The organism is Pseudomonas versuta (assembly GCF_001294575.1).
Taxonomy (GTDB): Bacteria; Pseudomonadota; Gammaproteobacteria; order Pseudomonadales; family Pseudomonadaceae; genus Aquipseudomonas; species Aquipseudomonas versuta.
The window spans coordinates 3,393,549-3,451,219 of record NZ_CP012676.1; the positions used below are offsets into that span (position 1 = coordinate 3,393,549).

Annotated in this window: 51 protein-coding genes and 2 pseudogenes (2 of these 53 cut by a window edge); 14 read left to right on the forward strand and 39 right to left on the reverse strand. The window is 58.7% G+C overall.

Translation table 11 applies throughout. The features are described from left to right. On the reverse strand, positions 1 to 317 hold the 5' portion of the coding sequence (tcdA, locus tag AOC04_RS15210) for a tRNA cyclic N6-threonylcarbamoyladenosine(37) synthase TcdA (RefSeq protein WP_060696964.1). The gene continues 493 nt to the left of window position 1, outside the view; 317 of the gene's 810 nt are visible here — the first part of the coding sequence; its start codon is at positions 315 to 317; its stop codon lies off the left edge, out of view. A 275-nt stretch (positions 318 to 592) separates the two neighbouring features. On the opposite strand from tcdA, the gene AOC04_RS15215 reads away from it, so the two are divergent. From AOC04_RS15215 to AOC04_RS15230, 4 genes are all read left to right on the forward strand, one after another. Next, positions 593 to 3,184, forward strand: coding sequence for a glycosyltransferase (locus AOC04_RS15215; protein ID WP_060694761.1), 2,592 nt, complete (start codon positions 593 to 595; stop codon positions 3,182 to 3,184). A gap of 109 nt (positions 3,185 to 3,293) precedes the next feature. Continuing rightward, positions 3,294 to 4,445, forward strand: a complete 1,152-nt coding sequence (gene dapE / locus AOC04_RS15220; protein ID WP_060694763.1) for a succinyl-diaminopimelate desuccinylase — start codon at positions 3,294 to 3,296, stop codon at positions 4,443 to 4,445. After that, complete coding sequence (locus AOC04_RS15225) at positions 4,445 to 5,254, forward strand: putative RNA methyltransferase (RefSeq protein WP_060694765.1); 810 nt, start codon at positions 4,445 to 4,447, stop codon at positions 5,252 to 5,254. The genes dapE and AOC04_RS15225 overlap by 1 nt, the downstream gene beginning before the upstream one ends. A gap of 80 nt (positions 5,255 to 5,334) precedes the next feature. After that, a complete protein-coding gene (locus AOC04_RS15230) occupies positions 5,335 to 5,715 on the forward strand; it encodes a hypothetical protein (protein ID WP_060694767.1) in 381 nt (126 codons plus the stop codon). 91 nt (positions 5,716 to 5,806) lie between these two features. Here the strand turns inward: AOC04_RS15230 and AOC04_RS15235 are convergent, their stop codons facing one another. Beyond that, positions 5,807 to 6,016, reverse strand: a complete 210-nt coding sequence (locus AOC04_RS15235) for a cold shock domain-containing protein (RefSeq protein ID WP_060694769.1) — start codon at positions 6,014 to 6,016, stop codon at positions 5,807 to 5,809. A gap of 239 nt (positions 6,017 to 6,255) precedes the next feature. On the opposite strand from AOC04_RS15235, the gene plsB reads away from it, so the two are divergent. Next, entirely contained in the window at positions 6,256 to 8,763 is a 2,508-nt protein-coding gene (plsB, locus tag AOC04_RS15240) for a glycerol-3-phosphate 1-O-acyltransferase PlsB (RefSeq protein ID WP_060694771.1), read from the forward strand. Positions 8,764 to 8,861: 98 nt separating this feature from the next. Next, entirely contained in the window at positions 8,862 to 9,263 is a 402-nt protein-coding gene (locus tag AOC04_RS15245) for a YbaY family lipoprotein (protein ID WP_060694772.1), read from the forward strand. A 138-nt stretch (positions 9,264 to 9,401) separates the two neighbouring features. On the opposite strand, the gene AOC04_RS15250 is transcribed toward AOC04_RS15245, so the two are convergent. Together AOC04_RS15250 and AOC04_RS15255 are read right to left on the reverse strand one after the other, a co-directional pair. Then, positions 9,402 to 12,467 (reverse strand): efflux RND transporter permease subunit, encoded by a 3,066-nt coding sequence (locus AOC04_RS15250; protein ID WP_060694775.1) that lies wholly within the window; start codon positions 12,465 to 12,467, stop codon positions 9,402 to 9,404. A 5-nt stretch (positions 12,468 to 12,472) separates the two neighbouring features. Further along, positions 12,473 to 13,573 (reverse strand): efflux RND transporter periplasmic adaptor subunit, encoded by a 1,101-nt coding sequence (locus tag AOC04_RS15255; RefSeq protein ID WP_060694776.1) that lies wholly within the window; start codon positions 13,571 to 13,573, stop codon positions 12,473 to 12,475. 90 nt (positions 13,574 to 13,663) lie between these two features. Here AOC04_RS15255 and AOC04_RS15260 point away from each other — a divergent pair, with 90 nt between their 5' ends. Continuing rightward, positions 13,664 to 14,302 (forward strand): TetR/AcrR family transcriptional regulator, encoded by a 639-nt coding sequence (locus AOC04_RS15260; RefSeq protein ID WP_060694779.1) that lies wholly within the window; start codon positions 13,664 to 13,666, stop codon positions 14,300 to 14,302. A gap of 79 nt (positions 14,303 to 14,381) precedes the next feature. On the opposite strand, the gene AOC04_RS15265 is transcribed toward AOC04_RS15260, so the two are convergent. Then, a complete protein-coding gene (locus tag AOC04_RS15265; RefSeq protein ID WP_060694781.1) occupies positions 14,382 to 15,164 on the reverse strand; it encodes a class I SAM-dependent methyltransferase in 783 nt (260 codons plus the stop codon). Between the two features lie 93 nt (positions 15,165 to 15,257). Between AOC04_RS15265 and AOC04_RS15270 the strand changes: the two genes are divergently transcribed. Then, positions 15,258 to 15,878, forward strand: coding sequence for a hypothetical protein (locus AOC04_RS15270; RefSeq protein ID WP_060694783.1), 621 nt, complete (start codon positions 15,258 to 15,260; stop codon positions 15,876 to 15,878). On the opposite strand, the gene AOC04_RS15275 is transcribed toward AOC04_RS15270, so the two are convergent. The 5 genes from AOC04_RS15275 to ppc all read right to left on the reverse strand — a co-directional run bounded on the left by AOC04_RS15275 (position 15,875) and on the right by ppc (position 21,578). Beyond that, a complete protein-coding gene (locus tag AOC04_RS15275) occupies positions 15,875 to 16,738 on the reverse strand; it encodes a DUF72 domain-containing protein (protein ID WP_060694786.1) in 864 nt (287 codons plus the stop codon). The two genes, AOC04_RS15270 and AOC04_RS15275, sit on opposite strands and share 4 nt — an antisense overlap. Positions 16,739 to 16,742: 4 nt before the next feature. Further along, positions 16,743 to 17,039, reverse strand: coding sequence for a hypothetical protein (locus AOC04_RS15280; RefSeq protein WP_060694788.1), 297 nt, complete (start codon positions 17,037 to 17,039; stop codon positions 16,743 to 16,745). 201 nt (positions 17,040 to 17,240) lie between these two features. Then, a complete protein-coding gene (tsaB, locus tag AOC04_RS15285; protein ID WP_060694790.1) occupies positions 17,241 to 17,918 on the reverse strand; it encodes a tRNA (adenosine(37)-N6)-threonylcarbamoyltransferase complex dimerization subunit type 1 TsaB in 678 nt (225 codons plus the stop codon). A gap of 95 nt (positions 17,919 to 18,013) precedes the next feature. Further along, a complete protein-coding gene (gene adk / locus AOC04_RS15290; protein WP_060694792.1) occupies positions 18,014 to 18,661 on the reverse strand; it encodes an adenylate kinase in 648 nt (215 codons plus the stop codon). Between the two features lie 286 nt (positions 18,662 to 18,947). After that, a complete protein-coding gene (gene ppc / locus AOC04_RS15295) occupies positions 18,948 to 21,578 on the reverse strand; it encodes a phosphoenolpyruvate carboxylase (protein ID WP_060694795.1) in 2,631 nt (876 codons plus the stop codon). Positions 21,579 to 21,848: 270 nt separating this feature from the next. Here ppc and AOC04_RS15300 point away from each other — a divergent pair, with 270 nt between their 5' ends. Together AOC04_RS15300 and AOC04_RS15305 are read left to right on the forward strand one after the other, a co-directional pair. Then, positions 21,849 to 22,262 carry a DUF4398 domain-containing protein gene (locus tag AOC04_RS15300; protein WP_060694797.1) on the forward strand — a complete coding sequence of 138 codons (414 nt, stop codon included), beginning with the start codon at positions 21,849 to 21,851 and terminating at the stop codon, positions 22,260 to 22,262. A gap of 66 nt (positions 22,263 to 22,328) precedes the next feature. Further along, positions 22,329 to 23,108, forward strand: a complete 780-nt coding sequence (locus tag AOC04_RS15305; protein WP_060694799.1) for a lipotoxin F family OmpA-related lipoprotein LptF — start codon at positions 22,329 to 22,331, stop codon at positions 23,106 to 23,108. Positions 23,109 to 23,229: 121 nt separating this feature from the next. Here the strand turns inward: AOC04_RS15305 and AOC04_RS15310 are convergent, their stop codons facing one another. The 18 genes and pseudogenes from AOC04_RS15310 to AOC04_RS15395 form a co-directional block, all read right to left on the reverse strand. Next, entirely contained in the window at positions 23,230 to 23,550 is a 321-nt protein-coding gene (locus AOC04_RS15310) for a hypothetical protein (RefSeq protein ID WP_060694801.1), read from the reverse strand. After that, positions 23,547 to 24,458, reverse strand: a complete 912-nt coding sequence (locus tag AOC04_RS15315; protein WP_060694804.1) for an alpha/beta hydrolase — start codon at positions 24,456 to 24,458, stop codon at positions 23,547 to 23,549. Before AOC04_RS15315 ends, AOC04_RS15310 begins: the two co-directional genes overlap by 4 nt. Positions 24,459 to 24,584: 126 nt before the next feature. Continuing rightward, entirely contained in the window at positions 24,585 to 25,862 is a 1,278-nt protein-coding gene (locus AOC04_RS15320) for a flavohemoglobin expression-modulating QEGLA motif protein (RefSeq protein ID WP_060694806.1), read from the reverse strand. A gap of 31 nt (positions 25,863 to 25,893) precedes the next feature. Continuing rightward, the gene (locus tag AOC04_RS15325; protein WP_060694808.1) at positions 25,894 to 26,442 is read right to left on the reverse strand and encodes a hypothetical protein; all 549 of its coding nucleotides are present in this window, start codon (positions 26,440 to 26,442) and stop codon (positions 25,894 to 25,896) included. A 12-nt stretch (positions 26,443 to 26,454) separates the two neighbouring features. After that, a complete protein-coding gene (locus AOC04_RS15330; protein ID WP_060694810.1) occupies positions 26,455 to 27,171 on the reverse strand; it encodes a TetR/AcrR family transcriptional regulator in 717 nt (238 codons plus the stop codon). Between the two features lie 231 nt (positions 27,172 to 27,402). Continuing rightward, a complete protein-coding gene (gene lysS, locus AOC04_RS15335) occupies positions 27,403 to 28,905 on the reverse strand; it encodes a lysine--tRNA ligase (protein ID WP_060694812.1) in 1,503 nt (500 codons plus the stop codon). Between the two features lie 116 nt (positions 28,906 to 29,021). Further along, positions 29,022 to 30,117 (reverse strand): peptide chain release factor 2 gene (prfB, locus tag AOC04_RS15340; protein ID WP_125863035.1). Its coding sequence is split into 2 segments (ribosomal slippage): positions 29,022 to 30,044 and positions 30,046 to 30,117, totalling 1,095 coding nucleotides; the frame shifts between segments, so codons are not numbered across the junction. Between the two features lie 209 nt (positions 30,118 to 30,326). After that, positions 30,327 to 31,331 carry a response regulator gene (locus AOC04_RS15345; protein ID WP_060694817.1) on the reverse strand — a complete coding sequence of 335 codons (1,005 nt, stop codon included), beginning with the start codon at positions 31,329 to 31,331 and terminating at the stop codon, positions 30,327 to 30,329. 52 nt (positions 31,332 to 31,383) lie between these two features. Next, the gene (gene cheB, locus AOC04_RS15350) at positions 31,384 to 32,394 is read right to left on the reverse strand and encodes a chemotaxis response regulator protein-glutamate methylesterase (RefSeq protein ID WP_060694819.1); all 1,011 of its coding nucleotides are present in this window, start codon (positions 32,392 to 32,394) and stop codon (positions 31,384 to 31,386) included. Continuing rightward, positions 32,391 to 34,679: a hybrid sensor histidine kinase/response regulator gene (locus tag AOC04_RS15355; RefSeq protein WP_060694821.1), complete on the reverse strand. Its 2,289-nt coding sequence runs from the start codon at positions 34,677 to 34,679 to the stop codon at positions 32,391 to 32,393. The genes cheB and AOC04_RS15355 overlap by 4 nt, the downstream gene beginning before the upstream one ends. Then, positions 34,676 to 35,362 carry a chemotaxis protein CheW gene (locus tag AOC04_RS15360; protein ID WP_060694822.1) on the reverse strand — a complete coding sequence of 229 codons (687 nt, stop codon included), beginning with the start codon at positions 35,360 to 35,362 and terminating at the stop codon, positions 34,676 to 34,678. Before AOC04_RS15360 ends, AOC04_RS15355 begins: the two co-directional genes overlap by 4 nt. Beyond that, positions 35,359 to 36,633, reverse strand: a complete 1,275-nt coding sequence (locus AOC04_RS15365) for a CheR family methyltransferase (protein WP_060694824.1) — start codon at positions 36,631 to 36,633, stop codon at positions 35,359 to 35,361. Before AOC04_RS15365 ends, AOC04_RS15360 begins: the two co-directional genes overlap by 4 nt. Next, entirely contained in the window at positions 36,630 to 37,145 is a 516-nt protein-coding gene (locus tag AOC04_RS15370; RefSeq protein WP_060694826.1) for a chemotaxis protein CheW, read from the reverse strand. The genes AOC04_RS15365 and AOC04_RS15370 overlap by 4 nt, the downstream gene beginning before the upstream one ends. Next, entirely contained in the window at positions 37,145 to 38,767 is a 1,623-nt protein-coding gene (locus tag AOC04_RS15375; protein WP_060694827.1) for a methyl-accepting chemotaxis protein, read from the reverse strand. Before AOC04_RS15375 ends, AOC04_RS15370 begins: the two co-directional genes overlap by 1 nt. A gap of 201 nt (positions 38,768 to 38,968) precedes the next feature. Continuing rightward, positions 38,969 to 39,688 (reverse strand): annotated as a pseudogene (locus tag AOC04_RS15380) (tellurite resistance TerB family protein). Between the two features lie 34 nt (positions 39,689 to 39,722). Continuing rightward, positions 39,723 to 40,829, reverse strand: coding sequence for an NADH:flavin oxidoreductase/NADH oxidase (locus tag AOC04_RS15385; RefSeq protein WP_060694829.1), 1,107 nt, complete (start codon positions 40,827 to 40,829; stop codon positions 39,723 to 39,725). Between the two features lie 151 nt (positions 40,830 to 40,980). Next, positions 40,981 to 42,690 carry a single-stranded-DNA-specific exonuclease RecJ gene (recJ, locus tag AOC04_RS15390; protein ID WP_060694831.1) on the reverse strand — a complete coding sequence of 570 codons (1,710 nt, stop codon included), beginning with the start codon at positions 42,688 to 42,690 and terminating at the stop codon, positions 40,981 to 40,983. 178 nt (positions 42,691 to 42,868) lie between these two features. Further along, positions 42,869 to 43,411, reverse strand: a complete 543-nt coding sequence (locus AOC04_RS15395) for a YaeQ family protein (protein WP_016781928.1) — start codon at positions 43,409 to 43,411, stop codon at positions 42,869 to 42,871. 239 nt (positions 43,412 to 43,650) lie between these two features. Between AOC04_RS15395 and AOC04_RS15400 the strand changes: the two genes are divergently transcribed. Continuing rightward, positions 43,651 to 44,850 carry a CaiB/BaiF CoA transferase family protein gene (locus tag AOC04_RS15400; protein WP_060694833.1) on the forward strand — a complete coding sequence of 400 codons (1,200 nt, stop codon included), beginning with the start codon at positions 43,651 to 43,653 and terminating at the stop codon, positions 44,848 to 44,850. Positions 44,851 to 44,954: 104 nt separating this feature from the next. Beyond that, positions 44,955 to 45,827: a TIGR02285 family protein gene (locus AOC04_RS15405; RefSeq protein ID WP_237178961.1), complete on the forward strand. Its 873-nt coding sequence runs from the start codon at positions 44,955 to 44,957 to the stop codon at positions 45,825 to 45,827. 125 nt (positions 45,828 to 45,952) lie between these two features. Here the strand turns inward: AOC04_RS15405 and AOC04_RS15410 are convergent. The 5 genes and pseudogenes from AOC04_RS15410 to xerD form a co-directional block, all read right to left on the reverse strand. Beyond that, positions 45,953 to 46,333, reverse strand: a pseudogene (locus AOC04_RS15410) (response regulator); the annotation flags it as partial. Positions 46,334 to 46,490: 157 nt separating this feature from the next. Further along, positions 46,491 to 47,900, reverse strand: a complete 1,410-nt coding sequence (thrC, locus tag AOC04_RS15415) for a threonine synthase (protein ID WP_060694837.1) — start codon at positions 47,898 to 47,900, stop codon at positions 46,491 to 46,493. Positions 47,901 to 48,006: 106 nt separating this feature from the next. After that, the gene (locus tag AOC04_RS15420; RefSeq protein ID WP_060694839.1) at positions 48,007 to 49,311 is read right to left on the reverse strand and encodes a homoserine dehydrogenase; all 1,305 of its coding nucleotides are present in this window, start codon (positions 49,309 to 49,311) and stop codon (positions 48,007 to 48,009) included. Positions 49,312 to 49,447: 136 nt separating this feature from the next. Next, positions 49,448 to 50,179, reverse strand: coding sequence for a thioredoxin fold domain-containing protein (locus tag AOC04_RS15425; protein WP_060694841.1), 732 nt, complete (start codon positions 50,177 to 50,179; stop codon positions 49,448 to 49,450). A gap of 147 nt (positions 50,180 to 50,326) precedes the next feature. Next, positions 50,327 to 51,223, reverse strand: a complete 897-nt coding sequence (gene xerD / locus AOC04_RS15430) for a site-specific tyrosine recombinase XerD (protein WP_060694843.1) — start codon at positions 51,221 to 51,223, stop codon at positions 50,327 to 50,329. Positions 51,224 to 51,343: 120 nt separating this feature from the next. Here xerD and AOC04_RS15435 point away from each other — a divergent pair, with 120 nt between their 5' ends. Then, positions 51,344 to 53,143: a cation:proton antiporter gene (locus AOC04_RS15435; RefSeq protein WP_060694845.1), complete on the forward strand. Its 1,800-nt coding sequence runs from the start codon at positions 51,344 to 51,346 to the stop codon at positions 53,141 to 53,143. Positions 53,144 to 53,181: 38 nt separating this feature from the next. Here AOC04_RS15435 and AOC04_RS15440 read toward each other — a convergent pair whose 3' ends face one another. From AOC04_RS15440 to ffh, 6 genes are all read right to left on the reverse strand, one after another. After that, entirely contained in the window at positions 53,182 to 53,604 is a 423-nt protein-coding gene (locus AOC04_RS15440; protein WP_060694848.1) for an acyl-CoA thioesterase, read from the reverse strand. Positions 53,605 to 53,698: 94 nt separating this feature from the next. Further along, positions 53,699 to 54,049, reverse strand: coding sequence for a 50S ribosomal protein L19 (gene rplS, locus AOC04_RS15445; RefSeq protein WP_060694850.1), 351 nt, complete (start codon positions 54,047 to 54,049; stop codon positions 53,699 to 53,701). Between the two features lie 45 nt (positions 54,050 to 54,094). After that, positions 54,095 to 54,847, reverse strand: a complete 753-nt coding sequence (trmD, locus tag AOC04_RS15450) for a tRNA (guanosine(37)-N1)-methyltransferase TrmD (protein ID WP_003440270.1) — start codon at positions 54,845 to 54,847, stop codon at positions 54,095 to 54,097. 2 nt (positions 54,848 to 54,849) lie between these two features. Continuing rightward, the gene (gene rimM, locus AOC04_RS15455; RefSeq protein ID WP_060694852.1) at positions 54,850 to 55,389 is read right to left on the reverse strand and encodes a ribosome maturation factor RimM; all 540 of its coding nucleotides are present in this window, start codon (positions 55,387 to 55,389) and stop codon (positions 54,850 to 54,852) included. 5 nt (positions 55,390 to 55,394) lie between these two features. Then, entirely contained in the window at positions 55,395 to 55,646 is a 252-nt protein-coding gene (rpsP, locus tag AOC04_RS15460; protein ID WP_003440261.1) for a 30S ribosomal protein S16, read from the reverse strand. Between the two features lie 249 nt (positions 55,647 to 55,895). Further along, positions 55,896 to 57,272 carry a signal recognition particle protein gene (gene ffh / locus AOC04_RS15465; RefSeq protein WP_060694855.1) on the reverse strand — a complete coding sequence of 459 codons (1,377 nt, stop codon included), beginning with the start codon at positions 57,270 to 57,272 and terminating at the stop codon, positions 55,896 to 55,898. 208 nt (positions 57,273 to 57,480) lie between these two features. Between ffh and AOC04_RS15470 the strand changes: the two genes are divergently transcribed. Then, positions 57,481 to 57,671, forward strand: partial view of a cytochrome C assembly family protein gene (locus AOC04_RS15470; RefSeq protein WP_060694857.1) — the 5' end (the start) only. 622 nt of this gene lie beyond the right edge of the window; only the first 191 of its 813 coding nucleotides appear in the window; its start codon is at positions 57,481 to 57,483; the stop codon falls past the right edge of the window.

A 57,671-nucleotide genomic window follows, 5' to 3' on the forward strand; every position in this document is an offset into this window, starting at 1 on the left:
CGGGTCACGAAGTCCGCGACCTCATGCACCGTGCAGTCAGGATTGATCTGGCGCAGACGCTCGGCCATCACTTCGACCTTGTCCCGACCTATGGTTGAGCTCAAGGCATGTAACTGGCGATTGCTGTTACTGACGCAAACGTCATCCAGGTCAAACAGCGAAATCTCGCCCACACCGCAGCGGGCAATGGCTTCTGCCGCCCACGACCCGACGCCGCCCACGCCGACGATTGCCACATGCGCCGCACGCAGCCGCTCCAGGCCTTCTATGCCATATAACCGGGCAACGCCGGCAAACCGCGGATCTTCTGTACTCATGACCATCACCCTAAAACCGGCGCGCATTATAGGGGGATGACCTGTGGTTTTGTATCTTTCCTGGAGGCGATGCGACCAAGCCTGCTTTAATAACCTTTGGAACAACTAGATAAGAGCTACAAGTATTAAAGAAAGAACTTAAACAGGCAGTCGCTGCCAAACGCCGGACCTGATTCCGTGCGCTATACGGTAGGTCAGAGCGCAGTGTAGGATGCGCGCCGCTTGGTCTCTGCCGAACGATCTTCGTTCCACTCCCTTTGGAACCCGAAAAAGTTATGTCATCGCGTAAATTTGGACTCAACCTGGTGGTGGTGCTGGCCATCGCCGCTCTGTTCACCGGCTTTTGGGCGCTGATCAATCGCCCGGTCTCTGCGCCCAACTGGCCCGAGCAAATCTCCGGTTTTTCGTACTCGCCGTTCCAGCAAGGCCAGTACCCGCAGAAAGACCAGTACCCGACCGACGATGAAATGCGTCGCGATCTGGAGATCATGAGCAAGCTGACCGACAACATCCGGACTTACTCGGTTGACGGCACCCTGGGCGATATTCCCAAGCTGGCGGAAGAATTCGGTTTGCGGGTCACCATCGGGATCTGGATCAGCCCGGACCTTGAGCGCAATGAGCGCGAAATCCAGAAGGCCATCGAACTGGCCAATAATTCGCGCAGCGTAGTGCGGGTTGTGGTGGGTAACGAAGCCCTGTTCCGTGAAGAGATCACCCCGGAAGACTTGATCGTGTTGCTGGACCGGGTGCGGGCTGCCGTCAAGGTTCCGGTCACCACCTCCGAGCAGTGGCACATCTGGGAGAAATACCCGCAGCTGGCCAAGCACGTCGACCTGATCGCTGCGCACATTTTGCCGTACTGGGAATTCATCCCCGTGGACAAAGCCGGCCAATTCGTACTGGACCGTGCCCGCGACCTGAAAAAAATGTTCCCGAAAAAACCGCTGCTGCTTTCGGAGGTTGGCTGGCCGAGCAACGGCCGCATGCGCGGTGGCGCCGATGCCACCCCGGCAGACCAGGCCATTTACCTGCGCACATTGGTAAATACCCTGAACCGTCGCGGCTACAACTACTTTGTGATCGAAGCCTTCGACCAACCGTGGAAAGCCAGCGATGAAGGTTCGGTAGGGGCGTACTGGGGCGTGTACAACGCTGCGCGCCAGCAAAAATTCAACTTTGAAGGCCCGGTCGTCGCCATCCCGCAGTGGCGGGTACTGGCAATTGGTTCAGTGGTCATGGGCTTGCTGTCGCTGGCGTTGTTGCTGATCGACGGGTCCGCCCTGCGTCAGCGCGGCCGCACCTTCCTGACCTTTACCGCGTTTCTGTGCGGGTCGGTGCTGGTGTGGATCGGTTACGACTACAGCCAGCAATACAGCACCTGGTTCAGTCTGACCGTGGGCATCCTGCTCGGGTTAGGAGCATTCGGGGTGTTTATCGTCCTGCTGACCGAAGCCCATGAACTGGCCGAGGCCGTATGGATTCGCAAGCGGCGGCGCGAATTTCTGCCGGTTGAAAACGAAGACGCCTACCGGCCAAAAGTTTCGATCCACGTGCCGTGCTACAACGAGCCGCCGGAGATGGTCAAGCAGACCCTCGATGCGCTGGCGAACCTGGACTACCCGGACTTCGAAGTGTTGATTATCGACAACAACACCAAGGACCCGGCGGTCTGGGAGCCGGTACGCGACTACTGTGCAACGCTTGGCCCGCGCTTCAAGTTCTTCCACGTTGCCCCGCTGGCCGGCTTCAAGGGTGGCGCGCTGAACTACCTGATCCCGCACACCGCGCCGGATGCCGAAGTGATTGCCGTGATCGACTCCGATTACTGTGTTGATCGCAACTGGCTCAAACACATGGTGCCGCACTTTGCCGATCCGAAAATCGCCATCGTGCAATCGCCCCAGGACTACCGCGACCAGAACGAAAGCACCTTCAAAAAACTCTGCTACTCGGAGTACAAGGGCTTTTTCCATATCGGCATGGTCACCCGCAATGACCGCGACGCGATCATTCAGCATGGCACCATGACCATGACCCGGCGTTCCGTGCTCGAAGAGCTTGGCTGGGCAGACTGGTGTATCTGTGAAGATGCCGAATTGGGTCTGCGCGTGTTCGAAAAAGGGTATTCCGCTGCCTATTCCCACAATAGCTACGGCAAAGGGCTGATGCCCGACACCTTTATTGACTTCAAGAAACAGCGCTTCCGCTGGGCCTACGGTGCGATTCAGATTATCAAGCGTCACGCCTCCAGCCTGTTGCGCGGCAAAGATACGCAATTGACCCGTGGCCAGCGTTATCACTTCCTCGCGGGCTGGTTGCCGTGGGTAGCCGACGGCATGAACATCTTCTTCACCGTGGGCGCCCTGCTGTGGTCAGCGGCGATGATCATTGTGCCGACGCGGGTTGACCCGCCGCTGCTGATTTTCGCCATCCCGCCATTGGCCCTGTTTGTGTTCAAGGTAGGCAAGATCATCTTCCTGTACCGCCGCGCCGTGGGGGTCAACCTCAAGGACGCGTTTGCCGCGGCCCTGGCAGGTCTGGCCCTGTCCCATACCATCGCCAAAGCGGTGCTGTACGGATTTTTCACCACCAGCATTCCGTTTTTCCGCACCCCGAAAAACGCCGACAATCACGGATTCTGGGTCGCCATCTCGGAAGCCCGTGAAGAGGTGTTCATCATGCTGCTGCTCTGGGGCGCTGCACTGGGGATTTTCCTGGTCCAGGGCCTGCCGAGTAACGACATGCGCTTCTGGGTGGTCATGCTGCTGGTGCAATCGCTGCCGTATCTGGCGGCGCTGGTCATGGCCTTCTTGTCTTCTCTGCCAAAACCGGTTGAAGCGCCAGAAGAGCAACCAGCGGCATAAATTCACCGCAACCACTAAACGGCGGCCTCTGGTCGCCGTTTTGCTTTAAGATATCCGCCCTTTTGTGCCTTGCCCGCCTCTATACGCGCCCAGCCTCGGAGTTCACACCATGACGGCCCACGCCGACCTTTCGCCGACCCTGCAACTTGCCTGCGATTTGATCCGTCGCCCTTCCGTGACCCCGATCGACGCCGATTGCCAGAAGCTGATGATGCAGCGCCTGGGCGATGCCGGCTTCAAGCTCGAACCCATGCGCATCGAAGACGTAGACAATTTCTGGGCCACCCACGGTAACCACGAAGGCCCGGTGCTGTGCTTCGCCGGCCATACCGACGTGGTCCCCACCGGCCCGGTACACGCCTGGCAAAACGACCCGTTCGACGCGCTGATCGATGAACACGGGATGCTCTGCGGCCGTGGCGCCGCTGATATGAAAGGCAGCCTGGCAGCCATGCTGGTCGCCGCCGAACGCTTCGTCGTCGACTACCCGGACCACAAGGGTTCGGTCGCATTCCTGATCACCAGTGACGAAGAAGGCCCGGCCCATCACGGCACCAAAGCCGTGATTGAGCGCTTCAGGGAGCGTAATGAGCGTCTGGACTGGTGCATCGTCGGCGAACCGTCGAGCACCACCCTGGTCGGCGACGTGGTTAAAAACGGCCGTCGCGGTTCGCTGGGCGCCAAGCTCACCGTTCGCGGGGTGCAAGGTCATGTGGCCTACCCGCATCTGGCCAAAAACCCGATTCACCTGGCCGTTCCCGCACTGACCGAACTGGCCGCCGAACATTGGGATAACGGCAACGCCTTCTTCCCGCCGACCAGCTTCCAGATCTCCAACCTGAACTCCGGCACCGGCGCGACCAACGTTATCCCCGGCGACCTGGTTGCGGTGTTCAACTTCCGGTTCTCCACCGAGTCCACGGTTGAAGGCCTGCAACAGCGGGTTGCTGACATCCTCGACAAGCACGGCCTGGACTGGCACATCGATTGGGCCCTGTCCGGCCTGCCGTTCCTGACCGAGCCGGGCGCGCTGCTGGACGCAGTGTCGTCAAGCATCAAGCAGGTCACCGGCCGCGAGACCAAAGCCTCCACCAGCGGCGGCACCTCGGACGGGCGCTTTATCGCGACCCTGGGTACGCAAGTGGTTGAGCTGGGCCCGGTCAACGCGACCATTCACCAGGTCAACGAGCGGGTTCTGGCCAGCGATCTCGACGTGCTGACCGAAATCTACTACCAGACCCTGATCAAGTTGCTCGCCTGATGCTTGCCTGCCCTATCTGCTCGCAGCCGCTCAGCGCGGTCGACAATGGCGTGGCCTGCCCGGCGGGCCATCGTTTTGATCGCGCCCGCCAGGGTTACCTGAACCTGCTGCCCGTACAGCACAAAAACAGCCGCGACCCGGGTGACAACCAGGCCATGGTTGAAGCCCGTCGCGACTTTCTCAACGCAGGTCATTACGCTCCTGTGGCCAAACGTCTGGCCGAACTGGCCGCCGAGCGGGCACCACAGCGCTGGCTCGACATCGGTTGCGGCGAGGGTTACTACACCGCGCAAATCGCCGAGGCCCTGCCCAACGCCGACGGCTACGCGCTGGACATCTCCCGCGAAGCCGTCAAGCGTGCCTGCAAACGCAACCCGCAACTGATCTGGTTGATCGCCAGCATGGCCCGGGTGCCATTGGCGGACGCCAGCTGCCAGTTTCTGGCCAGCGTGTTCAGCCCGCTGGACTGGCTCGAAGCCAGGCGCCTGCTCAGCCCGGGCGGCGGCTTGATGCGCGTAGGACCAACCCGCGGGCACCTGATGGAATTGCGTGAGCGGCTGTACGACGAAGTACGCGACTATGCCGACGACAAACACCTGGCGCTGGTACCTGAAGGCATGCAGTTGCAACACAGTGAGACCCTGGAGTTCGTGCTCAGTTTGAGTGAACCCCGGGACCGCGCCAACTTGCTGGCCATGACCCCCCATGGCTGGCGTGCCAGTGCCGAGCGTCGGGCCCAGGTCATCGAGCACCCCGAGCCTTTAGTGGTCACGGTGTCGATGCGCTACGATTACTTCGTTCTTCAATAACCCACTTTACGGCCAGGGGCACACGCCCCTGGCCCGACTAATCCGCGAATGGATTTTTCAGATACGCAGTGAGGACATCCATGCGCCAGCCCGATATTGAGATTTACCTGAAAGAAGCTAAATCCGGTCATGAACACGTCGTTAAATGGCTTTCCGAGGCCCTGGGCCCCTGCACCCCCTGGGTGAAGAAAGGCCAGGTGTGGAAATGCACCGCCGGCGATATACCTGTGACCTGGATGCCAAATGCCGTCGGCAAATGGAACAGCCTGTTCCTGGACAGCGATAAAACCCCGTGGGACGACGACATTGCCTGCGCTCAGGCTGCTTTCAAAGCGCTGAACGTGGAAGTGCGTTGCGCACCGGGTACGTGGGAAGAAGAACAGGGTGAAGCTGACGCTGATCGCTGGATTCGTATCAGCGAAGACGGTCAGGAAGAAATCACCTGGAAAACCGGGGCCTGATAGAGCGAAAGCGCTGAATCCATGTGGGAGCCGGCTTGCATCACAGGCAAGCCGGCTCCCACAGGTTCTTCATCAGCCAGCGGGCCCGTTGTTAAAGCCCCACGACATCCTCAGCCTGCAAGCCCTTGTCACCCTTGATCTGGGTGTATTCGACCTGTTGTCCCTCTGCCAGAGAGCGATGACCTTCGCCGCGAATGGCACGGTAATGCACGAACACATCGGCGCCATCAGCGCACTGAATAAAACCGTAGCCTTTGGCGTCATTGAACCATTTCACATTGCCTGTTACGCGCGTACTCATGAATCCTTCCCCCTTTTATTATTGATCGGGCTCTACAATCAGCCCTTTGAGATCTTTCGCTCGAACTTAGCTTTTGCAGACTGGGTCTTACGCAGCATGGCGAAAGATCCCCGAGTATAAGTCAGCCAAAAAAACACTCAATCAATATTAGTTCGCTGCTTTTTTGCCGATTTTCCAGAGATACGGCACACTACCGGCACGAGTAAACACTCGTTTAAATCCACTAACGCAGAAGCCGTATGACCCGCTCTCCATTCCGTCGTCTTGTATTTGGCGCGCTGCGTCGCTTGCTGTACCTGTGGGTGCGGTCGGAGACGATCAATCAGTCCTCTTTATCACTGAATCTGGATCGCAGCCGGCCGGTGTTCTACGTCCTGCAATCGCCCTCACTGACCGAATTGGCAGTTATCGACGCCGAATGCACCAAGGCCGGCCTGCCACGGCCGGTGCTACCGGTAGCCGTGGGCGAAATGATTGAGCCCGAGGCATTCTTTTACCTGACCCCCGAGCCCGACTGGCTGGGACGTCAGGACAAGCGTGGGGCACCGCCTGCGCTGACCCGTCTGGTAGACGCCTTGACCCTGAACCCGGCCGAAGATGCGCAAATCATCCCGGTCAGCGTGTTCTGGGGCCAGTCACCCGACAGCGAGTCCAGCCCCTGGAAATTGCTGTTTGCCGACAGTTGGGCGGTCACCGGGCGCCTGCGCCGCATGCTGCGCATTCTTATTTTGGGCCGAAAAACCCGCGTGCAGTTTTCCGCACCGATTCACCTGCGCGAGCTGATTGACCTCAACAAAGGCCACGAGCGCACAGTGCGCATGGCTCAACGCATTTTGCGGGTGCACTTTCGCAACCTCAAAACCGCCACCATCGGCCCCGACCTGTCTCACCGGCGTAATCTGGTGAAAGGCCTGGTCAAGGAACCGTCTGTACGCCAGGCGATCCTGGATGAAGCCGAGCGCGAGAATATCTCCCCGGAAAAAGCCAAAGCCCAGGCACTGCGCTACGCCAACGAAATCGCTTCGGATTACACCTACACGGCGATCCGCTTTTTTGAAGTGATATTGAGCTGGTTCTGGAACAAGATTTACGACGGGGTCAAGATCCACGACCTCGAGGGCGTGCAGAACGTCGCTCAAGGTCATGAAATCGTCTACGTGCCCTGCCACCGTCATATCGACTACCTGCTGCTGTCCTACCTGCTGTTTCGCAACGGTCTGACCCCGCCGCATATCGCCGCCGGGATCAATCTGAATATGCCGTTGATGGGCCGCCTGCTGCGCCGTGGCGGGGCATTCTTCATGCGCCGCACGTTCAAGGGCAACCCGCTGTACACCTCGGTGTTCAACGAGTACATGCACACCCTGTTCACCAAAGGCTTCCCGGTCGAGTATTTCGTCGAAGGCGGTCGCTCGCGCACCGGGCGCATGCTGCAACCAAAAACCGGAATGCTGGCCATCACCGTACGCAGTTTCTTGCGTTCATCGCGTATGCCGATCGTCTTTGTACCGGTGTATATCGGTTACGAACGTGTGCTCGAAGGCCGGACCTACCTCGGCGAACTGCGCGGGGCGAGCAAGAAAAAAGAGTCCATTTTCGACATCTTCAAAGTGATCGGCGCCCTCAAGAAACAAAAATTCGGCCAGGTGGCGGTCAATTTCGGCGAACCGATCAAACTTGCCGAGTTTCTGGACGGTGAACAGCCGGGTTGGCGTCAGCAGGAACTGGCCCCGCTGTACCGGCCTGAGTGGTTGCACGCGACCACTAATCGCCTGGGAGAGAAAGTCGCCCGGCACCTGAACGAAGCCGCGGCCATCAACCCGGTCAACCTGGTGGCACTGGTGCTCCTGTCCACCAGCAAACTGGCGCTGGATGACCGGGCAATGGCCCGCGTGCTGGACCTGTACCTGGCCCTGCTGCGCCGGGTGCCCTACTCATCGCACACCACCTTGCCCGAGGGTGACGGTCGAGCGCTGATCGAACACGTAAAAAGCATGGACCTGCTCTCCGAGCAAAGCGATGCGCTGGGCAAGGTGCTGTATCTGGATGAGCAAAACGCCGTCCTGATGACCTACTATCGCAACAATGTGCTGCATATTTTTGCGTTGCCGGCATTACTGGCCAGCTTCTTCCAAAGCGCCTCGCGCATGACCCGCGAGCAAATCCTGCGCTACACCCACGCCCTGTATCCGTACCTGCAGTCGGAGCTGTTCATTCGCTGGTCCGAGGATGAGCTGGAGGGTGTGGTGGACCAATGGCTTGAAGCCTTTGTCGAACAGGGTTTGCTGCGCTTTGAAAACGATGTGTACCTGCGCCCTGCCCCGAGTTCACGGCATTTTGTATTGCTGACGCTGCTGTCCAGAAGCATTGCGCAAACCCTGCAGCGCTTCTACATGGCCATCTCGCTGCTGCTTAACAGCGGCCAGAACACCTTGAGCGCCGAAGAGCTGGAAGACCTGTGCACCATGATGGCCCAGCGCCTGTCGATCCTGCACGGGCTCAATGCCCCGGAGTTCTTCGACAAGAGCCTGTTCCGCCACTTTATCCAGACGCTGCTCGAAGAAGACGTCTTGCGCCGCGACGCCAACGGCAAGCTGAGCTATCACGAACTGCTCGGCGAACTGGCCGAAGGTGCTGCCAAACGTGTATTGCCCGCCGAAATCCGCCTGTCGATCCGTCAGGTGGCCTTGCATCGTGCCGAAGATGCAGCGGATGACACGCCGCTGTCTTTGGAAAAACCCTCTTAATAAGTAAACCTGCCTGTCAGATGCACAAGGCGTCTGGCAGGCAGGTGACTTGATTCACTCAACGCCTTGCGTTGAAGCCAGCCCAATGGAGTCTTCCGATGAAAAAAATCCTTGTTCTCAGCCTGACCGCCCTGCTCGGAGCCTGCAGTTCGATGACACCGGCCCCGCACGCCTCTCTGGATGGTGAAGTGTTTTACCTGCAACGTATCGCCCTGCCGCCTGGCGCTACCCTTGAAGTAAGCCTGCAAGATGTATCGCTGGCCGACGCCCCGGCAGTCACGCTGGCCAGGCAAAGCGGCCCGATCCAAGGCCAGGTTCCGCTGCCTTTTCACCTGAGCTATGACCCGGCCGACGTCAAACCGGGCCACACCTACGCCGTCAGCGCGCGGATCGAAGACAAGGGCCAATTGCTGTTCATCAACACTGAACGCAACAGCGTTGACCTGAATGCCAAGACCCAGCAACCCATCCGCCTGCGGGTCGATCAGGTTCAACAATAAACACCGCATGATCCTGTGGGGCTGGAGTTGCCTGCATCGCTGGCAAGCCAGCTCCCACATCAACAATGCCCACCCACTGTGGGAGCTGGCTTGCCAGCGATAGATTCACGCCAGCAGTGCCCCCACCTCAGGCCAGGCTCAGGCTTTCTTCACCTTGAACCACGCCGCATACAGTGCAGGCAGGAACAGCAGGGTCAGTGCCGTAGCAACAATCAATCCACCCATGATCGCTACCGCCATAGGCCCGAAGAACACGCTGCGTGACAGCGGAATCATCGCCAGCACCGCCGCAAGGGCGGTCAGTACGATCGGGCGGAAGCGGCGTACCGTGGCTTCGATAATCGCCTGCCATGGGTCCAGACCCGCGGCCTTGTCCTGCTCGATCTGGTCCACCAGGATCAGCGAGTTGCGCATGATCATCCCGGACAGCGCAATGGTGCCGAGCATCGCCACAAAGCCGAAGGGCTTGCCAAACACCAGCAAGAACAAGGTCACCCCGATCAACCCCAGAGGCGCGGTCAAAAACACCATCACCATGCGCGAGAAACTGCGCAGCTGCACCATCAGCAAGGTCAGCACCACCACGATAAACAGCGGAAATCCGGCCTTCACCGAGTCCTGCCCGCGGGCCGAGTCTTCGACCGTTCCACCCACCTCCAGCAGATAGCCGTCCGGAAGTTCTGCACGCACATCTTGCAGTGTCGGGAGAATCTGCTGCACCAGCGTCGCCGGTTGCTCCTTGCCATAAATATCGGCGCGTACCGTCACGGTCGGCAGGCGGTTACGGTGCCAGATAATGCCTTCTTCAAAGCCATATTCCAGGGTCGCTATTTGCGACAAGGCGACGCTCTGGCCATTGTCGGTGGGCACGGCCAGGCTCGGCAGCTGCGACAACTCGGTACGCTCATGGGGTGTGCCGCGCAACAGGATTTCGATCAACTCGTTGTCTTCGCGGTACTGGCTGACAGATGAGCCGAGCAAGGTGCTTTGCAGGAAGTGCGACAAGTTCGCCGTGCTCACGCCCAGGGCCCGCGCCCGGTCCTGATCGACATTGAGGTACACCACTTTGCTCGGCTCCTCCCAGTCCAGGTGAACGTTGGCCACATGAGGGTTTTCCCGAACCCTGGCCGCAACCTTGCGTGCCAGCGCCCGCACTTCCTCTATGTGCTCGCCCGTTACCCGCAGCTGCACCGGGTAACCCACAGGTGGACCCGTTTCAAGGCGGGTAACCCGTGAGCGAACCCCAGGAAACTGCTGATTCAGGGTCTCGATCAACCAGGTACGCAGGGTTTCACGATCCTCAATGGTCTTGGCCAATACCACGAACTGGGCAAAGCTGGCCGCTGGCAGTTGCTGATCAAGTGGCAAGTAAAAACGCGGAGAACCGGTGCCCGCGTAGGCCACATAGTTGGCTATCCCGGGGTGATCCTTGAGCAGGCTTTCGAGGTGTTTTACCTGCTCGGTGGTGTTGCTCAACGACGCGCCTTCGGCCAGTTTCATATCGACCATCAGCTCCAGACGGCTAGAAGCCGGGAAGAACTGCTGCGGCACAAACTTGAACAGCACCACCGAGCCCAGGAACAACAGCACAGTCAGGGTAATGACGGTCTTGCGCCGACGTACGCACCACTCCACCAGCCGACGAATGCGCTGATAAAAAGGGGTGGCGTAAGGGTCCGGAACTCCGGCGCCGGTGCCGTGCTTTTGGGCATGAATCTTCGCCAGGTCCGGTAACAGCAATGCCCCCAGATACGGCACAAATATCACCGCCGCAATCCACGATGCCAGCAGCGCAATGGTCACGACCTGGAAGATGGAACGGGTGTACTCCCCGGTGCTCGACTGCGCCATGGCAATCGGCAGAAAGCCTGCTGCAGTAATCAGTGTGCCGGTCAACATCGGGAACGCCGTGCTGGTCCAGGCAAAACTCGCCGCCTTGAGCCGGTCGTAACCCTGCTCCATCTTGATCGCCATCATTTCCACGGCAATGATCGCGTCGTCCACCAGCAAGCCCAACGCCAGCACCAGTGCCCCCAGCGAGATCTTGTGCAGGCCGATACCGAAGTAATGCATGGCGGCGAATGTCATCGCCAGCACCAGCGGGATCGTCAGTGCCACCACCATGCCGGTGCGCACGCCGAGCGAGAAGAAACTCACCAGCAACACGATCGCCAGGGCCTCCACCAGCACCTGGACGAATTCCCCGACGCTGGATTTCACCGCTGCCGGCTGATCCGAGACTTTGCTCAGTTGCATACCCGCCGGGAGGTTTCGCTGGATCCTTTCAAACTCGGCCTCCAGCGCCTTGCCCAGCACCAGGATGTCGCCACCGTCTTTCATCGCCACGGCCAGGCCAATGGCATCCTGCCCCATAAAACGCATGCGTGGTGCCGGCGGATCATTAAAGCCACGGTGCACATCGGCGACATCACTGATCCGCAATGTGCGCTCCCCCACCCGAATCGGGAACCGCTCGATCTCTTCCACGGTTTTGAAGTTACCGCTCACGCGCAATTGTACGCGTTCGGTAGGGGTCTCGAAGAAGCCTGCGGCAGAGACTGCGTTTTGCTCCTGCAGAGCCTGTTGCACAGCCGCCAACGGCAGGCCCAGGGTGGCGAGTTTGAGGTTGGAGAGTTCGATCCAGATCTTCTCGTCCTGCAGGCCAAGCAGCTCGACCTTGCCCACATCCTTTACCCGTTGCAGCTGGATCTGGATGCGATCGGCGTAATCCTTGAGCACCGCATAGTCGTAACCTTCGCCACTGAGGCTGTAGATATTGCCGAAAGTGGTGCCGAACTCATCGTTGAAAAACGGCCCCTGGATATTCGGTGGCAAGGTGTAGCGGATGTCGCTGATTTTTTTCCGGACCTGATACCACAGCTCCGGAATCTGCGCCGAGTGCAGCGAGTCACGAGCCATAAAGGTCACTTGCGACTCACCCGGCCGGGAGAACGACACAATGCGCTCGTACTTGCCGGTTTCCATCAGTTTCTTTTCGATGCGCTCGGTCACCTGGCGCGAGACTTCCTCGGCACTGGCGCCCGGCCATAATGTGCGGATCACCATGGCCTTGAAGGTGAATGGCGGATCTTCGCTTTGCCCTAACTTGGTGTAGGAAAGACCACCGACGATGGCGAGTAACAGCATCAGAAACAGAACGATTTGACGATTACGCAACGCCCAGGCGGAAAGGTTGAAACCCATCGGGATTACTCCTTGCCTGCAACGTTGATCGTTCGGTTTGAGCGGTCAACCGGACGCACTTGCTGCCCTGGATGCAACACGTGCACCCCGGCCGACACGATCCAGTCGTCAGCCGAGAGCCCCTCAAGCACCGGCACGCTTTTCTCGCCGTATGGCCCCACCTGCACGGGCACCTGCTCCAGCTTGTTGCCCTGGCCGACACGCCAGACATAGGTCGCACCATTTTCGGCGCTCAATGCCGACAGCGGCACCGACAACGGGCTCACACCTTCGCTTTGAATGAAGACCCGGGCACTTTGGCCCAGCTCGGCCGGCACCTTGCCTGCGGTGAAGGCGATACGGGCAGCAAAGGTCCGCGACTTGGGGTCGGCCGAAGGTGACAGTTCGCGAATACGGCCGCTGAAGCGCTGATCGGGCTGCGACCACAGCTCCACCGCCACCGGCATGCCAATCTTGAATCGAGCGAAGGCTTGCTCCGGCAAGCTGATCAGCACTTCACGCTCGCCGTCGGCTGCCAGGGTAAATACCGTCTGGCCGGCGGCCACCACTTGACCGACTTCAACCTGGCGCCGGGCGATCACCCCGTCCTGAGGCGCACGCAACACCGCGTAGCTGGCCTGATTGCTGGCCACATCCTGCTCGGCCTTGAGCTGTTGGAGCCGGGCTTCACCAGAGCGATAAAGGTTCTCGGCATTATCGAACTGCGACCGGCTGACCATCTGCCGGTCGAGCAGGGTTTTGTAGCGATCACGCTCCGCACGCACCAGATTCAGATTGGCCTGCCCTGCGGCTACCTGGGCGCGGGTCGCCTCCAGTTGTAGACGCACATCTTGCGGGTCCAGCTCAGCCAGCGGCTGGTTGGCCTTGACCCGCTCGCCTTCCTCGACCAGCCGCCTGGTGACTTTGCCGCCGATACGAAACGCCAGTTGCGGGTCGAACCGGGCCCGTACCTCACCCGGATAACTTTGGTTGGCCAGCGCAGAAGGCTGTGGCTGCACCACCATTGCCGGGCTGATGCTGATTTGAGCGGGCTCTTCATGCCCGCACGCGGATAACACAAACACCAGACACACAGGCACAGCGCGGGGCAATACATGGCGCAACATGGAGATGACCTTTCGCTAATAGGGCTTGGAATATTTATACTGGGCGGCATGTTATTAATACCAAACTCACCAGTCCAGTAATAAACGAGAATGTCCGACAATCCTTTACCCCCCAATGCACCCGGGCGCCCCAAGGACATGGCAAAACGCCAGTTGATCCTCGACGCGGCGAAAACCCTGTTTCTGAACCATGGCTATGCCAGCACCAGCATGGACGCGGTCGCAGGCCTGGCCGGGGTGTCAAAACTGACTGTGTACAGCCACTTCACCGACAAGGAGACACTCTTCTCCTCGGCGATCATGGCCAAGTGCACGGAACAGTTGCCGGAATTGTTTTTTGAATTGCCTGGTGGTGCGCCGATCGACGCGGTGCTGTTAAACATTGCCCGAGGCTTTCATGCGCTGATAAACAGCCAGGAGTCACTCAACCTGCATCGACTGATGATGACCCAGGGCAGCCAGGACCCCCAGTTGTCGCAGATTTTCTTTGAGGCGGGCCCAGAGCGACTGGTGCAGGAGATGGAGCGGCTGCTGGAAAAAATCCACCGCACCGGCGAGCTGCAGATTGATCAGCCGCACTATGCGGCCGAGCACTTCTTTTGCATGCTCAAGGGCTCACCCAACTTTCGCCTGCTGTACGGCTGCGGCGAGCCGCTGGACGATGCCGGCGCCGAGGCTCACGTACAGGAAGTGGTGAGTGTATTCATGCGGGCGTATCGTCCGCTCTGAACGCACTGTCCCTGTAGGAGCGAGCTTGCTCGCGATCTTTTGATCTTGAAAGCTCGCTCCTACAGGGGGAATACCGGGCTCAGGGCTTCAACGCTTTCTTCGGATAAATATCGTAACGGCTCGATTTGCCGTCCAGCGCATGGCTCGGTTTGGGCCCGGCAATGCACGGCGCCTTGCGCGGGCGCTTGACCACCACACGGTGACTGGCCAGCGCCAAAGCCGCTTCAAGCAAGGCCGGCGCATCATTGTCATCGCCCACTAATGGCCGAAACAGGCGCATTTCCTTCTTCACCAGGGCTGTTTTCTCACGATGCGGGAACATCGGATCGAGGTAGATGACTTGCGGCGGCTCGCCTTCCCAGTTGCGCATGACCTCAATCGAGTTGCCCTTAAGCAAGTGCATGCGCGACACGATCGGCGCCACTTCAAAGTCGTCCAGGCCACGGGCCAGACCATCTTCAAGTAACGCTCCGATCAGCGGCTGACGTTCGATCAGACTCATTTCGCAGCCCAGACTCGCCAGCACGAACGCGTCCTTGCCCAACCCCGCCGTGGCGTCCAGCACCCGGGGGCGCACGCCCTGCTGCACACCGACCGCCTTGGCAATCATCTGCCCCGTGCCACCGCCAAACAAACGCCGGTGGGCAGCGCCCCCCTCTACAAAGTCGACCCGCACCGGGCCCGGAGCATCCGGCCCCAGTTGCTGCAACTGCAACCCCTGCGCACCGACTTGCAAGGCGAACTCAGCCTGGGGCTCGGCCAGAGGCAGACCCAGACGTTCAGCCCATTGCCCGGCCAGGGCCTGATAGGCCTCGTCCAACGCTTCGACTTTGATACGACAGCCTGCTGCTTGCTCACTCATCTAAAAACACGCTCAAAAATTTAATGATCGGCAAAGGCTGCCGATAAATGAAATATCCGGCATTTTGCCAGAGCCGGGCGTCTACCGAGAGCTATGTCAGACATTCATTCCACATCCATCGGCTTTATCGCCCCGATTGGCGACTTTGGCCGGCACAACTCGCAGATCACAGGTAGCGTCAACCATCTGTGGAAGGACTTTTACGCCCGGGCATTAGCAGAACAGTGCGCAGCGCAAGCCTTTCCCGCGATTGATGCAGCCCCGGTGGCCGTGGATGAACAGGCAGAGCCCCAGGGTGGCAGCGACCTGCTGGGCACTATCGTGACCCAGCGACATTGCGAAGTGCAGGATACCGAGCTGCAGCCCCCTGAAGCGTTGTTTTTACCGATTGCCGAGTTCGACCCGGAGTTGCTGCCACCGCCCGCCACACCGTTTGCCGCAGAAGAAGTGAGTGTGCAGCAGCATCAACAGGACTTCGAAACCACATGGGTACGTCCGGTCGTTATGGCTTTCGGCCATCCGCTACCTGATCCGGGCCCGGCGCCTGAACCCAGGCCATTGCACTTGCCGATCGCCGAGTTCGAGCTGGACCTGCTCGACAAACCTGCCGAGCCTTTCGAGCCATTGACCCTGATCGAGCAACAACGGGCCATGGACTTCGACCTGAGCTGGGCCAGGCCAGTGGTCCTCAACAACTTGCGCCTGGCGGCCTAGAGCAGCCCCAACTGCTCTGTCGCCTGGGGTTGGTGCAACTCCGGCAATGCGGGCAGCCCCGGTAACCTTTCGCTCAACTGCTGATGAAATCGCCGCGCCAGTTCCGGTGCGCGGTGATTATCCGGCGTATGAAGAAATACATAAGGCGTGCGCCCTTCCTCGATCCACCCCGCGACCTTTTCAATCCAGGGCACTAGATACGGGTCGTTGGCTTCCAGCTCTGGCCGACCGATGAAACGCACTTGCGGGAATGGGGTGAACGCGGCCGGACGAGGCGGCACTCTGGGCTTTTTCGCCTGGGCGTGAAGCACCGCCGGATCGGTGGAAGTGCAGCTGAACAGCGCCCGCGGATCCAGGCAAATACGTTCAACCCCGCGATCCATCAGCAAGCGATTGAGCAAACGTTCGCTATCACCTTTGGCAAAGAACTCGGGGTGTCGCACTTCAACTGCTAACGGTCGCTCCAGGGCGTCCATGAAGCTCACCAGCTCTGCCAGACGCACAGGCCCGAAGCTGGCCGGGAGTTGTAGCCAAAGTGGCGCCACGCGCGCACCCAGAGGTCGCAACAGTTGCAGGAAATCTTCGGCGGCGTGGTTTTGTTCGCGCAGATCACCGCCGTGGCTGATATCCCGGGGAAACTTGGCGGTAAAGCGAAAGTGTTCAGGCAGGCTTTGTGCCCAGCGCTCAACGGTGGTTGGCGCGGGGCGGGCATAGAAGGTGGTATTGCCTTCGACAGCGTTGAAGACTTGAGCGTACAGGCTTAAAAAATCCGCTGGCCGGGCATTCTGCGGGTACAGCCCTTCGCGCCAGGCGCTTTCGCTCCAGGACGGGCAACCCAGGTAATAAGGAAGGTCAGTCATGGGGTCAAATGTACAGGTCCAGCACCTGCTCTTCTATTTCCCAGTCGATGAAGCCTGCGGTGGTCAGATAACTGGCCAGGGCGCTGGCTGCGTTTTTGCTCATCGAACGCTGGAAGATCATGTCCTGCGAGCGAACCAGTGACTGGCTGATGCGTTCACCGCGGGGTTGAGTGCGAGCAGCCTGGGGGACGTTTTCGAATGAGGCTTCGCTGTCGTCCACCGACTCATCCACCAGCGCCTGGCCTTTACGCGGCTTGCGCTTGATCGGGTAGGACTGAGAGGAAAAGCCGTCTATGCGCATGGCTGCGTGCTCGGTGGCGGTAGAGGCAATTTAGCGGCGTTGGGTCAAGTAAGCAAATCCCCGCCGGCCAGCCTGATAAACCGCGTTTGCCGGAGCCTGCCTCCATTCCCTGTAGGAGCCGGCTTGCCGGCGATGGCATTAACCCGCTGAACCGCTGGCAAGCCAGCGCCTACAGAGAATGAGCTGTGCTGCTTGTCTCGATCAACGCTCTGCTTTGGGTGTGGCTACCTTGTCGCGCAAGTACACCGGCTGCGCCAGATCAGCGGCGATCGCCTCACCACGCGCCCAGGCAAATCGGGCCAGGGTCAGCAAGTCTTCGGCATGGGGCAACATGCCCGCATCCATGGCATAGGGCTTGACGCTCAAACGCTCGGCGTAACCCCAGCCGGTGCCCGCGCCAAACCAGTCACCGCCGGCACCGGCCGGCAAGCCGGCGACGTCGGGCGGCAGTACGGCTTCAGCACCCTCGAGGCGCATTTCACCCGCCTGTTCGCGGTAGCAACCCCAATACACTTCGTCCATGCGTGCATCAATGGCCGACACCACCTGGGTCGCGCCATGCTCGCGATAGGCTCGCTGGGCCAATACGGCCAGGTTGGAGATCGGCAAGACCGGACGCTCCAGGGCAAAGGCCAGGCCTTGCACCACACCAATGGCGATCCGCACCCCGGTAAAGGCTCCCGGCCCGCGCCCGAAGGCAATGGCTTCGACGGCTGACAGTTCAACCCCGGCCTCGGCCAGCAGGTCTTTGATCATCGGCAACAACTTTTGCGCATGCAGGCGCGGGATCACCTCGTAGTGGCTCGTGACCTTGCCATCATGCAGCAAGGCAACAGAGCAAGCTTCAGTCGCGGTATCCAGGGCCAGCAAGGTGTTCATCGGTGTTCCCGTCAGAATTCAGAATTGAAAAAAAGTGCAGCAGTATAAACAACAACAGCCCGCAAGCGGGCTGTTGTATCAGAGCAATACGACGATCAGCTCAGTGCTTCAAGTACCTTGCCGGTAATGGCTTCAACCGAGCCAACGCCTTCAATGTGGCTGTACTTCGGCTTGCCCTGGGTGGCGGCCAGGTTCTGGTAGAAATCTACCAGCGGTTTGGTTTGCGAATGGTAAACCGACAGGCGATGACGAACTGTTTCTTCAGTGTCGTCCTTGCGCTGGATCAGTTCTTCGCCGGTTACGTCATCCTTGCCTTCAACCTTTGGCGGGTTGTAGATGGTGTGGTAAACGCGCCCCGAGGCTTCGTGAACACGACGACCGGCAATGCGCTGAACGATTTCTTCGTCGTCTACCGCGATTTCAATCACGTGATCCAGCTCGACACCATTTTTGACCAGTGCTTCGGCCTGTGGAATGGTGCGCGGGAAACCGTCGAACAGGAAACCGTTCTTGCAGTCTTGCTGGCTGATGCGCTCTTTAACCAGATTGATGATCAAGTCATCAGACACCAGGCCACCGCTGTCCATCACGCTTTTAGCGATCAGGCCCAGTTCGGTGCCAGCCTTTACAGCTGCACGCAACATGTCGCCGGTGGAGATTTGCGGGATGCCGAATTTTTCAGTGATGAACTTTGCCTGAGTACCTTTACCGGCCCCGGGAGCTCCCAGCAGAATTACGCGCATTGATATGCTCCTCAAATTTTTATTTAAATGACAACAGACTCGCCTCTTTGGGCCAGTCTCAAAATCGGGTTATGGCCGTCAAAACGGCCAAGGGCTGATCAAGATACACAGCAGGCCGGGCCCACACAAGCAGGCCAAAGTAGGAATAATCTCTAGCAAACGCGCACTTGCGGCCAGGTGTCGCAGGTCGCAACCCCACAATAAAGTGTCGCGCCCGGCCGGGGATCAGCATCAAGTCTGCAGCATCCCTGAACGTATGGGCACGACAACCCGTCCTGCTTTTCCCTTAGCCGGTGTTACGCAAGCCCGCAGCGATCCCGGCCACAGTTACCAGCAACGCTTGTTCCAGAGGGCTGTCCTGAGCCGCTTGCTGGCGCCTGGAACGGGCCAGAAGCTCTGCCTGCAATAGATGCAGCGGATCAAGGTAAGTGTTGCGCAAACGGATGAACTCCAGAGTATCCGGGCTGTGGGCCATCAGTTGCGACTGACCGGTCAAACCCAGTACCACTGCGCACGCCTGCGACAATAAGTCGCGCAGGTGCGCACCCAAAGGAAGCAGTTGCGGGGTGACCAGACGCTCGTCATAGAGCCGCGCGATGTCAGCATCGGCCTTGGCCAGAACCATTTCCAGCATGTCGATGCGGGTCCGAAAGAACGGCCACTGCTCGCGCATTTTTGCCAGCTGCTCGCCCTCCCCCCGCTCCAGCGCCCGGCTCAATGCAGTTTCCCAACCAAGCCACGCCGGCAACATCAGGCGGGTCTGGGTCCAGCCAAAAATCCACGGAATGGCGCGCAGGCTTTCAATCCCCCCTGCCCGGCGCTTGGCCGGACGACTGCCCAGCGGCAAACGCCCCAACTCCTGCTCGGGGGTGGACTGGCGGAAGTATTCGACAAACTGCGGGTTGTCCCGCACCACCTCGCGGTAAGCCTTGACCCCATCGGCAGCCAGCTCGTCCATCAGCACCCGCCAGCCCGACTCGGGCAACGGCGGCGGCAGTAAAGTAGCTTCCAGCACTGCCGCCAGGTAGAGGTTGAGATTCTGCTCGGCAATGTCCGGCAAACCGAACTTGAAGCGAATCATTTCGCCCTGTTCGGTGGTGCGGAATCGCCCGGCAACAGAACCCGGCGGCTGCGACAGAATCGCCGCATGCGCAGGGCCGCCACCACGGCCCACGGTGCCGCCGCGGCCATGGAACAACAACAGTTCGACATCTTGCTCGCGGCAGATATTGACCAGTTTCTCCTGGGCCCGATATTGCGCCCAGGCCGCTGCCGTAGTGCCGGCATCCTTGGCCGAATCTGAATAACCGATCATCACTTCCTGCGGGCCATGCAGGCGTGCGCGATATCCCGGCAACAGCAGCAGCCGCTCGATCACCGGCCCTGCATTGTCCAGGTCGGCCAGGGTTTCGAACAACGGCACCACGCGCATCGCACGCTCGAGCCCCGCTTCTTTAAGCAGCAGCTGCACCGCCAGCACGTCTGAAGCAGCCCCCGCCATCGAGATGACATAAGAGCCCAGGGATGCCGCGGGAGCGGCGGCCACTTCGCGACAGGTCGCCAGCACTTCGGCGGTATCGGCACCCGGTTTGAAGTAACCCGGCAGCAACGGTCGGCGGTTGGCCAGTTCGCGGATCAGAAAGGTAAGGCGCGCATCTTCGTCCCAGTCTTCGTAACGGCCCAGCCCCAGATAGTCGGTAATTTCAGTCATGGCCGAGGCGTGGCGAGCTGCATCCTGACGCACATCGAGACGCACCAGAAACAAGCCAAAAGTCACCGCACGACGCAGGCAATCAAGTAGCGGCCCGTCTGCAATTACCCCCATGCCGCAGGCATGCAGCGACTGGTAGCACAGCTGCAACGGCGCCAGCAGATCACGATTGTCCTGCAATACCCCGTCCGGTGCGGGCTGGGCACTGCTCAAGGCGTTATGCGCCCAGCTACGGGTCGCCCGCAGGCGCTCACGCAGTTGTTTAAGGACCGCGCGGTACGGCTCGGCACTTTCTCCCGCGACCGCCAACAACTCTGCAGTGGCTTGCTGCATCGACAGGTCGGCTGCCAGTTTGTCGATATCGCGCAGGTACAGATCGGCCGCCATCCAGCGCGCCAGCAACAGCACTTCGCGAGTCACACTGGCGGTGACATTGGGGTTGCCGTCACGGTCGCCGCCCATCCAGGAAGCAAAGCGGATCGGCGCGGCTTCCAAAGGTAAATGCAGGCCCGTCGCTGCGTGCAGGGCCTGATCGGCCTTGCGCAGCATGTGCGGTACGGCCTGCCACAAGGAATGCTCAATGACCGCAAATCCCCACTTGGCCTCATCCACCGGGGTGGGCCGGGTACGGCGGATTTCTTCGGTGTGCCAGGCCTCGGCGATCAACCGTTGCAGACGCTGTTCGATCTGGGCCTTTTCGGCCCGGGTCAGGTCGCGATGGTCCTGGGCGGCGAGTTGCTCGGCAATGGCATCGTACTTCTGGATCAAGGTACGGCGCGTGACTTCAGTCGGGTGAGCGGTGAGCACCAGTTCGATGTCGAGGCGGCCAATCTGCCGCGCCAGGGTTTCGGGGTCATGCCCTTCTTCCAGCAGACGGGTCAGCAAGGTGGGCAGTACCAGTGACTCAAAAGGTTGCGGCCGGCCTTCTTCGCGCCGGTGAATCAACTGGTATTGCTCGGCGATGTTAGCCAGGTTCAAAAACTGGTTGAACGCCCGCGCCACGGGCAGTACTTCATCGTCGCCCAAGGCATCCAGAATCGCTTTCAGCTCCTCGCCCGTGGTACCGCGCCGGTCATCCTTGGCCCCCTGGCGAATACGTTCGATCTTGGCGAGAAACGCTTCGCCGTACTGGTCACGAATCGTATTACCCAACAGCTCACCCAGCAGGTGAACATCATCGCGCAAGCGTGCATCAATATCGGTCATCAGCAATTTCTCCAGCAGAGTGCGGGGGGCCAGCTCATGCCCAAGAGTGCGTCGCGAGGGCTGCTTTTGACAAGTCATCCAGCGCCAAAGCCTGAAAATCTGCCTGACCGAACGGTCAAAAAAAAATAGGCAATTTGCCACCTTTTAATTTGAACTATTCAAAAAACGCTCGGGTCACAGCCATTAACCATCGCCGTTAATACCTGTGTTTAAGAACTCCGGGTGATACCACAGCAGTGATGGAACTTGATGTTTCCAAGGAGCTTCCCAATGGAGTTGAAGACCATGATGACCCGCACTGTCAAAACCACCTCACCTCGCCTGCGCGGGCTAAAACTGGCTGCGCTGGCAATCGGTACCAGCTTCGTTCTGGCCGGTTGCGCTGGCAATCCACCGTCGGAGCAGTACGCCGTTACTCAATCGGCAGTGAATAACGCCGTAAGCGCTGGTGGCACTGAATATGCGCCGGTTGAAATGAAGTCTGCACAAGACAAACTCAAGCAAGCCGAGATTGCCATGCACGACAAAAAATATGACGAGGCCCGTCGCCTGTCCGAACAAGCGGAATGGGACGCTCGCGTAGCAGAGCGCAAAGCCCAGGCAGCTAAAGCCGAGAAGGCCGTTCAGGATGCTCAGAAAGCGGTTCAGGAACTGCGTCAGGAAGGCATGCGTAGCGTTAAGTAAACGCTGCCCCTTAATTGCCTGCCCCTGTGATGCGGCACTCCTACTCGATAGAAAGGACTAACTATTATGCGTAACCAAGTATTGATCCCTGCCCTGTTGGCACTCAGCGTCGGCCTGGCAGCATGCTCGCACCAGCCAAACGTGAACCTGGAAAATGCCCAGACCAATTTCTCGGCCCTGCAATCCAACCCGGAAGCCACCAAGGTAGCCGCGCTGGAAACCAAGGACGCCAGTGAGTGGCTGGACAAGGCTCAAAAGGCCTATATGGACAAGGAAGACGAGTCCAAGGTTGACCAGCTTGCTTACCTGACCAACCAGCGCGTTGAAGTCGCCAAGCAAACCATTGCGCTGCGCACGGCTGAGAACCAGCTGAAAAACTCCGCAGCGGCCCGCGCCCAGGCACTGCTGGAGGCCCGTGACGCTCAGATCAAGCAACTGCAAAGCATGAATGCCAAGCAAACCGAACGCGGCACCCTGGTGACCTTCGGTGACGTGCTGTTCGATTTCGACAAGGCGACACTGAAGCCAAACAGCCGCGACAGCATCACCACACTGTCCAACTACCTGATCAAAAACCCTGACCGCAAGGTGATTGTTGAAGGCTATACCGACAGCAAAGGTTCGGCTTCTTACAACCAGAACCTGTCTGAACGTCGCGCAAACGCGGTCAAAATGGCGCTGGTACGTGCCGGCGTTGATCCTTCGCGCATCGTGACCCAAGGTTATGGCAAGGAATATCCGGTAGCTGACAACAACAGCAACTCGGGCCGTGCCCAGAACCGTCGCGTAGAAGTGACTATCTCCAACGACAACCAGCCGGTAGCGCCGCGTTCGTCGATGCAGTAAGTCTGTAAGCGCACAATAAAAAGCCCCGCCTGAGGAATCAGGCGGGGCTTTTTTGTGAGCGCTGCGTGGGGCAATTAACAGCTCGCGAGCAAGCTCGCTCCTACAGATCAAGCGCTTGTTCCTACTGTTGAGGGGTGTTCTGACCCACGCAGTGCACTGCTTGTTTCTTGTTGTTGACCAGCACCCCGGTCAGGCCTTTTTGCTCGGTGTCGAACAGCACGACGATGCCGTCTATGCATTGTGCCACCTGATTGGCCGGCGTCAGCGACAACTTATAGTCTTCCCCGGGAATGGTCTTGAGCATGGTGAAGTCGCTGAGCAGCAGCGCGTCCTCAGGCTTGGCGAAATGCAGGTAACCGTAGTACCACAGGGCCCCTACAGTGCCGATGATGGTGCAAATACCGGTAATGATCAGGGGGATGGCGTTGCGTTCTTCACTCATTGCGGGCTCTGTGCCTCTGTAATCGAATCGGGTGAGGCGGGGTAATTGGGAATTTCGCCCAAGCGACGCACGCCGTTGAAGTGTTGAGGGTCATCCAGGTAACGCAGCATCACTTGACGCCAGGTCGGGTCGGCAAACGTCTGCACATGACCACCGCGCGTCAGTTGCAGCACCTTGGGCGGGGGCGCAGCTTGATACAGCCGCAGGCCATTGGAAAGCGGCACTATCGGGTCATCCATGCTGTGGAAGATCAGCATCGGCACACCGCCCATTTCAGGCATGGCATACACGGCACTGTCAGCGTCAGGCACCAGCCACGACAACGGCACTTGCAAAGGCCAGGTCAGCCACGAGGTACTCAAGGCAAACTGCCCCACTTCGCGGTAACTGGCCGGTACGCCATCGAGCACCATCGCCTTGAGCCGGGCCCGTTGCGCCGGGTGCTGGCTCAGGTAATGAACCCCCATCGCGCCGCCCAGGCTTTGCCCCAGCACAATCAGCGGCTGGCCTTGAGTTTCGGGCTGTTGCTGCAACCACTCGAAAGCGGCGTCGATATCCTGATACACCGCTGGTAAACCGGGTTCGCCTTGCGACAGGCCATAGCCGCGATAATCGAGCATCAGTACTTGATACCCCTGCTCGGGCAACCAGGCGGTGGCGCCCAGGTGATAGGCCAGGTTGCCGCCATTGCCATGCAGGTGCAGCACCGTGCCCTTGAGGGGCACGCCGGATTTGGCGGGCAGCCACCAACCATGCAGGCGCGTGCCATCGGCAGCGGTGAGGGTCACATCACGGTATTTCAAACCAGCGGCAGTCGGCGTAACCGGCTGACCGGGTTCGGGGTAAAACAGCAAGGAGCTGCATCCGCTGAGCGTCAACAGCAGGCAGAGTGCAGCCAGAGTTTTCATCTAACGAGTCACCATTTGTAGTCGCTGCCGAAGGCTGCGATGAGGTCAGGCCGCAGGGTTTTCAGAATAACGGATTGCTTCGCACTCCTTTGCAGCCTGCGTCAGCGACTACAGGCTGTTCAGGGGTCACAGGATGTTGGAGTAATCCGCTTCAATCCGGTCCAGGCTCAGATGGTTGAGGAAGTTGGAGAAGCACATCCAGGCCGCCAGCGCGTTCATGTCGCGAAACTGATCGGGCAGGTACTTGGGCGCCACCACCAGGCCTTCATCCACCAACTGGCGCAGGGTTCGCATGTCTTCGAGTGTGGTTTTGCCACAGAACAACAGCGGAACTTGCTCCAGCTTGCCTTTACGCACGGCCAACTGAATATAGTTGTAAACCATGATGAAGCCCTTGAGGTAGGACAAGTCTTTGGTGAATGGCAGGCCATTTGGCACCGAGCCGCGAAAAACCCGGCTTGCGTTGCCATAGCTCTGCGACATTTCAAAGCCCTGCTCACGGAAGAACTCATACACCTGCATAAAGTCCGCGCCCTCTTCCACCATGTGGATGGCACGGGTGCGGTTGGTGAGTTTGCGCAGGCGGCTGGGGTAAGAGGCAAAGGTGATGATCTCCATCAAAATCGCCAGGCCTTCCTGGGTCACTGTCGACGAGGGCGGGCCCTTGGCGAGAAAGGTGCAAATCGGCTGGTTTTGCCCGTTCAGCGTGGTGCCCACATGCACCAGGCCTTCGTGGACTTCCAGCGCCCGTACATCGCGCTCGTTGAACATCGCGTCGGCGCGGATCTTGATGTAGTCCGCACCCGCGGCGGCGTCCGCGACGATGCCGTCGGACTCAAATACGCGGATGGTTTCTTCGGCTTCGCCAAACACCTTGTTCAAGCGACTTTGCAGCAGGCTCACCGCATCTTTGGCAGTCAGGGTCTTGGCTTCGTCCTTGAGGTCACCGCGCCCGTCAATGTTGTCCAGGTAATCGGACATCATCAGCCCCAGATCGGCCAGCGTCGGGTCCCCGGCATGGAATGCGTCGGACGCAGCGCCATACAGCTCCTGGGAAATCAGCCCGAAGTCTTCGGTGCCGCGCGCTTCGAGCATGCGCACCACCATGCGGTATTCCTTGCACATGCGGCGCATGATCTGCCCGACCGGATTGAACTGCCCCAGCTGACGGGTGATATCGCGCTCAATATTCTGGAACTCCAGCTTTACCGCACCGGAGTCAAAGGACAGCGGGCGGCCCAGGTAATAGTCGCGGTTGACCGCCGGCATTTCCTTGCCCTTGGCCTTGAAAAATCCCTGACGGATGCTGTCGTCCCACTTCACCGCATCCAGTACGCGGATCGGGGTTTGTGCCAGTACGATACGGTCTGACAACGTGCGAATCGTGCGCTGGTAGTCGTCCACCCGGTGCTCCTTTAATGGGCTGAATGTTGGGTTACTTGACCACGCGTTGATAGCGGGCGGCTTCCACGAATACGTCGGAGTTGGCAGGGTCGTCCAGGTAGGCAAACACCTTGGCCGAGGGGCTGTCGATCAATGCGCCGGGGCCTTCAGCGGTTTCAATCGAATCACCGCTCAACGCCGACTGGCCCATAGCCTGCTTGACCTGGTCCAGATCAAGATCGTAGACCACCAGTTCATTGTTATCGGTCAATTCAAAGCCGCTCAACGTGTAGTGCCCCCCCAGCCTGGGCGGCAGCGCGGCCGATGCGTACCAGCGGCTGCCATGGCGGGCGACGATGAACCTGTAGCGCTCTTGGGCCTTGGGCTCACCCTTGGGGTAGACCACTGCCTGATAATGATTTTTGTCGATGGCGCTGATTTGCAAGTTGCGAGCCTGCCCCCATGCATCCTTGCTGACCCATTTACCCAGCAGCGATTTAGGTGCTGCCTCGGCCACCAGCGGTGCCTCGGTAAAGGTCACCAGACAACCGTTCAACATTAAAAACGACAATGCCATGAGCATTACGCGCCAAGCTTTCATGCCTGCATCCTTCTATAGAGCGGCCAGTACCAAGTGCATGTAACGCGTAAGAATAGCGAGTCGGCCATCATCCGAATCTGGCTGCGCGCCGTTAAGTAGGCCCTGATATTCCATCCGACCGATTATCGCCGTCAAGACATTGGCGTCCAGCTGCGGCTGTTTAGAGCCCAGCACCTGAAATATCTGGCACGTACCCTGCCATAAAATCTGTTGATGGGCCCTGACCAGCAATGCCAGACGCGGGTTCAGCAACGCCGCCTGCAGGAACGCCTGTTCCGCCATGAGGTGTTCCCGACGGGTGAGTAACTGGTGCTGAACATAGCTGGCGGCCATACGGGCAATTTCATCAGCCAGTTGCGCGCGTGAGTGCGGGCTGCCATCGCCATAGGCCACCAGCTCACGCAACTGGCCTTCAGTGTTCAGCCACAGCTTGGCCATAAAGGCGGCGCTGCGCTCGACGTATTGGGCGAACGTGTCGTTAAGCAGGTCATCAATATCCTTGAAGTAGTAGGTGGTCGCCGATAACGGTACGCCCGCTTCAGCGGCAACGGCCCTGTGCCGTACACCGCGCACACCGTCACGCACGACAATGCGCATGGCCGCATCGAGAATCTGCTGGCGGCGCTGCTCACTGCCATGGCGACTGGCCTTGCGCCCTTGATACTGCACACTTTCGGCGACTGCCGTAGCGACATGCGCCGCCCCTTCTTGAGCCCTGGCTAGGTTCACGAAAGACTCCTTGTGTTGAAGACAATGGTGCTACTGAAGAGACTCAATGATTGTGGGAGCCGGCTTGCCTGCGCTGACATCATCTAACCACCATGCCCCCCTCCATCGCTGGCAAGCCAGCTCCCACAGCAGGCTGTCCCTGACATCAGGCCCCGGCTCCCACAATCGGGCCATGGCCAGGTGTCAGGCAATAAAAAGCCGCCTCGGTCGGCGGCTTTTTACTTCGTATCGTTACGCCTGTGGCCGCATATGCGGGAACAGGATGACATCGCGAATCGACGGTGAGTTGGTCAGCAGCATGACCAGACGGTCGATACCGATACCTTCACCGGCAGTCGGCGGCATGCCGTATTCCAGTGCACGTACGAAGTCGGCATCGTAATGCATGGCTTCGTCATCGCCCGCGTCCTTGTCAGCGACCTGGGCCATGAAGCGCTCGGCCTGGTCTTCTGCATCGTTAAGCTCGGAGTAAGCGTTGGCGATTTCACGGCCACCGATAAACAGCTCAAAACGATCGGTCACGTTCGGGTTGTCGTCGTTACGACGGGCCAGCGGCGACACTTCAAACGGGTACTGGGTAATGAAATGCGGCTGCTCCAGCTTGTGCTCGACCAGTTCTTCGAAAATCATCACCTGCAGCTTGCCCAGACCTTCGAAGCCCAGCACCTTGGCGCCGGCCTTCTTGGCAATGGCACGTGCCTTGTCGATGTCCTGCAGGTCGTCAGCGGTCAGTTCCGGGTTGTACTTGAGGATCGAGTCGAACACCGACAGCCGCACGAACGGCTCGCCGAAATGGAACACCTTGTCGCCGTACGGCACGTCGGTGGTTCCGAGAACAAGCTGAGCCAGTTCGCGGAACAGTTCCTCGGTCAGGTCCATGTTGTCTTCGTAATCGGCATACGCCTGGTAGAACTCAAGCATGGTGAATTCTGGGTTGTGACGGGTCGAGACACCTTCGTTACGGAAGTTGCGGTTGATCTCGAATACTTTCTCGAAGCCGCCCACCACCAGACGCTTGAGGAACAGTTCAGGCGCGATGCGCAGGAACATGTCCATGTCCAGGGCGTTGTGATGGGTCTCGAACGGCTTGGCCGCTGCACCGCCCGGGATGGTTTGCAGCATCGGCGTTTCCACTTCAAGGAAGTCGCGCTGCATCAGGAAGCTGCGAATGTGCGCAATCACCTGGGAACGTACACGGAAGGTGTGACGCACTTCTTCGTTGACGATCAGGTCAACGTAACGCTGGCGGTAGCGCTGCTCGGTGTCGGTCAGACCGTGATGCTTGTCCGGCAGCGGGCGCAGGGATTTGGTCAGCAGGCGCACGCTGGTCATTTCAACGTACAGGTCGCCTTTGCCGGAACGGGCCAGGGTGCCTTCGGCAGCGATGATGTCGCCCAGGTCCCAGGTCTTCACGGCGGCCAGGGTTTCTTCCGGCAGGGTCTTGCGGTTGACGTAGACCTGGATGCGCCCGGTCATGTCCTGGATCACCATGAACGAACCACGGTTAAGCATGATGCGACCAGCAACCTTGACCGGGATGGCGGCTTCAGCCAGCTCTTCCTTGGTCTTGTCGGCGTACTTCTTCTGCAGGTCGGCGCAGTAGTTGTCGCGACGGAAGTCATTCGGGAAGGCATTGCCCTTGGCGCGCTCGGCTGCAAGTTTTTCCTTGCGCAGGGCGATCAGGGTGTTTTCTTCCTGTTGCAGGTCTTGCGGGTCGAGTTGTTGGTCGCTCATGTCTTAAAAAATTCCATCACAGGTTCGTTGCCCCCGCCTTGCAGCAGGGGGAAGCGGGCTTTAGCGCGCCTTGAAGGCATCGCACCGGCTGCGCACTTTACGTGTTGTTACGCGACTTACAGCCCTTGTTTCAGGCTGGCAATCAGGTATTCGTCGATATCGCCGTCGAGTACCTTGTCGCAATCGCTGCGCTCGATATTGGTACGCAAATCCTTGATCCGCGAGGCATCGAGAACGTACGAGCGGATCTGATGACCCCAGCCGATATCCGACTTGGTATCTTCCAGGGCCTGGGAGGCAGCGTTACGCTTCTGCACTTCCTGCTCGTAAAGACGTGCCCGCAACATTTTCATGGCGGTGTCTTTGTTCGCATGCTGGGATCGTTCGTTCTGGCAGCACACCACAGTGTTGGTCGGAACGTGGGTAATACGCACGGCCGAGTCGGTGGTGTTTACGTGCTGACCGCCCGCACCGGACGAACGATAGGTATCGATTCGCAGGTCTGAGGGGTTGATGTCGATTTCGATGTTGTCGTCGATTTCCGGCGAAACAAATACGGCCGAGAACGAGGTGTGACGACGGTTGCCCGAATCGTAGGGGCTTTTACGGACCAGACGATGGACGCCAATCTCGGTGCGCAACCAGCCAAATGCGTATTCGCCTTTGATGTGTACAGTTGCACCTTTGATCCCGGCCACTTCACCGGCAGACAGCTCCATGATGGTGGCATCGAAGCCGCGCTTGTCGGCCCAGCGCAAATACATCCGCAACAGGATATTGGCCCAGTCTTGCGCCTCGGTACCGCCAGAGCCTGCCTGAATGTCCAGGTAAGCGTTGTTGGCGTCCATCTCACCGCTGAACATGCGGCGGAATTCGAGTTTTTCAAGGGCTTCGCGCAGACGTTCGACTTCAGCGGCAACGTCATCGACAGCGGCCTGGTCTTCTTCCTCGGCGGACATCAGCAGCAGGTCTTTGGCATCGGCCAGACCTGTGTGCATCTCATCAAGGGTTTCAACGATTTGCGCCAGAAGGGAGCGCTCGCGCCCCAGTTCCTGGGCGTACGAAGGGTTGTTCCAGACACTCGGATCTTCAAGCTCGCGATTGACTTCGGTCAGACGCTCATGCTTTTGATCGTAGTCAAAGATACCCCCGAATAGTTTCGGAGCGCTCTGACAAGTCCTTGATGCTGTTAAGGATCGGGTTGATTTCCATGGCTGGCGGCACTCGTAGGCGATTTTTACAAAGCCGGGGAGTATACCGTAAACAGCCCGTATCAGCAGCCCGTCTAGCGGGGTAAGACTCGATGAATTCAGGCAGATGGTGCCGTCAGAATCATCTGTAGTGGCTGTCGAGGTACGAGGCCGGGATGAGGTCGCGCATGCCTCCAGGAAACGGGTTGCTAGGCAACCCTTCGCCAGCGACTACGACGCAACCCCTACCTGGTTACGCCCATTGTTCTTGGCCAGGTACAACCCTTTGTCCGCTGCGGAAATAAGCTCACGGCAGTTGCCGCCCTGCTGCGGCGTCTGGGTCGCCAGACCAATGCTGATGGTCAGGCTGCTGCCTTCACCGGGTGAGATGTGCGGGATTTTCAGCACTTGCACCGCCTGGCGCAGTTTTTCCGCCACCAGCCGGGCACCGCCCAAGGAGGTATTGGGCAACACAATGGCAAACTCTTCACCACCGTATCGGGCCGGCAAGTCGGATGGACGGCTACTGGCGTCGCGAATGGCCGCGGCCACCTTGCGCAACGCTTCATCGCCATCCAGATGCCCAAAGCTGTCGTTGTAAGACTTGAAATAGTCGACGTCGATCATCAACAAGGACAGCTGGGTCTGCTCGCGCGCGGCACGGCGCCACTCCAGCTCCAGGTATTCATCGAAATGCCGGCGATTGGACAGCCCGGTCAGACCGTCGGAGTTCATCAGCCGCTGCAATACCAGATTGGTGTCCAGCAATTGCTGCTGACTGACCCGCAAGGCGCGGTAAGCCGCATCACGCTGCAACAACGTCGTGTAAGAGCGCGAGTGATAACGGATTCGCGCCACCAGCTCAATGTTATCGGGCAGCTTCACCAGATAGTCATTGGCTCCGGCGGCAAAGGCCGCACTTTTGATCAGCGGGTCTTCCTTGGTGGAGAGCACGATGATCGGGATATTCTGCGTGGCCGGGTGGTTGCGGTATTCGCGCACCAGGGTCAGCCCGTCTAGCCCTGGCATGACCAAGTCCTGCAGGATCACCGTCGGTTTAATGCGAATGGCCTGGGCAATCGCCTGATGGGGATCGGCACAGAAATGAAAATCTATGTTCGGCTCCAGCGCCAGCCCGCGACGTACGGCTTCGCCGATCATCGCCTGATCGTCTACCAGCAACACCATGGCCGAGTTTTCGTCAGTTTTAACGTCGTCCAACTGCAAGTCATTCATGCGCGTTCACCTGAATTACTACCTTCAAGCCAGTCCTGCGGGGTTTTACCAGTCATTTGGCAAATATCTCCAGCAAGCGTGGCGCAATCTTGTTCAAGGGCCGAATTTCAACAGCGGCATCGATGGCCGCAGCCGCTTTGGGCATGCCATACACCGAACTGCTCTGCTGATCCTGGGCGATGGTGAGAAAACCTTGCTGGCGCATGAGCTTGAGGCCCTGAGCCCCGTCACGCCCCATGCCGGTCAACAGCACGCCTACCGCATCGCCATTCCAGTACCGGGCAATACTTTCAAAAAACACATCTATCGAAGGCCGGTATATTTCGTTCACCGGCTCTGCGGTATAGGCCAGAGTGCCGTTCTTCAATAAACGGATGTGGTGGTTGGTCCCGGCCAGCAGAACCGTTCCCGCTTGCGGCGCCTCACCGTCTTGCGCCAGACGCACGTTCAGGCCGCACGAGCTGCTCAGCCACTCAGCCATGCCGGCAGCAAATACTTGATCGACATGCTGGACCAGCACGATGGCTGCAGCAAAGTCCTGCGGCAGCCCTTTGAGCAGGCTTTCAAGCGCAGCCGGGCCACCTGCCGATGAGCCGATAGCCACCAGACCGCCGAGTACACCCGAGACCCGGGGTTGAGCAGACACCTGGGCAACCCGCTTTTCACTTTGCCCGATCAACCAGCCAATATTGAGGATCTTGCGCAGCAAAGGGGCTGCAGCCTCTCTGGGATTGCTCCCGCCGAGCACGGGAGTGTCCACCACATCCAGCGCGCCAAAGCCCATGGCTTCGAACACCCGATGGACATTCTGTTCACGGTCGACCGTGACAATCACGATGGCGCACGGGCTTTCTGCCATGATCCGCCGCGTGGCTTCGACTCCGTCCATCACCGGCATGATCAGGTCCATCAGGATCAGGTCCGGGGTGTTGGCAGCGCACTGCTGTACGGCCTCCAGCCCATTCGCCGCCACCCAGACCACTTGATGGGCAGCCTCGTAAGCCAGCGCCCGGCGCAAGGCCTCAACCGCCAGGGGCATATCGTTGACAATGGCGATTCTCATGTCCGGGCTCCTCCTATGAGTTCAACCACTGCATCAAGCAGGGCATCGTCATGGAAACTGGCTTTGGCTAAATAATAGTCGGCTCCTGCATCCAGGCCGCGCCGACGGTCCTCTTCCCGATCTTTGTAAGACACCACCATCACCGGCATCGATTGCAAACGGCTGTCACGCCGTAACAGCGTGACCAGTTCGATGCCATCCATGCGCGGCATGTCGATGTCGGTAATCAATAGATCGAAGTGCTCGGCACGCAGGGCGTTCCAGCCGTCCATGCCATCCACCGCCACAGCCACTTCGTAGCCTCGATTGATCAGCAGCTTGCGCTGCAACTCACGTACCGTCAGCGAATCATCCACCACCAGAATGCGTTTGCGGGTCAGCTCTGCGGTGTGCCGGTTACGCCGGTCGATACGCTCAAGACGCCCGGTATTGAGCAGTTTGTCGACGGATCGCAGCATGTCTTCGACATCGACAATCAATACAGCAGAACCATCGTCGAGCAAGGCACCGGCCGCAATATCCTGGACCTTGCCCAGACGCGGATCGAGGGGCAGCACCACCAGCGTGCGCTCACCGACAAAACGCTCGACAGCCACGCCATACACCGCATCCCGCTCACGAATGACGACTACCTTGAGGGTTTCATCGTCGCTCTGGCTGGCTGGACGTTGCAGCAACTGACTGGCCGCCACCAGCCCTACATGGCGGCCTTCGTGCCAGAAATGCTGACGGCCTTCGAGCTGGACGATTTCATCGGGCATCAGGTCGCGCATGCGTTCGATGTGCGCCAGAGGAAAGGCATACGCCTCGTCGGCTACTTCAACCACCAGACTGCGCACCACGGACAGGGTCAGCGGCACTTCCAGGCTGAAACGGCTGCCCTGCCCCGATGTCTGCTCCAGCACAATGGCGCCGCGCAGCAGGCGCACCATGTGCTGCACGGCATCCAGGCCGACACCTCGACCGGAGACTTCGGTCACGGTGTCACGCAGGCTAAAGCCCGGCAGGAAGAGGAAGGTCAGCAGTTCTTCTTCGCTCAACTGCGCCACGGTTGAAGCCGTCGACAACTGACGCTCCACGATGGTCCTGCGCAAACGTTCAAGGTCAACACCGGCACCGTCATCGCTCAACTGCAGCGCCAGCAACCCCGCCTGATGCGAGATGCGCAAGCGAATCAGGCCTTCGGCAGGCTTGCCGGCCAGCAGTCGGTGCTCCGGCGTTTCAATGCCGTGATCGACGGCATTGCGCAGTAAATGGGTGAGTGGCGCTTCGAGCTTTTCCAGTACATCGCGGTCAACCTGGGTTTTCTCGCCTTCTATTTCCAGGCGGATCTGCTTGCCCAGGGCGCGGCCCAGATCCCGTACCATGCGCTCCTGCCCCACCAGCACATCGGCAAACGGCCGCATGCGACAGGCCAGCGCGGTGTCATAGAGCGATTGCGCCCGCTGACCCGCCTGCCAGCCAAACTCGTCGAGTTCGGCGGCCTGCTCGCCAAGCAAATGCTGGGACTCAGCCAGTATTCGCCGAGCATCGGATAACGCCTCTTGCACGTCATGGCTCAGGTCCAGCACTTTGAGCTGGTCGCTCAGGTAATCCAGCGCCTTGAGACTGTTGTTTTGCATGCGTTTGAGGCGCTGCAACGTCACCAGGAAGGGTTTGAGCCGCTGGGTTTCGACCAGCGACTTGCTGGACAGGTCGAGCAAGCTGTTCAGCCGTTCAGCCGTAACTCGCAGCACCCGCTCACCACTCTCGCTGCGGCGCTGGGAACGGGGCGCAGGCTCAGACGCCAATTCGGGCTCGGGCCGGTGTTCAACCTGCAGCGGGGCCGGTTCAGGCATCAACAACAATTGCGACACATCGAACGCTGGCGCCGCCGCCTGTGCATGCACCTCGTTGCCGTCAAGCAGGCTATTCATCAGCGTGACATAGGCATCAATATCTTGCGGGCCGACATTGGCACTGCCCGGGGTAGCAATGCGCATCAGCAGGTCAGTGCCCTGCAACAAGGCATCAATATGCTCGGGCTGCAGGTACAAACGGCCCTCCTGCGCACTGACCAGGCAATCTTCCATGACATGGGAGACGCTGACCCCGGCGTCCACCCCGACAATTCGCGCGGCGCCCTTGAGCGAGTGGGCCGCTCGCATGCAGGCTTCAAGCTGATCGGCCTGGGTCGGGTTACGTTCCAGGGCCAGCAAGCCGGCATTCAGCACCTGAGTCTGGGTCTCGGCCTCAAGACTGAACAGCTCAAGCAACGAGGCATCACGCATTTGCTCGGGGGTCATGTCAGGCTCCGGGTGATCGCGCCCAGCAATTGTTCTTCGTCCAGCCAGCGCAGGCTGCGGGTTTTCCACTGCAGCACGCCGCGGGTGTATTTGGCACTGGCCTGTTCACCCGAGAGTGAGACTGTATTGAGTACATGCTCTTCAATGTTATGGATGCCATCCACCTCATCCACCGGTAACACCACAGGCCCACCAGGCGCGGCAAGGATCAACATGCGCGGCATGACCCGCAGCGATGTCGGCGCCGTCAGTGCCGGATCCAGCCCCAACAGATCGACCAGTGACAAGCACGGCACCAGGGCACCGCGCACATTGGCCACTCCCAGCAAGGCACGCGAGCGCTGGTGCGGCAGCGAATGAATCGGCTGCAGCGGTGCCACTTCATCCAGGCAGCGCGTGGTCAGCCCCAGCCACTCTCCCCCCAGGCGAAAAATCATCAGCGAGCGGGTTGCGACTTTTCGCTCATGCTCCTGCGGGGAGTAATGCTCTAAATGTTCCTGCTCAAATGAGTAACGATCAAGCAAGCGAGTCGCTGCAGCCGAATACACCGAGCAGTTGCGGCAATGAATATGCTCGGGCAGCACCGGACAGGTCTTGTCACCGTAAATGCCGATACGGTTCCAGCAGTCATCGATGTCCCGGGCTTCGGTGTGAATCAGATTATGGGCTGTTATTCCGCTCATTGTTTACGCTCGCTGTGAACGGATCGCTCGTTACGGGCCGCGCGCTCCTGCAAGCGTTGAGCGCCGGCTGTATCGCCCTGCGAGGCCAGGAGGGCCGCCAGGTGCGCCAGTGCTTCTGAATGCTGGGGCTCAAGGTATAGCGTCTTGCGATAAAAACTCTGAGCCTCGGCCGCCCGGCCTTCAACATCACTGAGCAGACCCAGCCAGTAATAGGCCTGGGCCTGCGGGCCATGAGCTTGCAAGAGTTGTTCACAGGCCGCGCGAGCCTCATGGCTCTTGCCCTCGTTAGCCAGAGTGGCAATTTGTTCAAGCAGGACCTTGGGCTCACCGCCCCGCGAACTCGCCGGGGCCGGCACAATGACTTGGGGCTGCGCACGGGGAGTAAAAGGCCGGATGGTCGGTGGCGGTGCAGGCGGCTGCGGACGCACGAGGGGCTTGAATTCGGCCATTACCGGGCGGACTTCAGGCTGCGGCTCATGGCTATGGCAAAATGCAAACGACTGCGGCGCACCGATCGAGCGCATTCCCAGGCGACCCAGCAGGTTGCCCTCTGCCGGGCCGATAAACAGCACGCCGTCCTCACGGGTCAGTCGCTTGAGTACGTCCAGTGCCTGCTGCTGGGTTTTAAGATCAAAGTAAATCAGCAGGTTGCGACAAAATACAAAGTCATAGGGCGCTTGCCCGGCCAGCAGCGCCGGGTCGAGCAAGTTGGCGACCTGAAAACTGACTTGCTCGCAGACCCTGGCCGACAGTTGATAAGCGTCACCTGCATCGCTGAAATAACGTTCGCGAAAATCAGTTTGCTGCCCGCGGAATGAATTTTTGCCATACAGCGCACGCTGCGCACGCTGCATTGAGAGCGGGCTGACATCCAGTGCATCGACCTTGAATTGATGGGCGGCTAAACCGGCATCAAACAGCGCCATTGCAATCGAATAGGGTTCTTCTCCGGTCGAACATGGCAGGCTCAGGATCCGCAAGGCCCGACGACTGCCGATTTCGGCCAGGCGCTTGGTCGCCAGACGCCCCAGCGTGGAAAACGATTCGGGGTAACGAAAGAACCAGGTTTCAGGCACGATCACCGATTCGATCAAGGCTTGCTGTTCATCCCGGGAGCTGATCAACCGCTGCCAGTAATCTTCATGGTCGCTCATGTTCAGCGCCGTGCAGCGTTGACGAACAGCGCGTTCGATGATGGCCGGGCCGACTGAGGCCACGTCCAGACCAATGCATTGTTTCAAAAAATCGAAAAAACGTTGGTCGTCACTCATGCGCACACCTGTGGGCCGGTGTCATCGGGTCGCGGAGCGAAAATCAATGCAGAAACTGCCGGGCTCAGCAGTTCATCGACACTGATCCACTGCAAAAGGCCATGCTGGTCTTTACGCACGGGCCCCAGATACGGTGCGTCGCGGTTATCCAGACCATAGGGATGAAAGTCTGCCGGGTTACAGCGCAATGTATCGCTGGCTTGCTCAAGCATTAACCCCAGCAATTGCCCGCGATAGTTGACCAATACCAGCCGGGTGCTGGTGCGGGCCACCGCGGTTTTACCGAAGGTCATGGCGCTGATATCGATCACCGGCACCACCTGGCCACGATGCGCGAATACGCCGGCGACCCAATCAGGCGCCTGGGCAATGGGTTTTAGCGGTAAACGCGGCAGCACCTCCACCACATCGGTGGCCGGCAAGGCATAACGTTCATCGCCGATATGAAACACCAGAAACAGGCGGTTGTTCGGCGCTGCCACGCCGGCTGGCTTGGCTAGAGGCTCGCTCATCAGACTTTAAAACGCGAAACGCCACTGCGCAGCCCGACGGCAACCTGACTGAGTTCGTCGATCGCAAAACTGGCCTGACGCAAGGACTCGACGGTCTGACTGCTGGCATCGCCCAGCTGTACCAGCGCAAGGTTGATCTGTTCAGCGCCTGTGGCTTGAGCCTGCATGCCCTCGTTGACCATCAACACCCTTGGGGCCAGCGCTTGAACCTGATGGATGATTTGCGATAACTGCTCTCCCACCTGTGTCACTTCGAACATGCCGCGGCGTACTTCTTCCGAAAACTTGTCCATGCCCATTACACCGGCCGAGACCGCGGACTGAATCTCACGCACCATCTGTTCGATATCGTAAGTGGCCACGGCAGTCTGATCGGCCAGACGTCGCACTTCGGTAGCGACCACGGCAAAGCCGCGGCCGTATTCACCGGCTTTTTCCGCTTCAATCGCGGCGTTCAGTGACAGCAGATTGGTCTGGTCGGCCACTTTAACGATGGTGACCACCACCTGGTTAATGTTGCCGGCCTTCTCGTTGAGGATCGCCAGCTTGGCGTTGACCAGATCGGCGGCACCCATGACCTGATGCATGGTTTCTTCCATGCGGGCCAACCCCTGTTGCCCGGAACCGGCGAGTATCGACGCCTGATCGGCAGCCGAGGTGACTTCGGTCATGGTGCGTACCAGGTCACGGGAAGTGGCTGCGATCTCGCGCGAGGTCGCGCCAATTTCAGTAGTGGTGGCTGCGGTTTCGGTCGCGGTGGCTTGTTGCTGCTTGGAAGTCGCGGCAATTTCAGTGACCGAGGTAGTGACCTGGACCGAGGAGCGCTGGGCTTGAGAGACCAGCGAGGTCAGTTCGGTCATCATGTCGTTGAAGCCGGTTTCTACCGCGCCAAATTCGTCCTTGCGCTCCAGGTTCAGGCGCGAACTCAGGTCACCGGAACGCATCACCTCAAGAATCGAAACAATGCGCTTCATGGGAGACATGATCGCTTTCAGCAATAGATAACCGCAGAGGGCGGCAGCGAGTACGGCAATCACCAGCGAAATGAGCATGCTGGCTTTGGCGGTCATGACTGAATGAGCGATGGTGTCGGTCGCTTCAGTGGCCTTGATGCGATTGGCGTCAATCAGGGCATTGAGTTGTTTGCGTCCAGCCATCCAGGCCGGTGCCAACTGCTCGGTGACCATGGCGTGAGCCTGAGCGAACTGCTTGTGTTGATACAGTTCAATTACGTTCGCCAACACCTGCACGTATTGCTGGTGAAGCTGCTCAAACGTATCGAAAGAGGCACGGTCTTCTTTGTCAAAAATGGTAGTGCGGTAGTTTTCCAGCTCGTGCTTCAAGCGTTCTTCGTAGCTGGCGTACAGCTTACGGTCTTCGTTGTTCAGATCGCGCTGGCTGGCCGAACCCACCAGTTGCAGGGTCAGGACATAGCTGTCCACCCAGGCACTGCGAATCATCGAGCTGTAATAGACCCCGGGAACCGAATCGGTGCGCACCGTCTCTTCGCTGGTTTCGATTGAAAGCAGGCGCGAGTAAGCCGCGACGACCATCAACAACATGATGGCGATGATTACCGCAAAGCTCGCCAAAATGCGTTGGCGCAACGTCCAGTTCTTCACAGTCAATCCTCGGGGGCCATTCAAATGATGGGGAGTATAGCCGAGGGTACGCGAGGATTCGTATGGACGTTGAGACGGATCTCACAGCAATAAGCAAATCTCTTGACCCAGGAAAACAACACAACCTGCAGGAGTGAGCTTGCTCGCGAGCTGTCCGGAACTTTAAAAGTTCGCGAGCACGCTCGCTCCTGCAGTCAAGGGTTATACAGCGGCCTGTTTAACCTGGGATTCCAGCTCGGCCTTCAAGCCCGGATCGAGCTTCAGTTGCTTGGCCAGCTCTTGCAGATAGGCCTTTTCCATAAAGCTCTCTTCATCTACCAAAAGCAGGCTGGCGATGTACATTTCGGCTGCGATTTCCGGCGTGCTGGCAGCACTCGCCACTTCAGCCGGGTCCAGTGGCTTGTCAATTTCGGCTTTCAGCCATTGCTGCAAGGCCGGATCACTGTCCAGCTTGCTGAACTCCTCATCAATCAACTGACGCTCACGATCGTCGATATGGCCATCAGCTTTGGCAGCTGCGACCAGCGCCTTGAGAATCGCCTGGCTGTGTTGCTCTACCTGCTGGGGCGCGACCCGGTCGATAGTCTGCGGTTCCGTTTGCGGCGCCTTACCCTGGTTGGCCTGCCAGTTGCCGTAGGCTTTCTAGGCCAATACCCCCAGTGCGGCCAACCCGCCGTAGCTCAGTGCTTGGCCACCATATTTGCGGGCGCTTTTATTGCCCAGCAACATCCCCAGTACACTTGCCGCCAATGCACCGCCCCCGGCACCTGAAAGTAAACCGCCCAACCCGCCGGAGCCACCCAGCAAACCGCCCAGGCCTCCCGGGCTTGAACTTGAGGATTTGCCTTGGGCACCGGTTTTTTCCTGCAACATTTGCTGACCGGATTTAAGCAACTGATCGAGCAATCCACGCGTATCCATAAGCAGCCTCTCGTAAAGGGGTCAGGGGAAGACTTCAGTCGCGCAGGTCCGACTCATGTATCGGTTGGTCCCGGTGCGTTGCACGCTGGTACTGGGCCGGCCAGGTTGCCTGCTTGCCTCCCAGGTCGTCGTCGGCGTGCAACGGCCAGTACGGATCACGCAGTAACTCGCGGGCCAGCAGGATCAAGTCCGCCTGGCCGGTGCGCAGAATATGCTCAGCCTGAGCGGGCTCGGTAATCATGCCTACAGTGCCGGTAGCGATACCTGCCTCTTTACGCACACGCTCGGCAAAACGGGTTTGATAACCCGGACCAACAGGGATCTCGGCATTGGCTGCCGTGCCACCTGAAGACACATCAATCAGGTCGACCCCCAGCGCTTTGAGGCGGCATGCCAGCTCTACAGTTTCATCCGGGTTCCAGCCGTCTTCCACCCAGTCGGTCGCCGAGACCCGCACAAACAACGGCAACTCTTCAGGCCACACCTCACGCACGGCCTTGGTCACTTGCAGCACCAGACGAATACGGTTTTCAAACGAGCCGCCGTATTGGTCGCGCCGTTGATTGCTCAGAGGGGAAAGGAATTGATGCAGCAGGTAACCATGGGCTGCGTGTATTTCAACCACCGAGAAACCTGCCTCAAGTGCCCGCCTGGCGGCATCGACAAAGGCCTGAATGAGGTCATTGATGCAAGCTTCATCCAGTTGCGTCGGCGCAGTGTGCTGAGGGTCAAAGGCTATTGGCGAAGGGCCGACCGGCACCCAGCCGCCATCCTCCACTTTGACGCTGCCCTGCTTGCCCAGCCAGGGACGGTGGGTGCTGGCCTTGCGCCCGGCGTGCGCCAGCTGAATTCCGGCCGCTGCACCCTGGGCCCGAATAAAGCGGGTGATGCGCTGCAAAGGCTCTATCTGTTCATCGCTCCACAACCCCAGATCCTGGGCCGTGATGCGCCCGTCAGGGGTTACCGCCACGGCTTCGGAAAAAACCAGGCCGGCGCCGCCAACCGCACGGCTTCCGAGGTGGACCAGATGCCAGTCATTGGCCAGCCCGTCAACGCTGGAGTATTGACACATTGGCGAGACCGCAATGCGGTTAAGAAGGGTCAGTTGGCGCAGGGTATAGGGTTCGAGCAGCAGACTCATGGGTCACCTCTAATGACAGTGGGCAGGCTCCAGGGAACAAGCGTACCTAGAGCCTAGTCGACAACACTGCAAGAGGTGGGGTTCATCTTTCGTACGGCTTGTGGGAGCGGGCTTACCCGCTCCCACAAGGATTAAGGGGGATGACCAAGGCTTAACGCGGTTCGATATGGGCAATCATCAGCTGTACGGTTTCGTTGCCGCGAAACTCGTTGAGGTCGAGTTTGTAGGCTAATTCAACCCAGCGAATGGTCGGGTTCGGCCACACTTCACGGTCGACACCGAAGGCAATACCGTCCAGCTTTACGCTGCCACACTCGGTTTTGAGCACTACTTTCAAGTGCCGCTCGCCCACAATGCGTTGCTCCACCAACTGAAACACGCCGTGAAACAGTGGCTCGGGGAAGTGCTGCCCCCATGGCCCGGCATTGCGCAGGGCCCGCGCCAGTTCCAGATGAAACTCTTCTACCGCCAGGCTGCCGTCCGACATCAAGCGGCCGGTCAGGTCTTCTTCGCGCAGTTGACGCCGCACTTCGGCGTCAAAGGCACTGGAAAATACCGCAAAGTTCGCCTCGGGCAGGGTCAGGCCTGCGGCCATGGCGTGGCCACCGTACTTACTGATCAATTCGGGGTGCTGGGCGGCCACCACGCTGAGCGCATCGCGAATATGAAAGCCCGGCACCGAGCGCCCGGAGCCCTTGAGCATGCCGTCACCGGCATCGGCAAACGCGAACGTGGGGCGGAAATAACGCTCCTTGAGGCGCGAAGCCAAAATCCCGATTACACCCTGGTGCCAGTCCGGATCGAACAGACACAAACCGAACGGCATGCTCTCAACCGGCAACTCCTTGAGCTGCGCCAGCGCTTCACGCTGCATGCCCTGCTCAATGGATTTACGGTCCTGGTTCATTTCGTCGAGCTGCGCAGCCATTTCCCGCGCTGCATTTGCGTCGTCGGTAAGCAAGCATTCGATACCCAGACTCATGTCATCCAGGCGACCGGCAGCATTCAGGCGCGGGCCAAGGATAAAGCCAAGATCAGTGGAGGTAATGCGCGAATGGTCACGCTTGGCCACTTCGAGAATGGCCTTGAGCCCCGGCCGCGCACGCCCGGCCCGAATCCGCTCCAGCCCCTGATGCACCAGGATCCGGTTATTGGCATCCAGCGGCACCACGTCAGCCACGCTGCCCAGGGCTACCAGATCCAGCAGTTCGGCAATGTTTGGCGCCTTGGTGTTTTGATACCACCCCAGACTGTTCAGGCGCGCGCGCAAAGCGATCAGCACATAGAAGATCACCCCTACCCCCGCCAGCGCCTTGCTCGGAAACTCGCAGCCCGGCTGGTTGGGATTGACGATGGCATCAGCCGCCGGCAGCTCGTTGCCCGGCAAGTGGTGGTCGGTGACCAGAACACTCAACCCGGCCGCTTTCGCCGCAGCCACGCCTTCGACACTGGAAATGCCGTTGTCGACCGTGATCAGCAGCTGTGGCTGACGGGTCAATGCAACTTGAACGATTTCGGGGGTCAGGCCGTAACCATATTCAAAACGGTTAGGCACCAGGTAATCGACATGGGCCGCGCCCAGCAAACGCAAACCGAGCATGCCAACGGTACTGGCCGTGGCACCATCGGCGTCAAAGTCGCCGACAATCAGAATGCGCTGACGCTGTTCAAGTGCCACCACCAGCAGATCCACGGCGGCATCGATACCCTTGAGTTGCTGATACGGAATCAGCCGCGCCAGGCTCTTGTCCAGTTCAGCTTGCGACTGCACGCCACGAGCCGCGTACAGGCGCGTCAGCAATGTCGGCATTTCACCCAGAAAAGGCAGGATTTCAGGCAGTGGACGAGGTTCGATGCGCATAAGCTGGATGGGGGCTCTTATTAAAAAATGTACTTGTACAGGTCGCTTGAAAACGTAGCGAGCGAAGGCAAGACAAGGCAAAAGCAGGCGAGGACGCGCAGTTTACGGGGTGTAAATGAGCAGTCCTGGCCTGCTATTAACGCAGTATTGTCGAGCGCAGCAGTTGTCAGGTGATCTGTTAACCGCGTTCGCCCTGCAGCCACTGCAACTGGACTTCGTGTTGACCGCGATCGTCGGTCACGAAAATCGTGCCTTCGCTGATCATCACGTCCCACTTGATAACGCGTGGCATGTCTTTAGCGAGAACTTCAAGAATCTCTTGCGGAACGGCCGCAATGTTGACGTTTTTCAGGTTTTTGATCGCCGGGATCACCTTGCCTTCCCATACGCGCAAGCTGCCATAGGCCAGCAAACTGGTGCGTTCAGTACGGCGCGAGCACCAGGTCAGGCGATCGGCATCGGGCTGACCAACTTCGATCCAGTGCAAAACGCGGTCATCCAGGCTTTTTTCCCACAGCGCCGGCTCGTCTACATCCGAAAGACCACGACCAAAAGACAGCTGTTCGTTGTACCAGAAGGCGTAGGCCAGAAGACGCACGGTCATGCGCTCTTCAGTTTCAGAAGGGTGACGGGCGATGGTCTGCTTGACGCTTTCATACACCCCGCGATCGAGATCGGTGAGGTTCAGTTCAAACTTGTATGTCGTGGACGGCTGGGCCATGAACGGGCTTCTTGATACGGAGAAAGGCGCCAAGTCTAACCGATACACCCCCGCCTGCGCTCAACTCAACTGCAGGAGCGAGCTTGCTCGCGATGCCCGTTGCGCGGATGTTCTGTTGCCATGCAGTGCTGCCATCGCGAACAAAGCCACTTGTGCAAACGGGGCAAATGCTCGGATAAGACACCTGCGGCTGCCTATGTTAAAAGGCTCTACTCGCTCGCCCTGGACAAGGACAACCCATGCCACTTGCAACCAAACCCCTCTCAGGCCTCAAAGTCGTCGAACTGGGCACTCTGATCGCGGGGCCTTTTGCGTCGCGCATTTGTGCCGAATTCGGTGCCCAGGTGATCAAGGTGGAATCCCCGGACGGCGGAGATCCGCTGCGCAAATGGCGCAAGCTGTACGAGGGGACTTCGCTGTGGTGGTTCGTCCAGGCCCGCAACAAAAAATCCCTGACCCTGAATCTCAAGCACCCCGAGGGCATTACCGTGCTCAAGGCATTGCTGGCAGACGCCGATATCCTGATCGAGAACTTTCGACCCGGGGTGCTGGAAAAACTCGGCCTGGGCTGGGACGTGCTGCATGCCCTGAACCCCAAGCTGGTCATGGTGCGCCTGTCCGGCTTTGGCCAGACAGGCCCGATGAAAGACCAGCCCGGGTTTGGTGCCGTCGGTGAGTCCATGGGCGGGCTGCGTTACATCACCGGCTTTGAAGATCGCCCTCCGGTGCGTACCGGCATCTCGATCGGCGACTCGATTGCCGCATTGTGGGGGGTGATTGGCGCCCTGATGGCGCTGCGGCATCGCGAGGTGAATGGCGGCCAGGGGCAGGTGGTTGACGTAGCCCTGTACGAAGCGATTTTCGCAATGATGGAAAGCATGGTGCCCGAGTTCGATGTGTTCGGTTTTATTCGCGAACGCACCGGCAATATCATGCCGGGCATTACGCCCTCCTCCATTCACACCAGCCTGGATGGCAAGCACGTACAAATCGGGGCCAACGGCGATGCCATCTTCAAACGGTTCATGCAAATCATCGGCCGCGATGACTTGGCCAATGATCCTGAGCTTGCCGGCAATGATGGCCGCGATGCTCGCCGGGACGAGCTGTACGGGGTGATTGATCGCTGGGTGGCCTCACTGCCGCTCGAGACCGTGCTCGAGCAACTGAGCACCGCACAAGTCCCCGCCAGCCGCATCTTCTCGGCAGAAGACATGTTCACTGACCCGCAATTTCTCGCCCGTGAAATGTTTCTTCAAGCCAAACTGCCTGACGGTAAAGACTTCAAGATGCCGGGCATTGTGCCAAGGCTTTCCGACACACCGGGGTCTGCCGACTGGGTCGGCCCGGAGCTGGGCGCGCACAATCATGAAGTGCTGAACGAGTTGGGGTATGACGCAGCAGCCATCGCCGGGCTCAAGCTGGCGGGGGCTATTTGACCGGCTCTTTTTAGTTGCTACGGGAAGAAATCAGCACAATGGCCAATCATGCAAAGTGGCGAGGCATTTGCTCAGGTCTGATCACGTCGGCGTTTGTTCTGTGGATGCCAGCGGGGCTGGCTGCACCAAAGCTCATCTGGTTGATGCGCGACCTGCCACCCTTGACGGTGCGCGATGGGGCGCAAAAAGGTCAGGGCATCATAGACCGGCTGATGCCGGCATTGATGGCAGGCATGCCGCAGTATGAGCATGTGATCTTGCCGGTTAACCGGGCGCGGGCCATCCAGATGCTCGAAGAGACCTCGCTGGCCTGCGATCCGGCGCTGGTCAGGAATCCCGCTCGCGCCCAGTCAATTGCCTATTCGCGCCCGGTCATCGACTTGCATGGCAATGGCCTGACGATTCGACGCGAAAACAAAAAACTGATCGAGCCCTTTATCCACGGCGACTCGGTGGATCTGCAGGCCATGCTCCAAGCTCAAACCTTGAAGCTCGGCGTCATCGCCAAACGCAGCTACGGCACATGGATTGATACTCAAGTGTCACAAGGCCCCGCAGACCAGCTCTTTATCCACTACGGCAACGACCCGCTGGGCAGCTTGCTGCATATGCAGAATGCAGGCCGCGTTCAGGCGCTGCTGGGCTATTGGCCAGAAATTCAATCGAAGGCAAGACAACAAGGGCTCGCATCCGAGTCGCTGATCTTTTACCGGATCATCGGTGCCCCCGCTTACCAGCCCATTCACATCGGCTGTTCGAACACGCCTGAAGGTCGTGAAGTCATTCGCCGTGTCAACGCCATACTTGCCAACCGTGAACATCAGGCCCTGAACACCTCAGAGGGAACATGGCTTGAGTTCGGGCAAGTGGATGACGCTCAGACCTCCGGCCCGCCTCAGCCACGGGGCAGTGACAAAAAACACGCAAAAAAAACCCCGAGCAGTGGGGAGACAGCTCGGGGTTTAACAAGGTCATGATGACCCGCTCAACAGGCTGCAAGCATCGGAGCAATAAGCTTGATCCTGTTGATGCAAGATCTGACACGGGGAACCTGCTAAAGGTTCCGTCGCTCATGCCCTCAAATCGCACTTTGCGCACAGGCCTGCTGATATGAGTCCAGCAGCAGCCCCAAACCGGTAACGCTCACCGGTTTAGGCAAACATCCCAGGACCTCGAGACCGGCCCTTCGGGCTGCACTTGCCGCGCTGTTCAGCACATCAGCCTCGCCACCGCCGAGAATAATCAACGCCGGTGCTTCATTCTTGACGGCCAGCTCATGAATCAGCTCCAGCGCGGCGAGCCCTTCCAGGTGCACATCACAAATGGCTAGATCAATCGCCCCCCGGCTGGCCAGCGAGCAGCGTGCAGACTCAACACTTTCAGCCGTCAGAACGTCAAAAATGCGAAAGGCATTCAACATCTGATGCAGCGCCATCAACTGGAAAGGGTTGTCTTCAAGAATCAGAACTTTCAGGGAACGCATCATGGACCTTTGGAGCATAACGCGGGCTTTGCGCGGGGAAAGCGACTCTAGAAGGGTTTACTAAGAATCAATATAGGATGAGTCCTAAAAGCTCGCAGGAAGTTTCTTGCGCACACAAAAAAGCCCGTCATAGGACGGGCTTCAAAACGCGCAAGATTTACAGGGCCTTGCCGCGATTGCCATGCTGGCTGACAAAGGCCTGCACAGCCTTCAAGTCATTGGCCAGGACTGTGTAGCGCTCTTCGCGCTCAAACAGATCGGCAAGGTGCGCAGGCAGCTCAAGCGCTTTACCTACACCGGCCTTTTCGACGGCATCAGGAAACTTGACCGGATGCGCCGTACCCAGAATGACCATCGGGATATCCAGGCTGCGGCGACACTCACGGGCAGCCTTGACACCGATCGCCGTATGCGGATCCAGCACTTCGCCCGTTTCGGCAAACACCTGGGCAATGGTTTCGCAGGTCTGCTCGTCATCGACTGCCAGCGAATCGAACAAACGGCGCGCTTCGGTCCAGCGATCGTCTTCGACGCTGAAGTTGCCGGTTTGCTTGAAAGTTTCCATCAGGGCGGCAACTGCCGCGCCATTACGACCGTGCAAATCGAACAGCAGACGCTCGAAGTTGGAGGACACCATGATGTCCATTGACGGCGACAGGGTCGCGTGCAGCGTGTCCTTGGCGTACTGGTTGCCGCTCATGAAGCGGTGCAGGATGTCATTACGGTTGGTGGCAACGATCAACTGATTGATCGGCAAGCCCATGTTGCGCGCCAGGTAGCCGGCAAAAATATCGCCAAAGTTACCGGTAGGCACCGAGAACGAAACCGAGCGATGCGGCCCGCCCAACTGCAGGGCCGCATGGAAGTAGTAAACGATCTGGGCCATGATTCGCGCCCAGTTGATCGAGTTCACTGCGACCAGACGCGTACCCTTGAGGAAGTCCTGATCAGCAAAGCTGGCCTTGACCATCTCCTGGCAGTCATCGAAGTTGCCTTCGATGGCAATGTTATGGATGTTTTCGCCGAACAGCGTGGTCATCTGGCGACGCTGTACTTCCGACACCCGGTTATTGGGATGCAGGATAAAGATGTCGACGTTTTCGCAGTGCTTGCAGCCTTCAATGGCAGCGGACCCGGTATCACCGGAGGTCGCGCCGACAATGACCACGCGCTCGCCACGTTTTTCCAGCACGTAGTCCAGCAGACGCCCGAGCAGTTGCAGGGCAAAGTCCTTGAACGCCAGCGTAGGACCGTGGAACAGCTCCAGCACCCACTCGTTGCCATTGAGCTGGCGCAGTGGTGCTACCGCTGCGTGGGAAAACGCGCCGTAGGTCTCTTCGAGAATCTTTTTGAAATCAGCGTCAGGGATGCTGCCGGTGACAAACGGGCGCATAACCCGAAAAGCCAGTTCGTGATACGGCAAGCCTGCCCAGGAAGCGATTTCCTCCTGGGTGAAGCGCGGCAGGTTTTCCGGTACGTACAAACCGCCATCACTGGCCAGACCGGCCAGCAGGACATCTTCAAAATTCAGGGCCGGTGCCTGGCCACGGGTGCTGATATAGCGCATAAGGGCAAACCTTCGGTTTGAGCGGCAGCGGTTCAGCGACAAGCTGCAAGTAAAAGCCGATCGGCGTTAACCTGCAGCGTGAAGCCTGCCGCTTGCAGCTGCTTAATTAATTAAGATGCTCAACGCGGATGCGAACCACCGGGCCCACTACGCCCTGCAGCGCTTCAAGCGCCGCGATGGCGTCGTTCATGTGCTGCTCGAGCACACGGTGGGTCAGCAGAATCATCGGTACCAGACCGTCATGCTCTTCGACTTCTTTCTGCATGATCGATTCGATGTTGATCCCGCGTTCCGACAAGATGCTGGCCACCTGGGCCAATACGCCCGGATGGTCCTTGGCCTGGATGCGCAAGTAATAAGCGCTTTCACAGGCTTCGATTGGCAGAATCGGGTGATCGGACAGCGCGTCAGGCTGGAAGGCCAGGTGCGGTACGCGATTCTCGGGATCGGAGGTCATTGCACGCACCACGTCCACCAGGTCTGCCACCACCGACGAAGCCGTTGGCTCCATGCCGGCGCCTGCACCGTAGAACAGGGTTGAACCTGCGGCGTCGCCATTGACCATGACCGCGTTCATCACGCCATTGACATTGGCAAGCAAACGGTCGGCCGGGATCAGGGTCGGGTGAACCCGCAGTTCGATACCGCTGGCAGTGCTGCGCGCTACCCCCAGGTGCTTGATCCGATAGCCCAGCGCCTCGGCGTAATTAACGTCAGCCGTGGTCAGCTTGGTGATGCCTTCGGTGTAGGCCTTGTCGAATTGCAGCGGGATACCGAACGCAATTGAAGCCAGAATCGTCAGTTTGTGCGCGGCATCGATGCCTTCCACGTCAAACGTCGGATCGGCTTCGGCGTATCCCAGTGCCTGCGCTTCACCCAGAACGTCTTCAAAGGTACGGCCCTTCTCGCGCATCTCGGTGAGGATAAAGTTGCCCGTGCCGTTAATGATGCCCGCTACCCAGTTGATGCGGTTGGCCGACAGGCCTTCACGGATGGCCTTGATCACCGGAATACCGCCAGCAACTGCTGCTTCGAAAGCAACGATCACACCCTTCTCTTGCGCCCGGGCAAAAATTTCATTGCCGTGAACGGCAATCAGCGCCTTGTTGGCCGTCACCACGTGCTTGCCGTTTTCGATGGCCAGGAGCACGAGTTCACGGGCGATGGTGTAACCACCAATCAGCTCGATAACGATGTCGATTTCAGGGTTGGTCGCAACAGCGAATACATCGTTGGTAATGGGGGTACCGGTAATGTCGCACTGAGGGTTTGGCGTACGCATGGCAATTTGCGCAACCTGGATACCACGCCCGGCACGGCGGGCAATCTCCTCGGCGTTACGCTTTAGTACGTTGAAGGTGCCGCCACCGACGGTCCCGAGCCCACAGATACCTACTTTGACCGGATTCACGCTGAACTCCCCATAAAACGGCCGACTCAAGGTCGGCCGTGGAAAACAACCGTGGATTACCACGGTTCTCTATTAATAGCCGGGCCACTGAAGGGCCCCGCCATGATCGTCAAAGGCTTACCGTGACGATGCAGGATTATTTAACACTGAGTGCCAGCTTGCCAACCTGCGCAGCAGGCTGATAGCCCGGAATGACCTGGCCATCTGCCAAAACAATCGCAGGTGTACCATTTACACCAATGGACTGGCCCATGGCGAACTGTTTGGCCACCGGATTGGCGCATTTTGGCGCCTCTACCGTTTTACCATCCGTCATCTTGTCCATGGCGGCTTTCTTGTCCGCGGAGCACCAGACGGCTTGCAGTTGCTTGTCTCCCGGCGAACCCAGGCCCTGACGTGGGAAAGCAACATAGCGCACTTCAATCCCCATTTTGTTCAGTTCAGGGACTTCGGCGTGCAATTTGTGGCAGTACGGACAAGTGGTGTCGGTAAAGACCGTGATGTGCGACTTGGTTTCGCCGATTGCCGGGTAAACAACTGTTTCTGCCACCGGGATGCCATTGATCAATTTGGCGACGCCAATGCGTTCTGCCTGCTCGGTCAGGTTGACCGGCTTACCGTCCTTGAGCTGGAACATATAGCCCTGCACGATGAACTGGCCGTCGGCACTGGCATACAGTACACGGCTGCCCTTGAGTTTGACTTCGTACAGACCGGCCATGGGGCTGGCACTGATGCTCTCGACCGGAACATCCAGTTGCAGTGTTTCAAGGCTCTTGCGAATCGCTTGTTCGGCACCGGTATCGGCAAAAGAAAACGTACTGACCAACGCAATGGCTGCGGCGGCAAAAATCTGGGTCACGCGCATGGGAACTCCTGAAGGCGGACAAACGGCCAAACCTGAAAACCCCGATCTGCAAAAAAGGATTCCGGTGGCGCGCTTTCTGAACCGGCAAAGCCTACCACAGTTGGCTTGCGTGGCCGACTCCGGCCGACGCAAGCGCACATAAACAGCTCAGCCACGGGGGTGATGGCGGGCATGTATCTCTTGCAGGCGCGCACGCGCCACATGGGTGTAAATCTGGGTCGTGGACAGGTCGCTGTGCCCCAGCAACATCTGCACCACGCGCAAATCGGCGCCATGGTTGAGCAAGTGGGTCGCGAAGGCGTGGCGCAAGGTGTGGGGCGACAGGGATTTGTCGATCCCGGCCACCCGGGCCTGATGCTTGATACGGTGCCAAAAGGTCTGCCGGGTCATTTGCTCACCGCGCTGACTGGGGAACATGACATCGCTGGGCCGGCCGTTGAGCAGTTCATGACGGGCATCACGCATGTAGCGCTCAACCCAGACAATGGCCTCCTCCCCCATCGGTACCAGCCGCTCCTTGCTGCCCTTGCCCATCACCCGCAGCACCCCTTGACGCAGGTTGACCTGCTCAAGGGTCAGGCTGATCAATTCGGTCACCCGCAGGCCGCAGGCATAAAGCACCTCCAGCATTGCTCGATCACGCTGACCAATGGCCTCTCCCAGATCAGGCGCTGCGAGTAGCGCTTCGACGTCTGCCTCTGACAGGGACTTGGGCAACGGCCTGCCCAGTTGCGGCATATCGACCTGCAAGGTCGGGTCGACTGCAATCAGCTTTTCACGCAGTAAATAACGATAGAAGCCACGGGCTCCGGAAAGAAAACGTGCCGTGGAGCGAGGTTTGTAACCCTGTTCCAGGCGCCACGCCAGGTGATCCAGAATCAGCTCGCGCCCGGCACTGGCCAGTTCAAGGCCGCGCTCCTGCAACCAGCCATTGAATAACGCCAAATCGCTGCGATAAGCGTCACGGGTGTTGTCCGACAGCCCCTTTTCCAGCCACAGGGCATCCAGGAAACGGTCGATAAGTGGATTGTCTATAGCAGGCATTGGCGCTCGAAAAGCGCAGCCCGCAGGCCGCGCATAAATAAAAGGTGAACTGCAAAAGTGGCCGCTAGTCTTTCATGGCCGGCTGATGCCATAAACCACAGGTTCTCACAGGAGCCCCTTATGAATGAACAACAGATTCTGCTGGCGCTGGGGGGAATCGGCATCGTTGCCCTGGGCTCTCAGTGGCTGGCCTGGCGCCTGAAACTGCCAGCCATCCTGTTTTTACTCTTGACCGGGATTCTCGCAGGGCCCGTTCTGGGCTGGCTTGATCCGCAAGAGCTGTTCGGCCCTCTGCTAATGCCTCTGGTTTCGCTGTCAGTGGCGCTGATTCTGTTTGAAGGCAGCCTGACCCTGCACCTGTCCGAATGGGGTGAAATAGGCAGCGTAGTGCGCCGCCTGGTTACCATCGGCGCCCTCTCGACCTGGGCGGTGATTACCCTGGCCACGCATTGGCTGCTGGGCTTTGACTGGCTGCTGGCGCTGCTGTTCGGCACCCTGACACTGGTCACCGGGCCAACGGTGATTGTGCCAATGCTGCGTGTGGTGCGACCCAAGGCATCAATTGCCAATATCCTGCGCTGGGAAGGCATTGTCATCGACCCCATTGGCGCGTTACTGGCAGTGGTGGTGTACAGCTTCATCATTACCCGCGCGTCAGGCGAGGGCCTGAGCCACAGCCTGCTGACCTTTGGCGCAGTGATTGTGTGCGGCAGCCTGTTTGGCATCGTGGGCGGCTGGGTCATGGGGCATATCCTGCGCCGGCAATGGCTGCCGGAATACCTGCACAGCCTGGCCACACTGGCGACAGTGCTGGCCATATTCATTGCCTCCAATACGGTGATGCATGAGTCAGGACTGATGGCCGTCACGCTGATGGGCATGTGGATGGCCAATATGAAGGGCGTTGATATACGCAACATTCTGCACTTCAAAGAAAACCTGAGTATTTTTCTGATATCGGGCCTGTTCATTTTGCTGGCGGCACGCCTGGACCTGCATGCCATGATCGCGCTGGGCCCCGTGGTGCTGGTGTTGCTGTTGATCATTCAATTTATTGCGCGCCCGCTGAACGTACTGCTCTCGACTTTCGGCTCAAAACTCAACTGGCGTGAGCGCACGCTACTGGCCTGGATCGCACCGCGCGGCATTGTTGCGGCGGCGGTGTCGGCCATTTTTGCAATTCGCCTGGATCAGGCCGGACATGAAGGGGCACTGCTGCTGGTTCCACTGACGTTTGCCGTGATCATTGGCACCGTTGTGCTGCAGAGTGCTACCGCTCGCCCCCTGGCACGCCTGCTCAAGGTCGCCGAGCCAGCACCCAGCGGCTTTCTGATCGTCGGCGCCAACGGGGCGGCCCGGGCCATTGGCAAAGCCCTGCAGCAACTGGGCAGTCGCGTATTGCTGACCGACTCCAACTGGGAAAATATCCGCTGCGCGCGCATGCAGAACTTGCCGACCTACTTTGGCAACCCGGCCTCGCAACACGCCGAGGTGCATCTGGACCTGGTGGGCCTCGGGCACCTGCTTGCGCTGTCGCCATCAGGTGAGCTCAATACCCTGGCCGCAATCCGATTTCGCCATGAATTTGGCCCAAAGCGCCTGTACACATTGGCCAGCGGTCAGGAAATTCGCCGCACCGACAAACATCGCGCCAGTGATGAGCATCGCGGGCAATCCCTGGGCAACCCGGCCCTGACCTACACCCAACTGGCCAGTGAACTGCACAACGGTGCCGAGATATACAGCACTCACCTGACTGAAAACTTCACTTGGGAGGATTACCAGGCCTTGCATGGCGAACGCGCCACACTGCTGTTTGCCCGTGACCACAACAGTTGGGTGCATGTGGTGACGCCAGAGAGCGATTTGAAGCCGGGAGCCGGCTGGACGCTATTGGCCTTGATCAGGCAGGACGCCTAGCCTGTTGGAGCCAGGCTGGCTCCAACCTATGTTTGTTATTACTCGCCTTGGCGGGCAAAGCCTGGCAATACCGGCACCGGGCGCTTGTCATCGTCAATGGCGACAAAGCTGAACAAGCCCTGGATTGCCAGCTCGCGACCATCACAGCTCATGCTTTCGACATACACCTCAACTTCAACCTTGAGGCTGGTGTTGCCGACTTTAACCACACGCCCCACCAGTTCAACAATGCAGCCGGCCGCGATCGGGTGGTTGAAGTCGATCCGGTCGGTGGACACTGTCACCAGCGGCAAACGGCAGAAACGGGTCGCGGCGATAAACGATACTTCGTCCATCCACGCCAGTGCGGTGCCGCCAAACAAAGTGTTGTGGTGATTGGTGGTCGACGGGAATACCGCCTTGGTGATGCGGGTAACGGACAGTTCGGTACGACGTTGAATTTCTTGCTCACGCGAAGACATGCTTTTACTACCTGCAACCAGACAAAGGTCCAACAAATTTCAGGCACAAAAAAGCAGCCCGAAGGCTGCTTTTTTCTGCATCGGGAAGCTGGACTTAAGCCAGTTTTTCCTTGATGCGAGCTGCTTTACCGGACAGGTCACGCAGGTAGTACAGCTTGGCTTTACGAACGTCACCGCGACGCTTGACTGCCATGCTGTCGATTTGCGGGCTGTAGGTCTGGAAAGTACGCTCTACGCCAACACCGTTGGAGATTTTACGAACAGTGAAAGCACTGTTCACACCACGGTTACGCTTGGCAATCACTACACCTTCGAAAGCTTGCAGACGCGAACGATCGCCTTCCTTCACTTTCACCTGAACGACAACAGTGTCGCCCGGGGCAAAAGGAGGGATCTCTTTAGTCATCTGCTCTGCTTCGAGTGCAAGGATGATTTTGTTAGTCATGCTGTGCTCCTAAGGTAGATCGTCTGATCTACCATCGATACGTTGTTAACTATCGTCCCGCTCGCGGATATATTCCTCGAGCAGCTTCTTCTCTTCTCCAGAAAGCGAGCGGCTTTCCAGAAGATCGGCGCGTCGTTCAAAGGTCCGCCCAAGGGACTGCTGTAAACGCCAACGCCGGATGTGTGCATGATTGCCACTAAGCAATACGTCGGGAACACGCTGATCCGCATACACCTCCGGTCGGGTGTAGTGCGGGCAATCCAGCAAACCATCCGTGAAGGAATCTTCCTCCGCGGAGTCCGCATGCCCTAAAGCTCCAGGCAGCAGTCGTGTAACCGCATCAATCAGAACCATCGCCGGCAGCTCGCCACCGGAAAGTACATAGTCACCAATCGACCACTCTTCATCGACATAAGCATCTATAAAACGCTCGTCAATGCCTTCATAGCGACCTGCAATGAGGATTAATGCTTCCTCATTCGCCAGTTCGCGTACCGCCGACTGATTCAGCTGACGGCCTTGGGGCGACAGGTAAATAACCTTCGCCGCCTCTCCGGCTGCTTCTCTGGCCTGAACCAGTGCATCTTCCAGAGGCTTGATCTTCATCACCATGCCCGGACCACCGCCAAATGGGCGATCGTCCACAGTGTGATGCCGGTCCGTTGTGTAGTCACGCGGGTTCCAACAGGTGAGCTGCAACAGCCCTTGTTTCACCGCACGACTAGTGATGCCGTAGTCGCTGATGGCGGAAAACATTTCGGGAAACAAACTGATCACTTCTACGCGCAATTTAGCCACGCTTAGAAGTCCGCATCCCAATCCACCTTCATCTCGCCGGCTTCCAGGTCGATGCTCAACACGCATTGCTCTGTATAGGGCAACAAGCGATCACGATCATCCAGGCTACCCGGGCAAGGTTTGACTTCCATGACATCGTTCGAGCCAGTTTCCATCAGATCTACAACCTTGCCGAGCAATTGCCCTTCGAGGTTGGTCACTTTAAGACCCTGCAGCTGGTACCAGTAGTACTCGCCATCGGTCAGTTCAGGAAACAGGTTGCGCGGCACGCAGATTTCGAATTCGCGCAGAAGACCAGCTTCATCGCGGTCATCAAGACCCTTGAGCTTTACGACCAGAAACTTGCCGTTATGAGAACGGCCACTGACCAGCTCTGCCTGTCGCACATCATTACCGCGCCGAAGCGTCAGCTTTTTGTAGTCCAACAGGTTATCAATTGGATCCGTAAAGGAATAAACCTTCACTTCGCCGCGAACGCCATGAATTGAATAAATTTTGCCGATAACGATCAAATCATCAGCAAGATCAGGCGTCACGCTCATATTGCTCAGGCCGCAGCCTTAGCGTTTTCTTTCACAAGCTGAGCAACGCGCTCAGACATTTGTGCACCAACACCCAACCAGTAGGCGAGGCGGTCTTCTTTGATGGAGAAACGAACTTCCTGACCACGGGCAACCGGGTTGAAGAAGCCAATTTGTTCCTTGTGGGAACCATCACGTGGGTTACGGCTATCGGTAACGGTCAAGTGGTAAAACGGGCGCTTTTTGGAGCCGCCAAGGGCAAGACGGATTGTTAGCATGTGTAGATCGTTCCTGTAGTCGGTGCTGCAAATCTAAATGCACAGCGGGCATAGGTGCCCGAAAGGCCGCGTATTCTAAGGAATATCCGGACTTTTGCAAATGTCTTTTTCTGGCGCCTAGTCGACATGCCATAAAGATTTGCTATAAGGCCGCCACGAATGGCAGCAGGTCGGCTCCCGCATGTGCGGGTTTGCCGGGTGTCTCGCATAAATGCGAGCTGCCCGAACGCAAGCGCTCGGGCAGGTAAATTACATTTTTGGCATGCCGCCGCCAGGCATCATCGAGCCCATGCCGCGCATCATTTTGGCCATCCCGCCTTTTGCGGAGAACTTCTTCATCATCTTTTGCATCTGCTTGTGCTGCTTGATCAAGCGCCCGATGTCCTGCACCTGGGTGCCGGAACCCATGGCAATACGGCGTTTGCGCGAACCACTGATCAGGTCAGGGTCACGGCGCTCGGCCGGGGTCATGGAGTTGATGATGGCTTCCATTTGCTTGAACTGCTTTTCTGCTGCGCCCTGGGCATTGCCCATTTGCGCCAGATTCACACCGCCCATGTTTGGCAGTTTGTCCATGAGGCCGCCAAGGCCGCCCATGTTTTTCATCTGCTGCAGCTGGTCGCGGAAGTCTTCGAGGTCGAAGCCTTTACCCTTCTTGAGCTTTTTCGCCAGTTTGTCGGCTTTGTCTTTATCGAGAGTCTGTTCAGCTTGCTCGATAAGGCTGAGCACGTCGCCCATGCCGAGGATGCGCGATGCAATACGATCGGGATGGAACGGCTCCAGAGCATCGCTCTTCTCGCCCATACCGATGAATTTGATCGGCTTGCCAGTGATCGAGCGCACGGACAATGCCGCACCACCACGGGCATCACCGTCGACCTTGGTCAGGATCACACCGGTGAGCGGCAATGCATCACCGAAAGCCTTGGCCGTGTTGGCGGCATCCTGACCGGTCATGGCGTCGACGACGAACAGGGTTTCTGCAGGCTTGACGGCCGCGTGCAGCTCCTGGATTTCAGTCATCATCTCGGCGTCGATGTGCAAACGACCCGCGGTATCGACAATAACTACATCAATGAACTTGAGTTTGGCTTCGGCAATGGCCGCCAGCGCAATGCTCACCGGGTTCTGGCTGATATCGGACGGGAAGAACGTAACGCCCACTTCGCCCGCCAGGGTTTCCAGCTGTTTGATTGCCGCAGGACGGTAAACGTCGACCGAGACCACCATGACGGTTTTCTTTTTGCGCTCTTTAAGGAAGCGCGCCAGCTTGCCGGCGGTGGTGGTTTTACCCGCACCCTGCAAACCGGCCATCAAAACTACAGCAGGTGGCGTGACATTGAGGACCAGGTCCTCGTTGGCAGCGCCCATCAGGCTTTCAAGCTCGGCCTGGACGATCTTCACAAACGCCTGGCCCGGCGTCAGGCTGCGCGACACTTCAGTGCCGACAGCGCGCTCTTTGACCGCGCTGACGAAGTCCTTGACCACTGGCAAAGCCACGTCGGCTTCCAGCAACGCCATGCGCACTTCACGCAGGGTGTCTTTGATGTTGTCCTCGGTCAGCTTGGCCTTGCCGGTAACATGGCGCAGCGTCTGCGAGAGACGATCGGTTAAATTTTCAAACATGCGCGATCCTTTCAGGCCCAAAGTAGACCGGGGTTATTGCGGCCCAGCCCGTGTAAAACTGATGCTCGGCGAGCCTGCGGCGTGGGCAGGTCGCGGATTATAGCGAAGACTGGCCGCATACGACACCTTGCCGTCGGCTTATGTGGTCTTTCGTGCATGGGCGGTTGTATGCCAAACTCAGTCCTTTCGGGCTTGCCTAACAGGATTTATGCTCCCCTTGTCACCGAGTTTGCTACCCAGCCTCGCCGCCGCCTGTCTATATGCCGCTGCGACCCTCTATCAAGGTACTTGCCTGCGCCAAGGCGCAAAGGCGAACAAACGCCTGTTGGTGACGCTCGGCATTCTCGCCGTGATCGCCCAGGCCATGAGCCTGTTTACCCACCTGATGACCCCGGCGGG

Excerpts from the sequence above, each read along its gene's own strand:
- recJ (WP_060694831.1), bottom strand. The coding sequence starts at position 42,690 with ATGCGCATCGAACCTCGTCCACTGCCTGAAATCCTGCCTTTTCTGGGT.
- AOC04_RS15360 (WP_060694822.1), bottom strand. The coding sequence starts at position 35,362 with ATGAGCGGAATAACAGCCCATAATCTGATTCACACCGAAGCCCGGGAC.
- AOC04_RS15305 (WP_060694799.1), top strand. The coding sequence starts at position 22,329 with ATGCGTAACCAAGTATTGATCCCTGCCCTGTTGGCACTCAGCGTCGGC.
- adk (WP_060694792.1), bottom strand. The coding sequence starts at position 18,661 with ATGCGCGTAATTCTGCTGGGAGCTCCCGGGGCCGGTAAAGGTACTCAG.
- AOC04_RS15230 (WP_060694767.1), top strand. The coding sequence starts at position 5,335 with ATGCGCCAGCCCGATATTGAGATTTACCTGAAAGAAGCTAAATCCGGT.
- ppc (WP_060694795.1), bottom strand. The coding sequence starts at position 21,578 with ATGACCGATATTGATGCACGCTTGCGCGATGATGTTCACCTGCTGGGT.
- AOC04_RS15405 (WP_237178961.1), top strand. The coding sequence starts at position 44,955 with ATGCCAGCGGGGCTGGCTGCACCAAAGCTCATCTGGTTGATGCGCGAC.
- AOC04_RS15325 (WP_060694808.1), bottom strand. The coding sequence starts at position 26,442 with ATGAAAGCTTGGCGCGTAATGCTCATGGCATTGTCGTTTTTAATGTTG.
- AOC04_RS15215 (WP_060694761.1), top strand. The coding sequence starts at position 593 with ATGTCATCGCGTAAATTTGGACTCAACCTGGTGGTGGTGCTGGCCATC.
- lysS (WP_060694812.1), bottom strand. The coding sequence starts at position 28,905 with ATGAGCGACCAACAACTCGACCCGCAAGACCTGCAACAGGAAGAAAAC.
- plsB (WP_060694771.1), top strand. The coding sequence starts at position 6,256 with ATGACCCGCTCTCCATTCCGTCGTCTTGTATTTGGCGCGCTGCGTCGC.
- AOC04_RS15440 (WP_060694848.1), bottom strand. The coding sequence starts at position 53,604 with ATGTCTTCGCGTGAGCAAGAAATTCAACGTCGTACCGAACTGTCCGTT.
- xerD (WP_060694843.1), bottom strand. The coding sequence starts at position 51,223 with ATGCCTGCTATAGACAATCCACTTATCGACCGTTTCCTGGATGCCCTG.
- rplS (WP_060694850.1), bottom strand. The coding sequence starts at position 54,049 with ATGACTAACAAAATCATCCTTGCACTCGAAGCAGAGCAGATGACTAAA.
- cheB (WP_060694819.1), bottom strand. The coding sequence starts at position 32,394 with ATGAGAATCGCCATTGTCAACGATATGCCCCTGGCGGTTGAGGCCTTG.
- AOC04_RS15255 (WP_060694776.1), bottom strand. The coding sequence starts at position 13,573 with ATGTTGCGCCATGTATTGCCCCGCGCTGTGCCTGTGTGTCTGGTGTTT.
- AOC04_RS15355 (WP_060694821.1), bottom strand. The coding sequence starts at position 34,679 with ATGACCCCCGAGCAAATGCGTGATGCCTCGTTGCTTGAGCTGTTCAGT.
- rimM (WP_060694852.1), bottom strand. The coding sequence starts at position 55,389 with ATGAGCGTGACGCCTGATCTTGCTGATGATTTGATCGTTATCGGCAAA.
- AOC04_RS15435 (WP_060694845.1), top strand. The coding sequence starts at position 51,344 with ATGAATGAACAACAGATTCTGCTGGCGCTGGGGGGAATCGGCATCGTT.
- AOC04_RS15300 (WP_060694797.1), top strand. The coding sequence starts at position 21,849 with ATGGAGTTGAAGACCATGATGACCCGCACTGTCAAAACCACCTCACCT.
- AOC04_RS15250 (WP_060694775.1), bottom strand. The coding sequence starts at position 12,467 with ATGGGTTTCAACCTTTCCGCCTGGGCGTTGCGTAATCGTCAAATCGTT.
- AOC04_RS15370 (WP_060694826.1), bottom strand. The coding sequence starts at position 37,145 with ATGAGCGAGCCTCTAGCCAAGCCAGCCGGCGTGGCAGCGCCGAACAAC.
- tsaB (WP_060694790.1), bottom strand. The coding sequence starts at position 17,918 with ATGAACACCTTGCTGGCCCTGGATACCGCGACTGAAGCTTGCTCTGTT.
- AOC04_RS15270 (WP_060694783.1), top strand. The coding sequence starts at position 15,258 with ATGTCAGACATTCATTCCACATCCATCGGCTTTATCGCCCCGATTGGC.
- rpsP (WP_003440261.1), bottom strand. The coding sequence starts at position 55,646 with ATGCTAACAATCCGTCTTGCCCTTGGCGGCTCCAAAAAGCGCCCGTTT.
- AOC04_RS15400 (WP_060694833.1), top strand. The coding sequence starts at position 43,651 with ATGCCACTTGCAACCAAACCCCTCTCAGGCCTCAAAGTCGTCGAACTG.
- AOC04_RS15265 (WP_060694781.1), bottom strand. The coding sequence starts at position 15,164 with ATGAGTGAGCAAGCAGCAGGCTGTCGTATCAAAGTCGAAGCGTTGGAC.
- AOC04_RS15385 (WP_060694829.1), bottom strand. The coding sequence starts at position 40,829 with ATGAGTCTGCTGCTCGAACCCTATACCCTGCGCCAACTGACCCTTCTT.
- AOC04_RS15275 (WP_060694786.1), bottom strand. The coding sequence starts at position 16,738 with ATGACTGACCTTCCTTATTACCTGGGTTGCCCGTCCTGGAGCGAAAGC.
- ffh (WP_060694855.1), bottom strand. The coding sequence starts at position 57,272 with ATGTTTGAAAATTTAACCGATCGTCTCTCGCAGACGCTGCGCCATGTT.
- AOC04_RS15260 (WP_060694779.1), top strand. The coding sequence starts at position 13,664 with ATGTCCGACAATCCTTTACCCCCCAATGCACCCGGGCGCCCCAAGGAC.
- AOC04_RS15280 (WP_060694788.1), bottom strand. The coding sequence starts at position 17,039 with ATGCGCATAGACGGCTTTTCCTCTCAGTCCTACCCGATCAAGCGCAAG.
- AOC04_RS15395 (WP_016781928.1), bottom strand. The coding sequence starts at position 43,411 with ATGGCCCAGCCGTCCACGACATACAAGTTTGAACTGAACCTCACCGAT.
- AOC04_RS15310 (WP_060694801.1), bottom strand. The coding sequence starts at position 23,550 with ATGAGTGAAGAACGCAACGCCATCCCCCTGATCATTACCGGTATTTGC.
- thrC (WP_060694837.1), bottom strand. The coding sequence starts at position 47,900 with ATGCGCTATATCAGCACCCGTGGCCAGGCACCGGCCCTGAATTTTGAA.
- AOC04_RS15315 (WP_060694804.1), bottom strand. The coding sequence starts at position 24,458 with ATGAAAACTCTGGCTGCACTCTGCCTGCTGTTGACGCTCAGCGGATGC.
- AOC04_RS15235 (WP_060694769.1), bottom strand. The coding sequence starts at position 6,016 with ATGAGTACGCGCGTAACAGGCAATGTGAAATGGTTCAATGACGCCAAA.
- AOC04_RS15225 (WP_060694765.1), top strand. The coding sequence starts at position 4,445 with ATGCTTGCCTGCCCTATCTGCTCGCAGCCGCTCAGCGCGGTCGACAAT.
- AOC04_RS15425 (WP_060694841.1), bottom strand. The coding sequence starts at position 50,179 with ATGCGCGTGACCCAGATTTTTGCCGCCGCAGCCATTGCGTTGGTCAGT.
- AOC04_RS15365 (WP_060694824.1), bottom strand. The coding sequence starts at position 36,633 with ATGAGTGACGACCAACGTTTTTTCGATTTTTTGAAACAATGCATTGGT.
- AOC04_RS15345 (WP_060694817.1), bottom strand. The coding sequence starts at position 31,331 with ATGAATGACTTGCAGTTGGACGACGTTAAAACTGACGAAAACTCGGCC.
- dapE (WP_060694763.1), top strand. The coding sequence starts at position 3,294 with ATGACGGCCCACGCCGACCTTTCGCCGACCCTGCAACTTGCCTGCGAT.
- AOC04_RS15245 (WP_060694772.1), top strand. The coding sequence starts at position 8,862 with ATGAAAAAAATCCTTGTTCTCAGCCTGACCGCCCTGCTCGGAGCCTGC.